This is a genomic window from Streptomyces litmocidini (assembly GCF_014649755.1).
GTDB classification, from domain to species: Bacteria; Actinomycetota; Actinomycetes; order Streptomycetales; family Streptomycetaceae; genus Streptomyces; species Streptomyces litmocidini.
Genome location: NZ_BMTQ01000019.1, coordinates 1 through 54852 on the forward strand (window position 1 = coordinate 1; position 54852 = coordinate 54852).

Genomic DNA, 54852 nt, shown 5'->3' on the forward strand with positions numbered 1-54852 from the left:
GAAGGCTTCGTCCACGAACGGCGCGTGCAGATCGCCGGAGGACGCTGGGCCACCCAACAACTCGTCTCCAGCCACCCGCTGACCGCCGACCAGGCCGCCAAGCTCCTCGCCAGGGAACCCGTGACGCCTCCGCAGGTCACGCCGAGCCCCCGGAAACCGGCCGCCGGTCAGCCGACCACCCCGCCCACCGACCGTCATCCAGAGAAAGACCCGAGGAAAAACACCTCCCACCTTCCCCCGGAGCCGACCCAGACGACCCAGACGACCGAGACGGCCCAGACGGCCGAGACGGCCCAGACGACCCAGACGGCCGAGACGGCCGAGCACTCGCCCCGGCTCGACGAGGCCCGCGCCCTCATCGGCACCCTGCCCGCCCTCTCCCCCGCCCTCCGCCACATCCCACCCGGCATGCGCGACGAACTCGCCCGCCTCGCCGCCCGCTGGCTCGACGCCGGACACACCCCCACCGACGTCCACGCACACATCCGCCGCTGCCTCCCCACCGACGGAACGCCCGTCCACCGGCCCGGCGGCCTCGTCCGCCACCTCCTGCGCGACGTACCCCCACGAGAACCGCACCCGCCCGCAACCACACCCGCACCCGCACCCGCACCCGGCAACCGCCTCTCACCGCGCCTCCGAGGCACCCGCGAGTGCGCCGGCGACCACACCCAGGCGACCCTCTTCCGGCCCGTCGGCGACGAGACGCACTGCGCCAGCTGTGTCCCCAGCGCTCGTGGCTGACTCCCGTACGCTCGAAAGGACCACCGTCGACCAGGAAGGCCCCCGTCATGCCCCGCATCCCCTCCCCCGCCGTAGCCGCCGCCGGCCTCGTCGGTGGTTACGCCGTCGCCCGGTGGACCAAGAAGCGGCCCCTCGGGGGTGTCGTGCTCGCCGTGGCCGGCGGGGTGGCCGCGCGGGAGTGGCAGCAGGTGGGTGGGACCAAGGCTTCCGTGGGGCTGACGGGCGCGTACGTCGCCGCCTTCGCCGGATCCCACCCGCTCGCCAAGAAGATCGGCGCCTGGCCCGCCGTGTTCTCCGTCGCCGGGGGCATGGCCGTCGCCTCCTGGGCCGTCACCCGGGGAAAGGGCTGACCCCGCGCGACCGGGACCGACCCTCCGGAAGGCCGGCCCCCCTCAGCCCCCCACCGCCCTGCTCACCGCATAGATCATCAGCCCCGCCAGTGCGCCCACCACCGTGCCGTTGATGCGGATGAACTGGAGGTCGCGGCCGATGTTGGCCTCGATCTTGCGGGAGGTCTGGGTGGCGTCCCAGCCGGCGACCGTGTCGGTGATCAGGGACGTGATCTCGTGGCGGTACGTCGTGACGACGTACGCCGCCGCGTCCTCCGCCCAGCCCTCGACCTTCGTCTGGAGGCGGGTGTCCGTCGCCAGGCGGGTGCCCAGGGAGATCAGGGAGGCGCGGGCGCGGAGGCGGAGCTGGCTGCGGTCGTCCTCGGCCGCCGCGATGATCAGGGACCGGATCGAGGACCAGGCCGAGGCGATGATGTCCTGGATCTCCGGCCGGGCCAGGAGGTCCGACTTCAGGCGTTCCACGCGGGCGCGGGTGTCCGTGTCCGCCTGGAGGTCGGCCGCGAAGTCGGTGAGGAAGCGGTCGATCGCGGCGCGCGCCGGGTGGCCCGGCATGTCGCGCATCTCCGTGACGAAGCGGAGGAGTTCGCGGTAGACCCGCTCGCCGACCTTGCGGTCCACGAAGCGGGGCGTCCAGCCCGGGGCGCCGCCCTGGACCGCGTCCATCACCGAGTCCCCGTGCGTGACCAGCCAGTCGTGGGCACGGGTGCAGATCAGGTCGACCGCCCGGCGGTGGGCCCCGTCGGCGACGATCCGCTCCAGGGTCTTGCCCAGGCCCGGGGCGATCTCCGCCGATTCGGCGCGGCGGGTGATCGCCTCCCCGACGACCGCCTGGACGTCCGCGTCGCGCAGGACGGTCAGGGCGCCCCGCAGCGCCGTCGACGCCTCCGCCGTCACCCGGTCGGCGTGCGCCGGGTCCGCCAGCCACTCCCCCAGTCGGCTGCCGATCCCGAACGCCTTCAGCCTGCCCCGTACGACGTCCGCCGAGAGGAAGTTCTCGCCCACGAAGGTGCCCAGCGACGCGCCCAGCTGGTCCTTCTTCGTCGGGATGATCGCCGTGTGGGGGATGGGGAGTCCCAGGGGGCGCCGGAAGAGGGCCGTGACCGCGAACCAGTCCGCCAGCGCGCCGACCATGCCCGCCTCCGCCGCCGCCGCGACGTAGCCGGCCCAGGCCCCCCAGCCCTCGTTGCGCGCCCAGGTCGCCAGGCCGTAGATCACGGCCACGACGATCAGCAGGGACGTCGCCAGCGTCTTCATGCGGCGGACGCCTCTGCTCTTCTCCTCGTCCGCCGCCGTGTACGAGAAACTCACCATCGGTTCGACCTCCTACATCAGGGACTCCCGGCGCTCGTCCCGAGTTCCCCCGTACATCTTCGCGATCACCGCCTCGATGTCCGGCTCCCGCACCGAGAGGTCGAGGAGGGGATGTCTCGCCGCCACCGCCGCCACCAGCGGGGCCGCCGAGGTCGTCGCCGGGAACGCCAGCCACTGGCGCGGGCCCTCGGCCCGTACGAACCGGGCTCCCGGCACGTCCGTGATCGGGGGCAGCTCGCGCTCCAGGTCCACCATCAGGAGCCGTTCGCTCTCGCCCACGGCGTGCAGGCCGGCCAGGTCGCCGTCGTACATCAGACGCCCGTGGTCGATGACCATCACCCGTGAGCAGAGCTGCTCGATGTCCGTGAGGTCGTGGGTGGTGAGGAGGACGGTGGTGCCCCGGGTGGCGTTCAGTTCGCGCAGGAAGTCGCGGACCCTGGCCTTCGACACCACGTCCAGGCCGATCGTCGGCTCGTCCAGGTACAGCACCTCCGGGTCGTGCAGCAGCGCCGCCGCGATGTCGCCGCGCATCCGCTGACCGAGGGAGAGCTGCCGTACGGGGACGTCCAGGAGCTCCCCGAGGTCGAGGAGGTCCACGCAGCGGGCCAGGTTCCTCTCGTAGCGGTCGTCGGGGATCCGGTACATGCGGTGGGCCAGCCGGTACGAGTCCTTCAGCGGCAGGTCCCACCACAGGGTCGTGCGCTGGCCGAAGACCACCCCTATCCGCCGGGCCAGGCGGGTGCGCTCGCGCGCCGGGTCGACGCCCGCGACCCGCAGCCGGCCGCCGCTGGGCGTGAGGATGCCGGTGAGCATCTTGATCGTGGTCGACTTGCCGGCGCCGTTCGGGCCGATGTAGCCGACCATCTCCCCCTTCTCGACGCCGAAGGAGATGCCGTCGACCGCTCGGACCTCCCTCTTCTCGCGACGCAGGAGGCCCGCCCTGCGGCGGACCGTGAAGGTCTTCTCCAGTGCGTCCAGTTCGATGAAGGGGGGCATGGGGGGACCTCAGCTTCCTGTCGATCGGTACGAGCGGATCCCGGCGCGCCACGCGAGCCCCGCGGCCCCGCAGCAGACCGCCGCCACCAGGGGCGACGCGAACGCCGCCCACCCCGGCACCCCCGCCGGGGCCGGCCGCCCCAGCACGTACAGGGCGGGCAGCCAGCTCACGAACGCCAGCGGCACGACGTACACGACGCCCCGCACCAGCTCCTGCGCGAAGATCGTCGGCGGGTACTGGAGGAGGGTGTTCCCGCCGTACGTGAAGGAGTTCGTGACCTCGGCGGCGTCCTGCAGCCAGAACTGGGTCGACGCCCCCAGCACCATCACCGCACCGAAGATCACCGCCCCGCACGCCACCGTCACCGGCAGCAGCAGCGCCTTCAGCGGCGTCCACGCCACGTCCACCAGGAGCAGCCCCCACACCAGCACCATCAGGCCCTGCGCGATCCTGCCGAACCGCCGCAGCGCGAACTTGTCCGCCGCGACCTGCGCGAGCAGCGGCGCCGGACGCATCAGGAAGGTGTCGAGGGAGCCGTCCCTGATCCGCTTCCCCATCTTCTGCAGCGAGCCCATCGTGAGGTCGGCGATCCCGAAGGACGTGCCGGCCGTCCCGTACAGGAGGGCGACCTCCGCGAACGAGAAGCCGCCGAGGCCCCGCACCTGACCGAACATCAGGAGGATGACGACGAAGTCGAAGAAGGTGACGCAGAAGCTGGTGGCGAGGGTCAGGGCGAAGGAGGAGCGGTACGTCATCGTGGAGCGGATCCACATGCCCGCCACCATCCGGTACGTGCGCCAGGAGTCGCCCAGGAGCCCCGGTTCCCCGTACGCGCGCCGGGAATCGGCCGCCGGAGACCTACCCACCCTGCACCACCACCTTCCGCGTCGCCGCCGCCTGCGCCGCCCGGCCCGCGCCGAGCAGGACCAGCGCCCAGCAGCCCTGGAAGCCGTACGCCCCCGCCAGCTCCCAGCCCTCGTACTTCCCCAGGTACACGTCGGCCGGCACCTGGAGCAGCGAGGCCCACGGGAGCAGCCGCGCCAGTTCCCCCAGCGTGCCCGGGAAGACGTTCAGCGGGAGCAGCATCCCGGAGAAGAACAGGCCCGCCAGCCAGGCCGCCTGCACCACGCCCTGGCCGTCGAGCAGCCAGAAGGCGCTCATGGCCACCAGGTACCAGATCGCGAAGCCGACCACCGAGCCGAGCGCCACCGCGAGCAGGAACGCGAGCCACGCGCCCGGTCCCGGCGGCAGGGCGAAGTCGAAGACGAGCGCGCCGACCGCCATCGGGGCGACGCCGCGGCCGAGGAGCTGGTAGGCGGAGCGGCCCGCGTTGGCCGAGAACCACCAGGCCTGGAGGTCGGCGGGGCGGTAGAGGTCGACGGCGATGTCGCCGGTCCTGATCCGTTCGATCAGCTCGTCCTCGAAGCCGCCGCCCATCAGCCCGCAGACGGTGATCAGCGCCTGGCCGATCCAGACGTAGGCGAGGGCGTCGTCCATGGAGTAGCCGCCGAGGCGGGGGCGTTCGTTCCAGAGGGCGATGTAGGTGGCGGAGAGGACGAAGCCGAAGACGGTGTTGGTGAAGACACCGGCCGCCGTGGCCACGCGGTAGGCGGCGAACCTCCGGAACCCGCCCGCGGCCACCATCGCGTACAGCCGCAGCATGAGAGGCCCTTTCCCCACGGATGTCCACACGGACACGGCGAAGCGCACGACCCTAGTGGCTTCGTCCGGTGCGCCGCGAGCGGTTTTCGCGCCACCTTCGGGTCGCTTGAGGGAGTTTCGGTGCGTTCCATGCAGTATGTGATGCCATGTCCCCTTCCTCCGATGCGAACGGTACGCACGGCACGAGCGACGACGACCCCCACCCGGACGGCTGGGAGCCGCGGGACCCCACACTCGCCGACCCCGCCCCCCCGAGACGCCCCCGCCGTGTCCTGCGGACCCTCTTCGGGCTCCTCCTGCTCGGCGGCCTGCTGCTCGTCGGCGGCTTCGCCGCCGGATACCTCCTGGTGGAGATCCCGCCCGCCAACGCCGCCGCCGTCGCCCAGTCCAACGTCTACCTCTACCGGGACGGCACCCCGCTCGCCCGCGACGGCGAGGTCAACCGCGAGAGCGTCCGCCTCGACCAGATCCCGCTCCCCGTCCGCCAGGCCGTCCTCGCCGCCGAGGAACGCGACTTCCAGACCTCGCGCGCCGTCGACCCCAAGGCCATGGTCCGCGCCGCCTGGAACACCGTCACCGGCAAGGGCCGCCAGTCCGGCTCCACCATCACCCAGCAGTACGTGAAGAACTACTACCTCGGCCAGGAACAGACCCTCACCCGCAAGGCCAAGGAGTTCTTCATCGCCCTCAAGCTCGGCCGCGAGAAGAGCAAGGAGGAGATCCTCCAGGGCTACCTGAACACCAGTTACTTCGGCCGCAACGCCTACGGCGTCCAGGCCGCCGCCCGCGCCTACTACGGCAAGGACGTCCAGCAGCTCGACACCGCCGAGGGCGCCTACCTGGCCTCCCTCCTCAAGGCCCCCAGCGCCTACGACGTCACCACCCACCCCGAGAACCGGGCCAAGGCCGTCGCCCGCTGGCACTACGTCCTCGACGGCATGGCCGGCGAGGGATGGCTCAGCCCCGCGGCCCGCGCCGCCGCCCGCTTCCCCGTCCCCCAGACCGCCCGCGCCACGAGCGCCCTCTCCGGCCAGCGCGGCTACCTCGTCCAGGCCGTCGAGGAGTACCTCACCGACCACGGGATCGTCGACGAGAAGACCCTCGCCGGCGGCGGCTTCCGCATCACCACCACCCTGGAACCCGCCAAACAGGAGGCCCTCGTCCAGGCCGTCGAGGACCAGGTCGTCTCCCGGCTCGACCCGGCGAGCGCCCCCGCCGACCGGTACGTACGGGTCGGGGCCGCGGCCGTCGACCCGGCGAACGGCAAGGTCCTCGCCATGTACGGCGGCATCGACTACACCCAGCAGTACGTCAACAACGCGACCCGCCGCGACTACCAGGTCGGCTCCACCTTCAAGCCCTTCGTCTTCACGGCCGCCGTCCAGAACGGCGCCCAGACCCAGCAGGGCCGGCCCATCACCCCGTACACCGTCTACGACGGAACCAACCGGCGCCCGGTGGAGGGCTGGACCGGCGACCCGTACGACCCCGCCAACGAGGACGACGCCAGCTACGGCGACATCAACGTCAACGCCGCCACCGGCCTGTCGGTGAACACCGTGTACGCCCAGATGGCGGTGGACGTCGGCCCCGCGCACGTACGGCGCACCGCGATCGCCCTCGGACTGCCCCGCTCCACCCCCGACCTCACCGCCTCCCCGTCCATCGCCCTCGGCTCCGCCACCGCCAGCGTCCTCGACATGGCCTCGGCGTACGCCACGCTCGCCGCGCACGGCCGGAACGGCACGTACTCCCTCGTCGAGAGCATCAGCCGGGGCGGCCGGGAACTGGAGCTCCCGGCCGTCGCCCGCCGGCAGGCGGTGAGCCGCGAGGCCGCCGACACGACCACGTCGGTCCTGCGCGGGGTCGTCGAGACCGGCACGGGCACGGCCGCGCAGGCGGCGGGACGCCCGGCCGCCGGCAAGACGGGCACGGCGGAGGACGACAAGGCCGCCTGGTTCGCCGGCTACACCCCGGAGCTCGCGACGGTCGTCGCGCTCATGGGGCAGGACCCGGAATCGGGGGCGCAGGAGTCGCTGTACGGCGCCCTGGGCCAGCCGCGCATGAACGGCGGCGGGGTGCCGGCCGAGATCTGGGCCCGGTTCACCCGGGAGGCACTGGACGGGACGCCTCCCCAGGACTTCGAACTCCGGCTGATGCCGGGGGCCGAACCGATGCCGTCGACGCCGCCGGACGGGTCGGCCCCACCGGAAGGGTCGGCCCCACCGGAAGGGTCGGCCGCACCGGACGGACCGGACGGACCCGACGGATCGGAGGACTGGTACGAGACGGGCGAGGCCGGGCCCGGCGCGGCGACGCGCAGCCCCGCACCCGGCCCCGGCCCCTCCCGCGGCACCGGTCAGTGACCGCTCGTCGCCTTGAGCCCGACCACGGCGACGAGCAGCAGACAGACGAAGAAGACACGGGCGGCGGTCGCCGGCTCCCCCAGCACCACCATGCCGAGCACCGCCGCACCGGCCGCGCCGATGCCGACCCACACGCCGTACGCCGTACCGATCGGCAGCGTCTTGGCCGCCTGCGACAGCAGCACCATGGAGGCGACGATCCCCGCGCCGGTGAGGACACTGGGCCAGAGCCGGGTGAAACCATCGGTGTACTTCATCCCGATGGACCAGCCGACCTCCAGCAGACCGGCGACGACCAGCAGAACCCAGGCCATGACGAGACACCTCCGAAAGACGGATCAACAGGGGTGCGTCGTCTTGTCGTCGAACCCGGTACGGCGCGTCTCGTCGGGGTGTCTCCAGGCTAGCAAAAAACGGGCGAAGGCCCCGGTGACTCCGGTCACCGGGGCCCTCGCGCGCTTCTTCCTACAGATACAGCCCGGTCGAGTCCGACGTCCCCTGGAACCGGTCCGCGGCCACCGCGTGCAGGTCGCGCTCCCTCATCAGGACGTACGCGACGCCCCGCACCTCGACCTCGGCACGGTCCTCGGGGTCGTACAGCACCCGGTCGCCGATCTCGACGGTGCGGACGTTCTGGCCGACCGCGACCACCTCGGCCCAGGCGAGGCGACGGCCCACGGCAGCCGTCGCCGGGATCAGGATGCCGCCGCCGGAACGCCGCTCCCCCTCCGGGGAGTCGGTGCGGACGAGGACCCGGTCGTGGAGCATCCGGATGGGCAGCTTGTCGTGCGTGTTCTCGCTCACGCGTCGAACCTACCTGCCCGGGCGTGTCGCCCGTACCCGGGGAGGCTCACGCCTTGTGCCGCCGGGAGGAGGAAACCATCAGGCCGACGACGGCGAGGGCCACGACGGCCACCGGGACGACCCGCTCCAGGCGGGGCGCGCCGTCCTCGTGGGTGAAACGGGCCTTCACGTCCGAGACGACCCGGTTGACGGCGACGAAGGCGCGTCCGGCCGTCTGGTCGACGGCCGAGACGACCTTCGCCCTGGCGTCCCCGACGATCGTCTTCGGGTGCATCCGAATGCCGATCTCGTCGAGCGTGATGGCGAGCTGCTCGCGCCGGCGGACGATGTCCGCCTCGATCTGCGCAGGGGTCCTGGCCTCCGACACCGCGCTGCCTCCGTAGTCGTGATCCGGTCGTTGACGGCCAGTCTGTCAGTTCTGTCGCGATCGGGTCGCCCCAGACCCCCATTAGGCTCTTACCGCGTACGCGAACATCCCCGAGGAGAGCCAGCCATGAGCGAGCGACTGCAGCCCGGCGACACCGCCCCCGCCTTCACCCTTCCCGACGCGGACGGCAACGAGGTCTCCCTCGCGGACCACAAGGGCCGCAAGGTCATCGTCTACTTCTACCCCGCGGCCCTCACCCCCGGCTGCACCAAGCAGGCCTGCGACTTCACCGACAACCTCGACGTCCTCGCCGCCGCGGGCTACGACGTCATCGGCGTGTCCCCCGACAAGCCGGAGAAGCTCGCGAAGTTCCGCGAGAAGGAGAACCTCAAGGTCACCCTGGTCGGCGACCCGGAGAAGACGACCCTGGAGGCGTACGGCGCCTTCGGCGAGAAGAAGCTGTACGGCAAGGTGGTGACGGGCGTGATCCGCTCCACGGTCGTGGTCGACGAGGAGGGCAAGGTGGAGCACGCCTTCTACAACGTCAAGGCCACCGGCCACGTCGCCAAGATCATCAGGGACCTGGCCATCGAGGGCTGACCCCCGCCCGACGTGACGGACGTCCCATTCCGGGACCCGTTCCGTTTGTGATCGGCGTGACCGTGCAGAAGTGCCTCTGGAGTGTGCTCCCCAAGAGAGGACGTACGGTCATGCCGGCCACAGACCGCGACCCCGCGGCCGATCCCGAGGCCCTGAGACGCCATCCGCGCCTGTTCAAGGCCGTCACCCGGCGCCGGGAGCCCAGACTGCGGCGGACCGACATCACGGTCACCGACGAGGCGGCGGTCAAGCGGGCGGTGAGGGCGGCCTCCCTGGGCAACGCCATGGAGTGGTTCGACTTCGGCATCTACGCCTACCTCGCCGTCACCCTCGGGCACGTCTTCTTCCCGGCCGGCAACGACACGGTCCAGCTGCTGTCGTCGTTCGCGACGTTCGCGGTCGCCTTCCTGATCCGCCCACTCGGCGGCATGGTGTTCGGCCCGATGGGTGACCGGTTGGGCCGGAAGAAGGTCCTCGCCCTGACCATGATCCTCATGGCGGTCGGCACCTTCGCGATCGGCCTGATCCCCTCCTACGCCTCGATCGGCTTCTGGGCACCGGCGCTCCTCGTGTTCTTCCGCATGCTCCAGGGGTTCTCGACCGGCGGCGAGTACGGCGGCGCCTCGACCTTCATCGCCGAGTACGCCCCCGACCGCCGCCGCGGCTACTTCGGCAGCTTCCTCGAATTCGGCACCCTGGCCGGTTACGTCGGCGCGGCGGGCCTCGTCACGGCGCTCACCGCGTGGCTCGGCACCGACACGATGGAGGCGTGGGGCTGGCGCGTGCCGTTCCTCGTGGCGGGCCCCCTGGGCCTGGTCGGCCTCTACCTGCGGCTGCGCCTCGACGAGACGCCCGCCTTCCAGAAGCTGGGGACCGAGTCGGCGCGCGCCTCCGAGGCGGCGGACCCCGTGGAGACCTCCACCAAGGGCGACCTGGCGAAAATCTTCCGACAGCAGTGGCCCGCGCTGATCCTGTGCGTCGCCCTGGTGGGCGCGTACAACATCACCGACTACATGCTGCTGTCGTACATGCCGACGTACCTCTCCGACGAGCTCGGCTACAGCGAGACCCACGGCCTGCTGATCCTCCTGCTCGTGATGGTCCTGCTCATGCTGATCATCACTCAGGTCGGCCGCCTCAACGACCGCTTCGGCCGCAAGCCCGTCCTGATGACCGGCATGCTCGGCTTCCTGCTCCTCTCCCTGCCCGCCTTCCTCCTCATCGGGCAGGGCGGCGTACCCGCGATCACCGCGGGCATGCTGATGCTCGGCCTCTCGCTGGTCTGCATGCTCGGCACCATGTCGGCGGCGCTCCCCGCGCTCTTCCCGACGGACGTGCGGTACGGCTCCCTTTCGGTGGGCTACAACCTGTCGACCTCCCTCTTCGGCGGTACGACCCCGCTCGTGATCACGGCCCTGATCGGCGCGACCGGCAGCAATCTGATGCCGGCGTACTACGCGATGGGCGCGGCGCTCGTCGGCGTGGTCGCGGTGGCCTGCATGAAGGAGACGGCCCGGCGCCCCCTGGACGGCTCGCCCCCGTCGGTGGAGACCCCGGAGGAGGCGGCGGAACTGATCCTGGCCCAGGCCCCGGAACCGAAGTTCTGACCCCTCTCGACCAACGGATCGGCCCGCACCGGCGTCCCCCGGCGCGGGCCGTTCCGTTTCTCGTACGCGCGATGACGTGACCGTCCGATATCCGGATCGTTGGTCCGTGCGAGATCCGTACTGGGGAGGGGATCCCATGGGGGCGAGCCCGTACACGAGGGACGTGCTGGAGTCGGCGGCACGGGGAGCGCGGACACTGACGGAGGCGCTGGAACGGTTGGGGGTGGATCCGAGGAGCGGGTCGCGCCGGTACCTCCTCGACCGCATGCGGAAGCTGGGGGTGGGCACGTCGCACTTCGAGCGGGAGGGGGTGCGGTGGACACGGAAGGTTCTGGCGGAGGCGGTGGCGGCGTCCACGAGCGTCCAGGAAGTGCTGCGCCGGTTGGGCATCGACGCGGTCGGCGGACACCACACGCACATCAGCCGCCGCCTCACCGCCCTGGGCATCGACACGTCCCACTTCGCGCCGGCGCGGCGGGGACGGGTGAAGACCCCGGGCGGAAATCCGCTCCGGTTGCGCGGCCCGGAAGGCGGCAGGGTTCCGGGGCAGCGCCTCAGGCGCCATCTTCTGCGCCTCGGGGTCGAGGAACGCTGCGCGGAGTGCGGCACGGGCCGGGAGTGGAACGGCAGGCCCCTGCAGCTGGAAGTGGACCACATCAACGCCGAGTGGTGGGACGACCGGCCAGAGAACCTCCGCTTCCTGTGCCCCAACTGCCATGCGGCGACGGACACGTACAGGGGTCGCAAGCGGAGGGGCCGGGGATGACCGCACAGACGTACACCCGCGACCTGCTCGCCCGAACCGCCGCGGAATCCGTGAGTCTCGTCGACCTGATGCGTCGGCTGGGTACGCCGATGGCCACCGGTCCGCGCAGTTACCTGAACAAACGGCTCAGGCACTACGGCATCGACACGTCGCACTTCCGCGAGGAGAGCCTGCCCGAGCGGCCGCGCCGCTCCTACACGAGAGAGCTGCTGGCGAAGGCGGCCGCGCACTCGCACAGCATCCGCGAAATGATCGAGTTCATGGGGTACTCCCCGCGCGACTGCCCTTACGGGCACATCCGCAAGCAGCTCGACCGGTTCGGCATCGACACGTCTCACTTCCGTAGCGGACGCAGGTACGGCTGCGGGGTTCCCGCGCGGGACGAGCTCGCCCGGGCCGTGGCATGCTCGCAAAGCTTCGCGGGCGTGCTGAAGCGCCTCGGCATTCCCGACAGCGGTGCGGCCCGGACGCGCGTGAAGCGAGGCATGGCCGCCCACGGCATCTCTTGCGAGCACTTCGTGGGACAGGCCCACCAACGAGGCGTCCCCTCTCAAACGCGCAAGACGGCGGCCGAGATTCTCGTCCGCCTGGAACCGGGGGCCCATCGCACCAGGACCGCGCAGTTGCGTCGCGCGCTGGACGAGTTGGGCGTACCGCACGTGTGCCAGGCGTGCGGCATCGGCGACGTCTGGCGCGGAAAGCGACTCGTCCTGGAGATCGACCACGCCAACGGCGACCGGCTCGACAACCGCGTCGAGAACCTGCGGTACCTGTGCCCGTCGTGCCACAGCCAGACCAGCACCTTCTCGAACCGCCGCGGTGGAGCACAGTACAGTGGGCGCCGCGGGTCCGTACCCCAGCTGGCCAAGAGGGCGCCGGTTTAGGTCCGGTGTGTCGTGGGTTCGAGTCCCACCGGGCCCACATCGACGGCGCGGCACTCCGAGAGTGCCGCGCCGTTTGCACCCCTCAGCCCACCAGCTCCTTCACCACCGGCACCAGCGCCCTGAAGGCCTTGCCGCGGTGGCTGATCGCGTTCTTCTCGGCCGGGGTCAGTTCGGCGCAGGTCACGTCGTGGCCCTCCGGCTGGAGGATCGGGTCGTAGCCGAAGCCGTTCGTGCCCGTCGGGGCGTGGCGGAGGGTGCCCGGCATCCGGCCCTCGACCACGCGTTCCGTGCCGTCCGGGAGGGCCAGGGCCGCCGCGCAGGCGAAGTGGGCGCCGCGGTGGGCGTCGTCGATGTCCGAGAGCTGGGCGAGGAGCAGGTTCAGGTTGGCCTTGTCGTCGCCGTGGGTGCCGGCCCAGCGGGCGGAGAAGATGCCGGGGGCGCCGTTCAGGACGTCGACGCAGAGGCCGGAGTCGTCGGCGACGGCCGGGAGGCCGGTGGCCCGGGCGAGGGCGTGGGCCTTCAGGAGGGCGTTCTCGGCGAAGGTGACGCCCGTTTCCTTGACGTCGGGGACGTCGGGGTACGCGTCCGCGCCGACGAGTTCGAGGTCGAGGCCCGCGTCGGCGAGGATCGCGTGGAGTTCGGTGATCTTGCCCGCGTTGCGGGTGGCGAGGATCAGTCGCTGTCGGGTCATGCCCCGATTATCCCGGGGTGCAGACCTTGGCCACTTCGCCGGCCGCGTCGGTGATCGGCGTGATGTCCGGGGTGGTGTCGCCGTTCTTGACCGCCGTGCGGACGGAGTCGACGCCCTTGGAGAGGTCGTCCACGGCCTTCGAGAGGTCGGCGTTGCCCGTGGTGTTCTTGAGGTTGCCCAGTTCGGTGGAGATCGAGTTCAGGGACTCCTCGATCTGCGTCACGTCGTTGGAGGCGTTCGAGACGGCCTGCTGGAGGTTCTGCACGGACGTGGCTATCGCGTCGGCGGTCTTGACGCAGTCCATGGCCGTGTCGAGGGCTCCGCAGCCGCTCAGGACGGTGGTGAGCGCGGCGGCCGTGGCCGTGGCGAGTGCGAGACGGCGCTTCAAGGCGGGTCCTCCCCCAGATACGTACATGACAGTCTTCGGGCGCACGGATCGTATCGGGTACGTTCCGTGCGCCCGTCGCCCGTCAGGACGCAGCCGACCGTCAGAGGGTTCCTTCGAGGGCCTTGCGCTGGATCTCGGCCAGTTCGGCGCAGCCGCCGGAGGCCAGGTCGAGGAGGGCGTTGAGTTCCTTGCGGTCGAAGGGCTCGGCCTCGGCGGTGCCCTGGACCTCGACGAAGCGGCCGTCTCCGGTGCAGACGACGTTCATGTCGGTGTCGGCGCGGACGTCCTCCTCGTAGCAGAGGTCGAGGAGGGGGACGCCGTCGACGATGCCGACGGAGACGGCGGCGACGGTTCCGGTGAGGGGCTTGCGGCCGGCCTTCACCAGCTTCTTGCCCTGTGCCCAGGCGACGGCGTCGGCGAGGGCGACGTAGGCGCCGGTGATGGCGGCGGTGCGGGTGCCGCCGTCGGCCTGGAGGACGTCGCAGTCGAGGACGATGGTGTTCTCGCCGAGGGCCTTGTAGTCGATGACGGCGCGCAGGGAGCGGCCGATGAGGCGGGAGATCTCGTGGGTGCGGCCGCCGATCTTGCCGCGGACGGACTCGCGGTCGCCGCGGGTGTTGGTGGCGCGGGGGAGCATGGAGTACTCCCCGGTGACCCAGCCTTCGCCGCTTCCCTTGCGCCAGCGCGGGACGCCTTCGGTGACGGAGGCGGTGCAGAAGACCTTGGTGTCGCCGAAGGAGATGAGGACGGAGCCCTCGGCGTGCTTGCTCCAGCCGCGTTCGATGGTGACGGGGCGGAGCTGTTCGGGGGTACGGCCGTCGATGCGAGACATGGGACGAGCCTATCGGGGCGCGGCGGGCATGGCGGAGGGCCCGTTCCCCTGCCGGAACGGGCCCTCCTCAGGATGCGAGCGGGGGGCTCACGCTCACATCAGGTCTTCGATCTCCGCGGCGATCGGGTCGGCGTCGGTGCCGATGACGACCTGGATGGCGGTGCCCATCTTCACGACGCCGTGGGCGCCGGCGGCCTTCAGGGCGGCCTCGTCGACGAGGGAGGCGTCCACGACCTCGGTGCGCAGGCGGGTGATGCAGCCTTCGACCTCTTCGATGTTGTCGATGCCTCCGAGCCCGGCGACGATCTTCTCAGCCTTGCTGGCCATGTGTTTCTCCCTGTCCGTTCCGTTCGCGAGGGCGCGAATCTCGGCGCACCTGCGGTCCGCTTTGTCACGGTAACCCACGGTTGGCCCAACTTCGCGAGCAAGGACAGCCGTTCTGTCGAATGATGACGATCACCGGCGGCCTGTCCTCAGCGGGCTCCCGGAGCCTACCGCAACTGGTCTACACCAGTGTGCAACGAGACGCGGGCCCGGTCCGTTCCGGGCAGGGAGGACGCCGATGAGTACCGACAGCGCCGCGGCGAAACCGGCACCGGAACCGAAACCGAAGAGGTCCGTCTCCTGGGGCGGCCTCTTCCAGGGCCTCCAGAAGATGGGCCGCAGCCTCCAGCTGCCCATCGCCGTCCTCCCGGCCGCCGGCATCATCAACCGCCTGGGGCAGCCGGACGTCTTCGGCGCCGACGGTCTCGGCTGGGACAACGTCGCGAAGGTGATGGCGGGCGCCGGCGGCGCGCTGCTCGACGGCAACCTCGGCCTGCCCCTGCTGTTCTGCATCGGCGTCTCGATCGGCATGGCGAAGAAGGCGGACGGCTCGACCGCGCTGGCCGCGGTGGTCGGCTTCCTCGTCTACTACAACGTGCTGCGCCAGTTCCCGAAGGACTGCCCCGCGGGCACGAGGGACATCAACGGCGGCTGCCTCGCCCCGGACGAGGCCTTCGTCGGGTACACGTACCAGAATCCGGGCGTCTTCGGCGGCATCGTCATGGGTCTGCTCGCCGCCTGGTTCTGGCAGCGCTACCACCGGAAGAAGCTGGTCGACTGGCTGGGCTTCTTCAACGGCCGCCGTCTGGTCCCGATCATCATGACGTTCGTCGCGATCGTGTTCGCCGCGCTCTGCCTGTGGGTCTGGCCGCCGATCGGCGACGGTCTGGAGAGTTTCAGCGACTGGCTGGTCGGGCTCGGCGCGTGGGGGTCGGGCATCTTCGGCCTGGCCAACCGGGCGCTGCTCGTCATCGGCCTGCACCAGTTCCTGAACGTGCCCATCTGGTTCCAGTTCGGCACGTACACCAAGCCGGACGGCACGGTGGTCCACGGCGACATCCCCATGTTCCTCGCGGGCGACCCGAACGCCGGGCAGTTCCTGACGGGCTTCTTCCCGATCATGATGTTCGCGCTGCCCGCCGCGGCGCTCGCGATCACCCACACGGCGAAGCCGCACCGCCGCAAGGCGGTCGGCGGCCTGATGCTCTCGGTCGCCCTGACCTCGTTCGTCACGGGGATCACCGAGCCGATCGAGTACTCGTTCCTCTTCGTCGCGCCGCTGCTGTACGCGATCCACGCCGTGCTGACGGGTGTGTCGATGGCGGTGACCTGGGCGCTCGGCGTGAAGGACGGCTTCAGCTTCTCGGCCGGCCTGATCGACTACGTGATCAACTGGAACCTCGCGACGAAGCCGTGGCTGATCATTCCGATCGGTCTGGGGTTCGGGGTCGTGTACTACGTGATCTTCAGGTTCGCGATCACCACGTTCAACCTCCAGACGCCCGGCCGCGAGCCGGATGAGGTCGAGGAGGAGATCGAGCGCGACAACGTCAGGTGACCCGCCGGTCACCCGCCGGAACCCGGCCGCTCCCGGGGCTCCCGTCCCCCTCGTAAGGCTCGTGAAAGGCCTCCGGACCTGACCGTCCGGGGGCCTTTTGTCGTGCATTTCCAGCTATGGCTGAGCGCACAGAATTCACAGGTTCCTTATCTAAGTCTCACGTGCTACAACTGGTCTACACCACTCATTGGTGTAGACCACGCGGTCCAGACCACCGCGTTCCACGAGACGCCGCCGTCACCCCCTTTTCCATCCTCTGGCGGCGCCTTGCCCTACTGGAGGAAGTTGATGAGTACGGCCACCGCCCAGGCCGCCGCTCCCGCGAAGAAGCGCGGATCCGGCCTGTTCCAGGGCCTGCAGAAGGTCGGTCGCAGCCTGCAGCTGCCGATCGCCGTGCTGCCGGCCGCGGGTATCTTGCTCCGTCTCGGCCAGCCCGACGTCTTCGGCAAGGACGGACTCGGTTGGGACAAGGTCGCCTCCGTGTTCGCCACGGCCGGCGGTGCTGTCTTCGACAACCTGCCCCTGCTCTTCTGCATCGGCGTCGCCATCGGCTTCGCCAAGAAGGCGGACGGCTCCACCGCCCTGGCCGCGCTCGTCGGCTTCCTGGTCTACAGCAACGTGCTGAAGGCCTTCCCGATCACCGAGGCCGTCGTCAACACGACCGCCAACAAGGGCGTCGACGTCGCCGCGACCTACAACAACCCGGGCGTCCTCGGCGGCATCCTGATGGGTCTGCTGTCGGCCGTCCTGTGGCAGCGGTTCCACCGCACCAAGCTCGTCGACTGGCTCGGCTTCTTCAACGGCCGCCGTCTCGTCCCGATCATCATGGCCTTCGTGGGCACCGCCGTCGGCGTCGTCTTCGGGCTGGTCTGGGAGCCGATCGGCGAGGGCATCTCCAGCTTCGGCGAGTGGATGACCGGTCTCGGCGCCGGTGGCGCCGGCCTCTTCGGCCTCATCAACCGCGCGCTGATCCCCGTCGGCATGCACCAGTTCGTGAACACCGTCTCCTGGTTCCAGATCGGTGACTTCACCAACGCCGCCGGCGAGGTCGTCCACGGTGACCTCAACCGCTTCTTCGCCGGTGACCCGAGCGCCGGAATCTTCATGTCGGGCTTCTTCCCGATCATGATGTTCGGCCTCCCGGCCGCCGCGATCGCCATCGCCCACGCCGCCCGCCCCGAGCGCCGCAAGGCCGTCATGGGCATGATGGTCTCCCTCGCACTGACCTCCTTCGTCACGGGCATCACCGAGCCGATCGAGTTCACCTTCATGTTCATCGCGCCGCTCCTGTACGCGATCCACGCGGTCCTGACCGCCGTGTCCATGGCCGTCACCTGGGCCTTCGGCGTCCACGCGGGCTTCACCTTCTCCGCCGGCGGCATCGACTACCTGCTCAACTGGAACCTCGCGACCAAGCCGTGGCTGATCATCCCGATCGGCCTCGTCTTCGCGGCGATCTACTACGTGGTCTTCCGCTTCGCGATCGTCAAGTTCAACCTTCCGACCCCGGGCCGCGAGCCCGAGGAGGAGATCGAGGACCTCACCAAGGCGTGATCCTCGGCCGCATCACGGGGAAGGCCCCGGAACCGCCCGGTTCCGGGGCCTTCCCCGTTTTCCGTACGGGGCGTTCCGTACGGGACGTTCCGTGCGGGGCGTTCCGTGCGGGGCGTTCCGTACGAGCGCTCAGATCTCGTAGACCGCGCCCGGTCTCGCCAGCTCCGACGGGCCCGCGTAGACCTCGCGGGCGTCCCGCAGGTTCCGCTCGCCGTCCGTCCACGGCGGGATGTGGGTCAGCACGAGGCGTCCGACCCCCGCCCGGGTCGCGTGGGCACCGGCCTCCCGGCCGTTGAGGTGGAGGTCCGGGACGTCCTCCTTGCCGTGGGTGAAGGAGGCCTCGCAGAGGAAGAGGTCGGTGCCGTCGGCGAGGTCGTGCAGCGCGTCGCAGACCCCGGTGTCCCCGGAGTACGTGAGCGAACGGCCGCCGTGCTCGACCCGGATGCCGTACGCCTCGACCGGATGGCACACCTTCTCCGTACGGACGGAGAACGGGCCGATCCGGAAGCTGCCGCCGGACTCCAGCGTGTGGAAGTCGAAGACCTCGCTCATCGAGGTGGGCGAGGGCGTGTCGGCGTACGCCGTGGTCAGCCGCTGCTCGGCGCCCTCCGGCGCGTAGACGGGGAGCGCGTCGCAGCGCCCGCCGTCGTGCCGGTAGTAGCGGGCGACGAAGTACCCGCACATGTCGATGCAGTGGTCCGCGTGCAGATGACTGAGGAAGATCGCGTCGAGGTCGTACAGACCGATGTGGCGCTGCAGCTCGCCCAGGGCGCCGTTGCCCATGTCGAGGAGCAGCCGGAAGCCGTCGGCCTCGACGAGGTAGCTCGAACAGGCCGAGTCCGCGGACGGGAACGACCCGGAGCAGCCGACGACGGTGAGCTTCATGGAGCGTGAACCTCCGTGGACGGGTGCGGGAAGCGCGCTGGGGGAGGGGAGGCTGTGCGGTCTGTCGAGCGTAAGGCGCACCCGGGCCCGTCGCTCCTTCGTGGCGGCCCGTTGTGGGCGAACTCACGGGCTCTGTCACCGGTTCGGATGGATGGCGGGGCGCGGCGGCGGGGTGGGACGCGCACCGGTACCTTCTTGAGGTATGGACACGTCATGGTGGCCCGCGCTGGTCGCGGTCGTGGTGATCGCGCTGGCGGTGGTGCTCGCCGACGGGCGGAAGCGGTCGGGGCGGGGCCGTCCGACGGGGAGGCCCTCGGGGCGGACCCGGCCGCCGGGGCGGCCCGCGCCGCGCGGTCCGGTCGGGCCCCGGAAGGCGCCGGCCCGGCCCGGCCGGGCGCCGAGGGCGGCGGAGATCTGGTGGGCGGACGTGCCCTTCGAGGACGGTCCCGGGTCGAAGGACCGGCCCTGTCTTGTGCTCGTGGTGCGGGGGGACAGCGCGCTCGTCGCCAAGATCACCAGCAAGTACCACGACGAACGGCCGGGGGTCATCGCGCTGCCGCCGGGGGCGGTGGGGGACGCGCAGGGGCGGCCGAGCTTCCTGGAGACGGATGAGCTGCGGGAGGTGCCGGTGGCGGACTTCCGGCGGAGAGCGGGAGAGGCGGACCCGGTCGTGTGGGACCAGGTCCGCCATCTCGCGCGCTAGGGGTCTGCGGTGTCGGGCGCGGGGCCCGGGGGCCGGCGAGGCGCCGTTCCGTTGTGACCGCCCTCCCCGGGCTCTCGGCTTCGCTCGGACGGGGGCCCCTCGCCCCGGCGGAACGCCTGCCCGCGACCGGGGGTCAGGCCCAGAGCTGGCCCTGGACCGCCTCGATCGCTTCCTCCGTCGTCCTGGCCGTGTAGAGGCCCGTCGACAGGTACTTCCAGCCGCCGTCCGCGACGACGAAGGCGATGTCGGCGGATTCGCCCGCCTTGAGCGCCTTCTTGCCGATGCCGATGGCCGCGTGCAGGGCGGCACCGGTGGAGACGCCCGCGAAGATGCCTTCCTGCTGGAGGAGTTCGCGGGTGCGGGTGACGGCGTCGGCGGAGCCGACCGAGAAGCGGGTGGTGAGGACGGAGGCGTCGTACAGCTCGGGCACGAAGCCCTCGTCGAGGTTGCGCAGGCCGTAGACGAGGTCGTCGTAGCGCGGTTCCGCGGCGACGATCTTGACGTCGGGCTTGTGCTCGCGGAGGTAGCGGCCGACGCCCATCAGCGTCCCCGTCGTGCCGAGGCCGGCGACGAAGTGGGTGATGGAGGGGAGGTCGGCGAGGATCTCGGGGCCGGTGGTGGCGTAGTGGGCGCCCGCGTTGTCCGGGTTGCCGTACTGGTAGAGCATCACCCAGTCGGGGTGCTGCTCGGCGAGCTCCTTGGCGACCCGTACGGCCGTGTTCGATCCGCCGGCCGCGGGGGACGAGATGATCTCGGCGCCCCACATGGCGAGCAGCTGGCGGCGCTCCTCGCTGGTGTTCTCGGGCATGACGCAGACGATGCGGTAGCCCTTGAGCTTGGCGGCCATGGCGAGGGAGATGCCGGTGTTGCCGCTGGTCGGCTCCAGGATGGTGCAGCCGGGGGTGAGGCGGCCGTCCTTCTCCGCCTGCTCGATCATGTGGAGCGCGGGGCGGTCCTTGACCGAACCGGTGGGGTTGCGGTCCTCCAGCTTCGCCCAGATGCGGACGTCGTCCGAGGGCGAGAGCCGGGGGAGGCGGACCAGCGGCGTGTTGCCGACCGCGGCCAGCGAGGAGTCGTAACGCATGTGGATCAGACCATGCCGCCGGCGACGGCCGGCAGGATCGTGACGTTGTCGCCGTCGGCGAGCTTGGTGTCGATGCCGTCGAGGAAGCGGACGTCCTCGTCGTTCAGGTAGACGTTGACGAAGCGGCGGAGCTTGCCGCCGTCGACGATGCGCGCCTCGATCCCGGCGTGGCGGGTCTCCAGGTCGGCGAAGAGTTCGGCGAGGGTGCCGCCCTTGCCCTCGACGGCCTTCTCGCCGTCGGTGTAGGTGCGGAGGATGGTCGGGATGCGGACCTCGATGGCCATGGCGTGGGCTCTCCTGTCGGAAGGGGCGTGATGGGCGCGCTTCTGGGGCCCCGCGCGGAGGGGTTCGTACGGTGGGGGCGCTCGGCCGGTGGCTCAGAACGCGGCGCGTGGGGTACAGATCGCGCTGGCGAGGCGGCACAGGTCGACGTGCAGGCGTGCCACGAGCAGGGTGGTGCTCGGAGTCTCTTCGCTCACGTCGTGGGAAACCATGGGCTCATCGTATCGATTCCCGGTCCGGGTTCCGGAATGTGATCTCACATCGTGGATACTTTCTGACCGACTGGCGGACCCCCCAAGCGGAGGATGCCCTTCACTCGGGCCAGGAGGAGTCCCGGATCGTCGTCACGAAGTCCCCCGGGGTGAATCCGGGCACGAAATGGCGCAGGACGTCGGCTTTGACGTTGCCGAAGGTGGTGTCCGGTCTGGGCGAGATGCCGTCCGTGAAGGCCGCCAGGATGCGGCGCTTGAAGTCGGGGCGGGGGTGGGCGGCGACGATCGCGGCACGGTCCTCGGGGTGACGGCGGCGGGGTCCGGCTACGGGGTGCGGGTGTGCACGCCGGACGGGCGGGGCGTACGGACCTCGTGCGGGCTGCGGATCGGCGCGGACCGCGCGACCGGGGAGGTGCGGGGCGCGGACACGCTGATCGTCCCCGGGGCGGTGGACGTGGAGCGGTGCGTGGCGGTCGCCCCGGAGGTGGCGGGGCTCGCGGCGCGTTCGGCCCGGGTGGCGTCCGTGTGCACGGGGGCGTTCGCGCTCGCGGCGGCGGGGCTGCTCGACGGGCGGCGGGCGGCGGGCGGCGACCCACGGGGAGCACGCGGAGGCCCTCGCCCGGCGGTATCCGGCGGTCGAGGTGAGCGCGGACGCGATCCACGTACGGGACGGGGAGGTGTGGTCCTCGGCGGGGGTGACGGCCGGGATCGACCTGCGCCTGGCCCTGGTGGAGGAGGACCGGGGGCCGGAGGCGGCCCGGGCGGTGGCGCGGGACCTGGTGGTGTTCCTCCAGCGGCCGGGCGGCCAGTCGCAGTTCTCGGCGGCCTCGCGGACCCCCCGACCCCGCACCCGGTGGTGCGCCCGCTCCTGGACGCGGTCGCGGCGGATCCGGCGGCCGACCACAGCGCGTCGGCGCTGGCGCGGCGGGCGGGGATGAGCTCCCGGCACCTGGCGCGGCTGTTCCGCGAGCAGGTCGGGGCGACGCCGGCGGGGTACGTGGAGCGGGTGCGGGTGGAGGCGGCGCGGATGCTGCTCGAGGGCGGGGCGAGCGTGACGGGGGCGGCGGCGCGGAGCGGGCTCGGCAGTGACGAGAGCCTGCGGAGGGCGTTCGCCCGGCACGTCGGGGTGACGCCCTCCGCCTATGGGGCGCGCTTCCGGACGACGTCCTGCTCGCAGGCCTCCACGACCTACTCGTAGGCCTCCACGACCTTGACCTCTTCCTCCGTCACGACGCCGTCGACGATCGAGTAGGAGCGGAACTGGAAGGGGCCGGCGCCGTCGGTGTCGGCGGTGGAGACGAGGACGTAGTGGGCGTTCGGCTCGTTCGCGTACGAGATGTCCGTGCGGGACGGGTAGGCCTCGGTCGCGGTGTGCGAGTGGTAGACGATCACGGGCTCCTCGTCCCGGTCGTCCATGTCGCGGTAGAGCTTGAGCAGGTCCCCGGAGTCGAACTCGTAGAAGGTGGGCGAGCGGGCGGCGTTGAGCATCGGGATGAACCGCTCGGGGCGTCCGCTGCCGACGGGGCCCGCGACCACGCCGCAGGCCTCGTCGGGGTGGTCCGCGCGGGAGTGCTCCACGATCTGGTCGTACAGGGCCTGGGTGATGGTCAGCATGCCGACAGGATAAGCAGACGGGCCGTTCCGTACCGGTGTTTGGTACGGAACGGCCCGAATGCTGAGACCTTGCAGGTCAGGGGGTCAGGAGCGCTTGGCGAAGGCCGCGCCCTGGGGGTTGCGGGCCTTGAGGACCAGGTAGGAGACGGCGAGGATCAGGCCCCAGACCGGAGCGCCGTACAGCGCGACCCGGTTGTCCGCGTCCATGCCCATGGTCACGACGACCATGCCGATGAAGGCGAGCGAGAAGACGCTGAACCAGATGCCGCCCGGCGCCTTGAAGGGCGACTGGGGCAGCTCGCCGCGGTCGGCCTTGAGCCGGTAGCGGATCTGGCAGACCAGGATGACGATCCAGGCCCACATGCCGGAGATGGTGGCGAAGGAGACGACGTAGTTGAACGCCTCGCCGGGCCACTGGTAGTTGACCCAGACGCCGACCATCATCAGCGCGGCCGAGACGGTGGTGCCGACCAGCGGGGTGCCGGACCTGGTCAGCTTGGTGAAGACCTTCGGGCCCTGGCCGTTGAGCGCGAGGTCGCGCAGCATGCGGCCGGTGGAGTACATGCCCGAGTTGCAGGAGGACAGGGCCGCCGTCAGGACGACGAAGTTGACGATCGCGGCGCCGATGCCGAGGCCCATCTTCTCGAAGGCCGCGACGAACGGGCTGACGCCCGGCTGGAACTCGGTCCACGGGACGACCGACAGGATCATGATCAGGGCGCCGACGTAGAAGACGGCGATGCGCCACGGCACGGTGTTGATCGCCTTCGGCAGGACCGTCTTGGGGTCCTTCGACTCGCCCGCCGTCACGCCGACCAGCTCGACCGCGAGGAAGGCGAACATGACCATCTGGAGGGTCATCAGGGTCGAGCCGATGCCGTTCTCGCCGGCGAAGAAGCCGCCGAGGTCCCACAGGTGGGTGACGGAGGCGGTGTCGCCGGCGTCGGAGAAGCCGAGGGTGAGGATGCCGGCGCAGATCAGGATCATGCCGACGATGGCGGTGACCTTGACCATGGAGAACCAGAACTCCAGCTCACCGAAGAGCTTCACGGAGATCAGGTTGGCGCCGTAGAGGATCACGGTGAAGACGAGGGCGGAGAGCCACTGCGGGATGTCCCACCAGTACGTCATGTAGGTGGCCGCGGCGGTGACCTCGGTGATGCCGGTGACGACCCAGAAGAGCCAGTACGTCCAGCCGGTCGCGAAGCCCGCGAAGGGGCCGATGAACTCGCGGGCGTACTCCGAGAAGGAGCCCGACACCGGGCGGTACATGAGGAGTTCGCCGAGCGCCCGCATGATGAAGAAGATGACGAGGCCCGCGATGGCGTACGCGAGGATCAGGCTGGGTCCCGCGATGGAGATGCCCTTGCCCGCGCCGAGGAAGAGCCCGGTGCCGATGGCGCCGCCGATCGCGATCATCTGGATCTGGCGGGCGCCGAGTGCCCGGTGGTAACCCTCGCCCGAGGCGGAGTCCGCGGCCTCATTGCCGTCGTGCTGCTTGTCGACCTGCACTGAGGTCATGGTGGTGCGCCTTTCTCCATGCTGATCCGCGCGACTGCGAGTGCGTCTGCCGCGGATCAGATCCTGATCCCCCCGGATGTGGATGGAGTGCCACCGGCGGTCAGCCGGTCCAAGCGCCCTCGGGAACAGGGGTGGCGTGCCCGAGTGGTCGTGAAGATTTATCACGACGTGGGGGGTGATCGAGGGAGTCGGGGGTGATCTGCACCACAAAAAAATACGGACAAAGGTCACACAAGATGACCAGGAGGGCGCTTGAATAACGTATTCGTTATCCGGATTTGAGCGTCCGCTGAGCGAACACCCCCTTTCCCGGGGGTGTTCTGGGGGGCGAGACGCCCCCTAGGGCATCAGGGTCGCGACGAGGGACTCCTGGAGCGCCCCCAGCCAGAGGTACGCCATCACCATCGGCTTGCGCGGATCGGAGTCGGGCAGCCGGTACAGCTGCTCGCTGTCCTCGTCGTCCGTGACCTCCAGGCGGGTGCCGATGGTCAGCCGGAGGTCGTTGAGCGCGCCGAGCCAGCACCGGGACTCGTCCGGGGTGAGCTTCAGGACCGCGCCGCCCTCCCCCGCCGCCTCGGCGGAGAGGGAGTCCAGGGCGCGCACGACCGCGAGGGCGTCCTCGCGCTTGCGGGCCCGCAGGTCGTTCTCGGTGTAGCGGCGGAAGTCGGACGCGGCCGCCCGCAGCTCCTCGCTGTCGTCCCCGTACGCGTCGGGGAAGAGGCGCCGGAGGGCGGGGTCGGACGGCGGCTCGCTCGGCCCCTCGGCGAAGAGCGCGGCCAGCGGGTCCTCGTCCGCGGCGGGCTCGTCGCCCGGGCCGATCAGCTCCATGAGCTGGACGGCGAGGGAGCGGAGGATGGAGATCTCGACGTCGTCGAGCGCGACGGCCGCGCCACCGCCCGCGAGGGCCTCGAACTGCCCGGCCATCAGAAGCGGTCCTGGGAGAGCGTCGCCCACAGGCCGTAGCCGTGCATCGCCTGCACGTCCCGTTCCATCTCCTCGCGGGTGCCGCTGGAGACCACCGCGCGGCCCTTGTTGTGCACGTCGAGCATCAGCTTGTGCGCCTTGTCCTTGGAGTATCCGAAGTACGACTGGAAGACGTACTCCACATAGCTCATCAGGTTGACCGGATCGTTGTGCACGAGGGTCACCCAGGGCACGTCGGGTTCGACGACCGCGGAGACCTCCTCGGCCGATTCCGTACGTTCGATCTCAATAGGCGCGACGCTCACTCACCCCATGTTGTCACCCCTGGGGGGCGGTCGCGCAAACGGGGCACGCGCGGGGGTCCGCTGTTCGGACCCACTATTCGTCACTCTGACGATTTCTGCGCTAGCATCGCCGGCATGAACGCTGCGGACCTTGGGCTGCCGGTGGACGTGCCGTCGACCGCGCTCTTCACCGATCAGTACGAGCTGACCATGCTCCAGGCGGCCCTGCGGGCCGGCACCGCCGACCGGCGCTCCGTCTTCGAGGTCTTCACCCGGCGGCTGCCCGAGGGGCGGCGCTACGGCGTCCTCGCGGGCGTCGGCCGGGTCCTGGACGCCGTCGAGAACTTCCGGTTCGACCCCGCCGTCCTGGGCTTCCTGCGGGAACGCTCCATCGTCGACGAGCCGACCCTGGAATGGCTCGCCCGCTACCGCTTCTCCGGCGACATCTGGGGCTACCCCGAGGGAGAGGTGTACTTCCCCGGCTCCCCCGTGCTGCGCGTCGAGGGCTCCTTCGCGGAGTGCGTGCTCCTGGAGACCGTGATCCTCTCGATCCTCAACCACGACTCGGCCATCGCGGCCGCCGCCTCCCGCATGTCGGCCGCCGCGGGCGGACGGCGCCTGATCGAGATGGGCGCCCGCCGCACCCACGAGCTGGCGGCCGTCGCCGCCTCCCGCGCCGCCTACGTCGGCGGCTTCGACTCCACCTCCGACCTCGCGGCCGGCTTCCGCTACGGCATCCCGACCGTCGGCACCTCCGCCCACGCCTTCACCCTGCTCCACGACAGCGAGCGGGACGCCTTCCGGGCCCAGGTGGAGACCCTGGGACGCGGCACGACCCTGCTCGTCGACACGTACGACGTGACCGAGGCCGTCCGCACCGCCGTCGAGGTCGCCGGACCCGAGCTGGGAGCCGTCCGGATCGACTCCGGCGACCTGCTGCTCGTCGCCCACCGGGTGCGGGCGCAGCTCGACGAGCTGGGCGCCCGGGACACGAAGATCGTGGTCACCTCGGACCTCGACGAGTACGCCATCGCCTCGCTCGCGGCGGCCCCGGTCGACGCGTACGGGGTGGGCACGCAGCTGGTCACCGGCAGCGGCCACCCGACCTGCTCCATGGTCTACAAGCTGGTAGCCCGGGCCGCCTCGGCCGACCCGAAGGCGCCCCTGGTGCCGGTGGCCAAGAAGTCGCTGGGCGGCAAGGCCTCCGTCGGCGGCCGCAAGTGGGCGGCGCGCCGGCCCGACGCGACCGGGGTCGCCGAGGCGGAGGTCGTGGGCACCGGCGCGGTCCCGCCGGAGCTCGCCGGCCACCAGCTCCTCGTCGAGCTGGTCAAGGGCGGCGACGTGGTGGCCCGGGAGCCCCTGGAGGCCGCCAGGTCGCGGCACATCGCGGCCCGCGCGGGGCTGCCGATGTCGGCGATGCAGCTGTCGCGCGGCGAGCCGGTGCTGCCGACCGAGTACGCCTGACCGAGGACACACAGGAGTCCTCGGTGACGCCCCCTCCCGCCGGGAGGGGGAAGTCTCTAGGCTCGAAGAACTCCCTCCCGACCCGCTAAGGACACCCGCCATGCACCGCGCATTGATCGTTGTGGACGTTCAGAACGACTTCTGCGAGGGCGGCAGCCTCGCGGTGACCGGCGGCGCGGACGTCGCCGCCGCCATCACCGACCTGGTGGGCCAGACGGCGGGCACCTCCTACCGGCACGTGGTCGCCACCCGCGACCACCACGTCGACCCGGGCGCGCACTTCGCGCCGGCCGGCGAGGAGCCGGACTACGTGTCCTCCTGGCCGGTGCACTGCGTGGCCGGAACGGAGGGCGTCGGCTTCCACCCGAACTTCGCCCCCGCCGTCGCGAGCGGGGCGATCGACGCCGTCTTCGACAAGGGCGCCTACTCGGCGGCGTACAGCGGCTTCGAGGGGTTCGACGAGAACGGCCTGACCCTCGCGGAGTGGCTGCGCTCGCGGGACGTCACCGAGGTCGACGTGGTCGGCATCGCCACCGACCACTGCGTCCGGGCCACGGCTCTGGACGCGGCCCGGGAGGGCTTCCGGACCCACGTCCTGCTCGACCTGACGGCCGGGGTGGCCGGGGAGACCACGGACCGGGCCCTGGAGGAGCTCCGGGCGGCGGGCGTACGGCTGACGGGCAAGCCGGTCGTCGCGTAGGGCCGTGCCCGTCCGTACGCGTTCGTGCCGGTCCGTGCCCGTCTGTACGCGCACTGGGTGCGGAGGGTGCGCTCCGTGCGCGCTGGGTGCGGAGGGTGCGCTCCGTGCGCTCCGTGCCCGCTGGGTGCGGAGGGTGCGCTCCATGCGCTCCGTGCGCTCTACGCGACGGGCTCCTTCGGGAGGGACCGCACGGGGTGCCACAGCTCGTGGACGGTGCTGCGCCACAGCAGGCCCTCCGGGTGGTGCAGGACCGCGGTGACCTCGTCCGGGGTGGGCGGCTCGGAGTTGCCTCGGAGGTAGACCGCCCGCAGCCCCAGGTTCCGCAGCCGGGTCAGGGCGCGGGCGCGGTTGGCGGCGTGGACCAGGAAGCGGACGGTGGCGCCGTCGCCGGCCGGGCTGGGCAGCCCTATGGCGACGACCACACTGCCTCCCGGCAGTTTGCAGAACCCTCCGTTGGGCATGCGGAACCACTCCCCCGTGGATCGGATGTCAATAAGAACTGGTCAGACGCACCTAAACACGAACGGCCGCCGCCCGCTAGAGGGCGACGGCCGATCATGTTTTGACCTGCGGTTTTACCAATTACTTGGTCGAGGGACCGACCTGAACCGTGATCGTCTGGCCGTCCTTCGGCTCCTTGACGACCTGGATCTTGGTGTTGGTGTCAGTTACCTGGACACCGGCGCGCGGGTTCTCGGCGAACCAGTAGACGCCCTTGTGGTCGTCGAAGACCGGGTTGCCGGCCTGCGACGGGACCCAGGTGGCGACGTCCTTGTTGTGCAGCTGGAAGCCGTCCGTGCGGGCGATCGTGAACGGCGAGTCGTACGCCTGGACGCGGTTGCGCATCAGGTCGCCGTTGGACCACTTCAGCGGGCTCGGGTGCGAGTCGATCGGGAGGACCAGACCGGTGCCCGGGTGCTGGGAGGTGTTGTTGTCCTTCTGGGACAGGTCCCACTTCCAGATGAGCAGACCGTTCTGGTACGGGTAGTGCTCGACCCAGCCGGCCTTGTCACCCGTGAACCCGAAGTTGTACGGGCCGACCTTGAGGGTCGAGTCGTACGACACGTACTGGCGGTTCTCCGCGATGTAGTACTGCTCGTACTCCTTCGTGAAGCCCTTGCCGACCCGCGAGAAGCCCTTGGCGACCCAGCCGTTGTCGCCGTTCTCGGCGCCGTCGGCGAAGACGGAGGCACCGTCGGCGGTCAGGTTGATGGCGTCGGCCGTGAAGCCCTTGCCGCCCGCGCCGCCGTCCGTCTGGTAGCGGAAGCGGAGGTCGAACTTCTTGCCCGCGTAGGCGCCCAGGTCGTAGACGAGCTTCTTGTGCGTGTCCGAGGCACCGGTCAGACCGGGGGCGCCGGAGGCGTCCTTCGGGATGGCCACGCCGTCGGCGGTGCCCTCCAGGGCCTTCCAGCTGGCGCCGCCGTCGGTCGACACCTCGGCGTAGAGGTAGTCGTACTCGGCCTCGATGTCGTACCAGCCCTGGAGCTCCAGGGAGGCGGACGTCTTGCCCGTGAGGTCGACGGAGCGGGTCAGGGTGTTCTTGAGGTCGTCACCCATGTTGCTCCACCACTGCGTCGCACCCTCGGCGGGAGCCACGATGTCGGTGGTGACCTTCTTCTTCGGCAGCTCGACGACGAGCGCCTGCGGGTTCTTGGTGTTGTACTCCGCGACGCCCAGCTTGTGGGTGGTCTTGGTGGAGCGCTGCCAGTCGTTGACCTTGGCGTAGTTCAGCCAGCCGAGCTGGAGCTTGTCCCAGGCGCTCATGTCGCCGGGGAGGTCGCCGATGGAGTCCTTGCCCTGGCCGAGCCAGGAGCCGGACGACATCAGGGTCCAGAACCCGGTGGAGTTCTCGCCGCCCGCGGTGTCGTAGTGGTCCGGCAGACCGAGGTCGTGGCCGTACTCGTGCGCGAAGACGCCGAGGCCGCCGTTCTCCGGCTGCATCGTGTAGTCGCCGACCCAGATGCCGGTGTCACCGATCGGGGTGCCGCCGGCCTTGTTGTTCGCCGGGCCGGTCTTGCCCGCGTCGGTGCCGTAGGCGTACCAGCGGTGGGCCCACAGGGCGTTCTTGCCCTCGGCGCCGCCGCCGGCCGACTCGTCCTCGCCCGCGTGCACGAGCTGGAAGTGGTCGATGTAGCCGTCGGGCTCGTTGAAGTTGCCGTCGCCGTCGAAGTCGTAACGGTCCCACTGGTCGTACGTGGCCAGCTGGGCCTTGATCTGGGCGTCGGTCTGGCCCTTGGCCTTCTGGTCGGCGACCCAGGCGTTGAGACCGTCGCGGACGGTGTCCCAGACGTTGGCGCAGTTGGTCTGGCCGCAGTAGTTCGAGCCGTAACGGGCCTCGTTGTACGGGACCTTGACCCAGTCGGAGACCGTGCCGTCGACCGAGTAACGGCCGGACGAGGTGCGCTCGTAGAAGGTCTTCAGGGAGTGCTTCGGCTGGCCCTTCTTGTCCTTGCCGGTGCCGAAGTACAGGTCCTGGAAGTGCTGCTGGTTGTAGTCCGCCTGCCAGGCCGTGGAGTTGTCGTTCGCACGGTCGGGCTGGGCTATGCGGTTGTGCAGCGGGCCGGGCGTGCCGCCGTACTTCGGCTTGGGCTCCGGCGTGTCGTCGTCCTTGCGGTCGACCATGGTGGTGTTGTCCACCTGGTCGCCGAACTCGACGAGGATCGTGAAGATCTTGTCGGTCTTCTCGCGGCCCAGCTCGACGTACTTCTTGGCGCCGAGCTTGACGACCTGGGAGCCGCCGCGGTTCTCGACCTTGGCGTCGCCGTTCAGGACCCGCTCCAGGGCAGCCTTGCGCTGCTGCTCCTGCTGGTCGCTGTAGGGGCCCTCGAGGTCGTGGTCGACCGTCGTCTTGTCGACGGTCTGGATGCCGGCCGGCGTCACGCTGCCGTGGTTGTCGGCCCAGGCGGTGGTGAAGGTCGAGGCGGTGGCGGCGGTGGCCGCGAGCGCCACGACGACTGCGGACGCTCTGATCGTCCGTCGTCTGTTGGTCACTTGATGTTGTCCTCCCCGGCGCCCACGCTCTCGGACCGAAGGTGGGGTGTCCGTCCGGCGGGGTCGCGCGTCACAAGTGACGACATTCGACCGGAGTGGGACGAGAAAAGACAGATCTTGACTTGCACGGGTCAACTGCACTATGCAGGATCCGTTTTCCGATTATCGAACGCCCGGCAGGCGCGCGGTGAAGGAAGATTGACGATTTCGTGACCCCGTGCGCCCCCCGTGCACCGGCGCCGTGGGTGAGGTCACGCTTACCCGGCACCCCCTCCGGGCATCCACCGCCGTAGAGTCGTACCGAAGTCTCGAGGGGTGGTACCCGTCATGCAGCGTCCGAACGCCGCACAGCTCACCTACGGTTCGGCCACCGTCGTCCTCACGACCGTCGCCCTGCTGCTGCTCTCCGGCACGACGACGCCCCCGGGCATCGCGGTGGCCTGCGCCGTCGGCCTGCTGCTCGGCGCCCTCGTGGCGGTGACGATGCCGGTGCGCGGGCGGCCCGTCAATACCCCCGTGGACCAAGAGATCCGGGTGCCGGCCCAGCGCGTGAGCGCGGGCATCGACACCCGGATCGGTTCGTGACGCTTCGTCCGCATCGACGCTTCGTCCGTATCACTGAGGGGCGCTCACCACCACCGTCTTCGCCGCCTTGTCGTGCAGTCCCTGCTTGTAGGGCTTGTCGACCACGATCAGGATCAGGATCAGCAGCGGCCACAGGCAGGCGCAGCAGATCAGCGCGGGGAGCCAGAGCACGACGGCGCGCAACAGCGACTGGCTCATCGGCGGCGTCGTCCCGTCGTTGAGCATCGCGACCCGCAGCTTCATCAGCCTCTTGCCGACGGTCCGGCCGTTCTTGGCCGTCAGCACGGTGTCGTACGCGACGTACGCGACGATCGTGATGAGCTGGAAGACGAGCTGGCTGCCGCCGTTGAAGCTGTTGACCGTGTCCCCGAAGTCGTTGCCGTCCCGGGTCGCCCGTTGGTAGATGTCGAAGGGGATGCCGATGATCGCGAGCGGCACCGCGATGATCACCCAGTCGATCAGCCGGGCGAGGACGCGCCGGCCCGTCTCCGCGAGCGGCGGCATCCCGGAGAGCGGATCGTTCCCGCCGTAACCGCCGCCGTGAGGACTGCCGTACGGAGGCGGGGGCGGGGGCATGTTGTCGTACGGGGAGCCGCCGCCGTACGGGGAGTCGTACGGGCTCCCCGGCGGCGGACCGCCCGGCGGAGGCCCTCCCGGGGGCGGCCCCGACGGCGGCGGCCCTCCCGGCGGCGGCTCCGGAGGCCTCTTGCTGAAGGGGTCGTCCTCGGGCGGCTGGCCGGGCGGCGGCTGGTCGGTGCTCATGGGGGCAGTGCATCCCGGGCGGGACGGCCCCGCAAGGAATCACCGGCCGTTCGGGGGACGGTGCCCGTGCGGGGCGACCCCTTCGGCACGGGCCCGCTCGGCGCGGGCCCGCGCAGCGCCACTCGCTCGGCGCGGGGGCTCCTCAGCGTGCGACGAAGGTGCGGGCCGCCTTGTCGTGCCAGCACTGGCGCCAGGGACGGTCGAAGAGACACCACAGGACGTTGACGACCCCGATGGCCAGGAGCCCCAGGACGCTGTAGACGAACCAGCGGCGGAGCGCCTTGCCGAACGTCGGCGGCTCGTGCGCCTCGATGTCCCGCACCTCGATCCCGCACAGCTTCTTGCCCAGGGTGCGGCCCCACTTGGCGGTGGGCAACGCCTCGTACAGGACGCCGAGGACGAACAGCGAGGCGAGCGCGATGCCGAACTGGACGGAGGTCGTGGAGTCGAGCAGCCAGACCTGGACGGTGGTGCCGGACTGCCTGGCCGCCTCGATCTTCTCCTCGATGTGGTCAAGGGCCGCGGTCACGAGGGGCAGGGAGGCCGCGCCGACCAGCGCGCCCAGGACGACGCTGTCGATCAGCCGGGCGACCAGCCGCCTGCCGAGCCCGGCGGGACGCGCGGCGGCCTGCGCCCGGGCCGCCTGCTGGAACACGTCCTCGACGGGCGGCTTCCACGGGAGGACGGGCTGCTGCTCCTGGGGCTGCTGCGGGGTCTGGACCTGAGCCTGCGGCTGGGCCCAGGAAGGGGTGGAGGGCGCTGCGGGTGTGGGGACCTGGGCCGCGGCGGGGGCCTGGGGCTGGACCGGCTGGGGCTGGGGCTGGACCGGCTGGGCCTGGGGCTGGACCGGCTGGGGCTGGGGCGTCGGGATCGGGGTGACCGGCATGCCTCCGAGGCGCGCCGCTCCCCCGGTCGCCCGGGGATCCGCGGCGGGGGCCGGAGCGGGCGTGGCGGGTGCCGGGGCGGCGGGCGTCGCGGCGGCGGGGCGGTCCTCCTCCGGCTCGCTCCCGCCCGCGACCGGCCACTCCGCCGGGGTGCGCGGGTCGGGCGTGCGGGGCGCGCCCCAGGAGACCTTCTGGTCGAGGTCGCCGCCGAAGCCGGTCTGACGCGAGGAGTCCGCCTGCCAGGCCGACGCGGGCTCCGGCGCGAGCGGCTCCTCGTCGAGGAAGACGGGCCCGGTCTCCTCCACCGCGGGTACGGGGGTGGGGGCAGGGGCGGAGGCGGACGCGGGGGGCTGCGCCTGGGCGGGCACGTGCGCGGGGGCCTGCGCCTGCGCGGGGGCCGCGGCGGGCGCGGCGGACTGGACGGGGGCGGCCGGCTGAACGGGGGCCGCCGTCTGGACAGGGGTCGCCGTCCGGACGGGCGCCGCCGACTGCGCGGGCGTGGTGGTCGCCGGTGTCACGGCCGGGGCCGGGGCCGGGCCGGAGGCCAGGAGGGGGCCGGCCGGGATCGCCGAGGCGGGCGGGAGCGGCGGAACCCCGCCGTCCGCGGGGGCGGGCCGGCTCGTGCCGGGCACCCACGCACCCCCGTTCCAGTACCGGATGTATCCGGGAATGGACGGGTCCGGGTAGTACCCCGCCTGCGGTACCTCTCCGCCGCCTCCAGGAGGAGTAGCCACTGCCCCGACTCCGTTCAGTCACAACGCCTTTGATCCGCACGGCCGCGCGCCGGGCGTGCCGCACCCAAGGAGGACAGTAACGAAGAACGTCCCCGAGAGAACAAAGAGCCCACGAGAAAGCCCGCCTTCGAGGGGACGCACACCGGAAGCGATCACTCCCCGTGATGTTCGGGCCGTTGCATCCTGCCCGGCGGGCCCCCCGGAAAAACTTCCCGAAAAAAACTTCCCGAAGTCGCGTAATGAACCGCGCCCACCCCGCTCTCTCCGGTTGAAGGCCCGCCCGGGGCCCGCCCGCGAGAAGGAGCACGGTCATGCAGAACACCGACGACACCACCGTCGAGCGCGAGCTCGAGCTGAAGCTGGTGCTCTCCCCCGAGCGCTCCGTCCCTGTTCCGGCCCGCCTCGCCTACCGGAGCGACGACCCGTACGCCGTCCACATCACCTTCCACGTCGGCACGGACCACCCGGTCAACTGGACCTTCGCGCGCGAGCTGCTCGTCGAAGGCGTCTTCCGGGCCTGCGGTCACGGGGACGTCCGCATCTGGCCCACGAAGGTCGAGGGCCGCAGCGTCGTCCTGATGGCCCTCTCCTCCCCCGACGGCGACGCCCTGCTCGAAGCCCCGTCCGCGCAGGTGTCCGCCTGGCTGGAGCGGACCCTGCGCGCGGTGCCGCCGGGCACCGAGTCCGAGCGGCTCGGCATCGACGACGGGCTCGCGGAGCTCCTGGCGACCACCGTGGTCGCCGACGACCTGTGGCTGCGCGACCCGTGGCCGTCGGACGAGTCCCAGGACGGCGAGCTGTGACCCCGTACGCGTGCGCGTGGACCCGCCGGACTCGGCGGACCCACCGGACTCGGCGGACTCGGCGAATTCAGAAGAGTTTTCCCGGGTTGAGAAGGCCCAGCGGGTCGAAGGCCGCCTTGATCCCGCGCTGGATCTCCAGACCGACCGGGCCCAGCTCCCGTGCCAGCCACTCCTTCTTGAGGACGCCCACGCCGTGTTCGCCGGTGATCGTGCCGCCGAGCGCGAGCCCGAGCGCCATGATCTCGTCGAAGGACTCCCGCGCCCGCCGCGACTCGTCCTCGTCGGTGTGGTCGAAGCAGACGACGGGATGGGTGTTGCCGTCGCCCGCGTGCGCGCAGACGCCGATGGTCAGGCGGTACTTGTCCGCGATCGCCGCCGTGCCGTCGAGCATCTCGGCGAGCCGCGTCCGCGGCACGCACACGTCGTCGATCATCGTCGCGGACTTGATCGTCTCCAGGGCGGTGAGGGAGAGCCGGCGCGCCTGGAGGAGGAGTTCGGACTCGGCGGTGTCCGCGGCCGGGACGACCTCGGTGGCGCCCGCCGCCGTGCACAGCTCCCCGACGGCGGCGAGGTCGGCGGCCGGGTCCGGGGTGTCGAAGGCGCACAGGAGCAGCGCCTCGGTGGTGTCCGGCAGCCCCATGTGCGCCAGCTCGTTGACCGCCTGGACGGTGGTGCGGTCCATGAGTTCGAGCAGCGACGGGGTGTGGCCGCGCTCCATGATCGCGCAGACGGCCTCGCAGGCGGCCGCCGCGGAGGGGAACTCGGCGGCGAGCGCCAGCTGCGCCGGCGGCTGCGGCTTGAGCGCGAGCACGGCCCCGACGACGATGCCGAGACTGCCCTCCGAACCCACGAAGAGCCGGGTCAGGTCGTATCCGGCGACGCCCTTCGCCGTGCGCCGGCCGGTGCGCAGGAGCCGTCCGTCGGCGAGGACGACGTCCAGACCGAGCACGTACTCGGCGGTGACCCCGTACTTGACGCAGCACAGGCCGCCGGAGGCGGTGCCGATGTTCCCGCCGATGGTGCACGTCTCCCAGCTGGAGGGGTCGGGCGGGTAGTACAGGCCGTGTTCGGCGACGGCGCGGGACAGCACGGCGTTGACGACGCCCGGTTCGACGACGGCGATCCGGTCGACCGGGTTGATCTCCAGGATGCGGTCCATCTTGACGAGGGAGAGCACGATGCAGCCGTCGGAGGCGTTGGCGGCCCCCGACAGGCCCGTGCGGGCGCCCTGCGGGACGACGGGGACGCGGAGTTCGGTCGCGGTGCGCATGACGTGCCGGACCTGTTCGACCGTGCGCGGGAGCACGACGGCCGCGGGGGTGCCGGCCGCGCAGAAACTCGCCATGTCGCGCGCGTAGGAGGCCGTCACGTCCGGATCGGTGAGCAGCGCCTCGGTCGGGAGCCCGGCGCGCAGTCGCGTCAGAAGATCGTCCATGCGTCCAGCGTTGCACCCGGGGCCATCGGTGTGAACCCGCCGGAAGGAGCGCTTCGTGTGCTCTTCGTACAGGCGGACACGGGCGCACAGTGAGCGCCATGAAGACCGAGAACGTGTCGAGGACGGTCCTGGCGGCCGGGGTGGGCGCGGTGCTCGCCGCGACGGCCCTGCTGTACGTCCCGGAGTTCGCCGGCCAGGGCCCGCCGCCCCCGCCCGGTCCTGCGGAGCGGGCGACGATCGCGGCCCACGCGGGCGCGCAGGCCGCGCTGCCGGACCTGGCCGCGCTGATCACCGACCGGGAGAAGTGGCTGCGGGCCCATCCGGACGACGAGGCCTCCTGGGCCGAGCTGGGCGCGGCGTACACGGAACGGGGCAGCCGGCTCGGAGACGTACGGGACTATCCGCGGGCCGAACGGGCCCTGCGCCGCTCGCTCGCCGAACGGCCCGCCGCACGCGGCAACCTGGACGCGCAGCTGGGGCTCGGGGCGCTCGCCGGGGCACGGGGCGACTGGAGGACGGCCCGGGAGTGGGGCGAGCGGGTGCGGAAGGCCGATCCGCGCCGATGGGCCGTGTACCCGGTCCTGATGGACGCGTACAACGGCCTCGGGGAGTACGGGGCGGCCCGGAAGGCCATGGAGAGCCTGGAGGAGCTCCACGCGGGCGCGGTGGTGCGGGCCAGGGCCGCGCAGACCTACCGCGACCGGGGCTGGCGTGAGGACGCCGACGCGGCGGCCCTCGACGCGGCGGCGCTCGCGGAGACGGACACGGAGAAGGCGGCGGCCCTCGCGCGGCTCGGGGACCTGGCGTGGGAGCGGGGCGAACCGGAGGAGGCCCTCGGACGGTTCGGGGCGTCGCTGCGGCTCGTACGGGACCACGGGCCGTCCCTCGCGGGCCGGGCCCGCGCGCTCGCGGCCCTCGGCCGCACGGACGAGGCGGTGCGCGCGTGGCGGGCGGTCCTGGCCCGGCCGCCGCGACCGGAGTACCTCCTGGAGGCGGGCGAACTGTACGAGTCGCTGGGCCTCGACGGGGACGCGCGGGCCTCGTACGAACGGCTGCGGACGGGTACGTGGACGGACGCGGAGGTGGCCCTCGGGCTGCTCGAAGCGGACCACGGCGACGCGGCGGCGGCCGTCGTCCGGATGCGGGCGGAGTGGGCGCGGGGCCACCGCTCGGTGCGGGTGGCGGACGCGCTGGGCTGGGCCCTGCACCGCTCGGGGGCCTCGAAGGAGGCGCTGGGGTACGCGAAGACCGCCACGGAGGAGGGGCTGCGGAGCGCGCTCTTCACGTACCACCGGGGCGAGATCGAGCGGGCGCTCGAACAGGCCGGGCCGGCCCGCCGCCACCTGGCGGAGGCCCTGCGGATCAACCCGGAGTTCTCCCCGTTGCACGCGAGGCGGGCGGAGGGGGGGCTGGCGGCCCTGGGCGCCCTCTCGGACGACCTTCCGGCGGAACTCCGCCGGGCCCCCGCGAAGCCGACGCCACCGCATCCCAGCTGAACGGCCCCGTACGCCCCACCGCTACCGGGCGACTCCCCCACCCATGGGGGCAGGCGCCCGGCCGGACGGCGCCCGCCCTCGCACCCCGTGTGGGCAATCGTCCCGCTGGGGCGGGACGGGTGGGCACACGGGACGGCGCGCCCAGCGGCGCCTCCGCGTTCCGGGCCTGGACCCGCACCTCGCGTGCGCCGTGCCCGTCGGTGCGGGTTCAGGCGCGGGAGCCTCGGGCGCCGGCAAGGGCGCCGTCCCGTTGTGCCCACCCTCCCCCGAGCTCTCGGCTTCGCTCGAGCAGGGGGGACCCCCTCGCCCCAGCGGAACGACTGCCCACAACGGCGGGGCGGGGGCACCGCCCCGGGTGGGCGGTGGGGTGCACGCGTGAGGGGCCCCGGGGACAGGCCCCGGAGCCCCTCGGCGGCGGCGGCTAGAGGTTGCCGCGCTTCTCCTGCTCCCGCTCGATCGCCTCGAACAGCGCCTTGAAGTTGCCCTTGCCGAAGCCCATCGACCCGTGACGCTCGATCATCTCGAAGAAGACGGTCGGACGGTCCTGGACCGGCTTGGTGAAGATCTGCAGCAGGTAGCCGTCCTCGTCGCGGTCGACGAGGATCTTCAGCTCGCGCAGGATCTCGACGGGCACGCGCGTCTCGCCCGCCCACTCGCCGAGCGTGTCGTAGTACGAGTCGGGGGTGTCGAGGAACTGCACGCCCGCGGCACGCATCGCCCGCACGGAGGCCACGATGTCGTTGGTGGCGAGGGCGATGTGCTGCACGCCGGCGCCGCCGTAGAACTCGAGGTACTCGTCGATCTGCGACTTCTTCTTCGCGATCGCCGGCTCGTTGATCGGGAACTTCACCTTGAGGGTGCCGTCCGCGACGACCTTCGACATCAGCGCCGAGTACTCGGTCGCGATGTCGTCGCCCACGAACTCCTTCATGTTCGTGAAGCCCATGACCTTGTTGTAGAAGCCGACCCAGTCGTTCATCTTGCCGAGTTCGACGTTGCCGACGCAGTGGTCGATGGCCTGGAAGGTCCGCTTGGCCGGGGGCTCGACGATCGGGTTGGCGGAGACGAAGCCCGGCAGGTACGGGCCGTCGTAGCCGGAGCGCTCGACGAGGGTGTGGCGGGTCTTGCCGTACGTGGCGATGGCGGCGAGGACGACGGTGCCGTTCTCGTCCTTCAGCTCGTGGGGCTCGGTGATGCCGGTGGCGCCGTGCTCGACGGCGTAGGCGTACGCGGCGCGGGCGTCCGGCACCTCGATCGCCAGGTCGACGACGCCGTCGCCGTGTTCGGCGACGTGCTCGGCGAGGAAGCGGCCCCGGTCGGTCGTGGCCTTGATGACGGAGGTGAACACGAAACGCGCGGAGCCGTTGGTGAGGACGTAACTGGCGGTCTCGCGGCTGCCGTTCTCCGGTCCGGAGTAGGCGACCAGCTTCATGCCGAAGGCCGTGGAGTAGTAGTGCGCGGCCTGCTTGGCGTTGCCGACGGCGAAGACGACCGCGTCCATTCCCTTGACCGGGAAGGGATCGGCCTCACGCGCGGTGGAAGGGGTGTGATCGATGGTCTCAGTCATGGCAGCAATGTCCCGCCGTTCGGCAAGGTGCGCAAGAGTTTGCTGATCTCCTGGTCAACCTGTACAGCGACCGGCGAGTATGGCCGTGCGACTTGTACATCCTGACCATGGGGAGGCCGCTGTGGCGATCGATCATTTGGACGGCCGGCTGATCGCGCTCCTCGCGCGCGAGCCGCGCATCGGTGTCCTGGAGGCCTCCCGGCGCCTGGGGGTGGCGCGCGGCACGGTGCAGGCGCGTCTGGACCGGCTCCAGGCGAGCGGGGTGATCCGCGGGTTCGGCCCGCAGGTGGACCCGGCGGCGCTCGGCTATCCGGTGACGGCCTTCGCGACCCTGGAGATCAAGCAGGGCCAGGGCGCCGATGTGCGGGGGCACCTGGCGACGGTGCCGGAGGTCCTGGAGCTGCACACGACGACGGGCCACGGCGACATGCTCTGCCGGCTGGTCGCCCGCTCGAACGCGGACCTGCAGCGGGTGATCGACAAGGTGGTGGCCTTCGAGGGGATCGTGCGGGCGTCGACGGCGATCGTGATGGAGAACCCGGTTCCGCTGCGGATCATCCCGCTGGTGGAGCAGGCGGCACAGGAGTAGCCGCGGCCCGGCCGCCGGACTTGCAAAGAAGTCTCTGCAAAAAACCCTTGCAGAGACTTCTTTGCAAGTCTACGGTGGAACCATGACCGAGCCCGAAGAGCAGCCCTACAAGCGGACCGAAGAGTCTCTGAGCCGCATGCTCGACCCGCGTTCCCTCCGCGCGATCGCCCACCCCCTGCGCATACAGCTGCTGCGTGCCCTGCGTCACCACGGGCCCGCCACCGCCTCCCAATTGGCCGAGCGGCTCGGCGAGTCCAGCGGCGCCACCAGCTACCACCTGCGCCAGCTCGCGGCCCACGACTTCATCGTGGACGACCCGACGCGCGGCAAGGGCCGGGAGCGGTGGTGGAAGGCGGCCCAGGGAGGGACGAGCTTCGACGAGGCGCTCCACAAGAACCCGGATCCCGAGGTCCAGGGCGCCCTCGACGTCTTCATGCACGAGATCGCGACCATCCACACCCAGGAGCTGTCGACCTGGGTGGCGACCCGTCACACCTGGGACGAGGCCTGGTACGGAGCCTCGGACTTCAGCGACTTCAGACTGTGCCTCCCGCCCGAGCGGCTGCGCGAGCTCAACCAGAAGATCCACGCGTTGATCAACGAGTACGGGGACACCGGCGACCCCGACGCGCCGGGTGCCGCCCGGGTACGGATGCACCTGCACGCGTTCCCGCAGCGCGACGACTGACTTCGGCACGGGAACCGCCCCGGCACGAGAACCGCCCCGGGCACATGGACCGGCCCCTGACCCGAGGACCGAACCGACTCCGCACGGGGCCGACCCCGGCTCCGCCGCACCGCCTCGCCCCGGCTCCGCCGCACCGCCTCGCCCCGTCATCGCCCGCACCCACGGAAGGACCCCGCGTCATGCATGCCGACATCCACCTCCATCTGCACGCGCTGACCGCCCAGGAGCTCCGACGCAAGGCCGCCGCCGTGCGGCCGCAGGCGCCCGCCCGCCTCCCCGCCCTCCGCTCCCGACTGGGCTGGAGGCTCGTCGAGCTGGGTCTGCGCCTGATCACGCCCGCCCACCGCCCGGCCGTCCTGGCCGCGTGACCGAGTCGGGGGGGATCCGGGGGGACACGAAGTGACGACGCAACGGAACGACCGCACTCCACTGGCCGGCGTCCTGGCCGCCAACGCCGTATCGGTCACCGGCAATTCACTCACGCTCATCGGCGTCCCGTGGTTCGCGCTCGAGACCACGGGAAGCCCCGGCAAGGCCGGACTGGTCGCCTTCTTCGCGGCCGTCCCCGTCGTGCTCGCCGCCGTCGCCGGCGGCCCGGTCATCGACCGCCTCGGGCGCCGACGGGTCAGCATCACGTCGGACCTGGTCTGCGGCTTCGCGCTCACCGGGATTCCGCTCCTGCACCAGACCGGTCTCCTCCGGTTCTGGATGCTCTGCGCACTGATGGCGGTCACGGGCCTGTTCCACGCGCCCGGCGAGATGGCCCGGCACGTGCTCGTCCCCGACCTGGCCGGGCGCGCGGGGACCTCGCTCACCCGGGCCGCCAGCCTGTACGACGCGGTGGCGCGCGGGGCCCGGATGACGGGCGCCGCCATCGCCGGACTGCTCGTCGCGTTCCTGGGCCCCGGCACCGTGCTGTACGTCGACGCGGCCACCTTCGCCGTCTCCGCGCTGCTCGTCACGGCGACCCTGCGCGGGGTGCCGTCGGCGGAGCCGCTGCGCGAGGGGCCCCGCCTCTCCGCCGCCCGCTACCGCGCCGATCTGCGCGAGGGGTACTCCTTCCTGTTCCGCGCCCGGCTGATGCTCGGGATCATGGTCATGGTGATGGTGACCAACGGCCTCAGCCAGAGCTGGAGTTCGGTGCTGCTGCCGGTCCACGCCCGGGAGCATCTCGGCGGCCCCGCCGCACAGGGCCTGCTCGTCTCGGTCTTCGCCGGCTGCGCCCTGGCGGGCGCCCTGCTCTACGGGGCGGTCGGGGAGCGCTTCCCGCGCCGGGTGGTGTTCACGGCGGGCTTCCTGATGGGCGGCGCCCCGCCGTACGTGGTGGCCGCCCTCACCGACACCACCGCGCCGCTCCTGGTGACGCTCGCCGCTTCGGGTCTCGGGGTCGGGGTCCTCAATCCGATCCTGACCACCGTCGCCTACGAGCAGGTGCCGGACGAGCTGCGCAGCCGGGTCATGGGCGCGAGCACGGCGGGAGTGCTGCTCACGACTCCGTTGGGCGGACTCGTGGCGGGTCTCCTGGTCGAGCGGGTCGGCCTGACGGCGACGCTGCTCGGGATCGGGACGCTCTACTTCCTCACGACGCTCTCGCCGATGGTCTTCCCGGCCTGGCGCGGCATGGACGCCCTGCCGAAGACCGGATCCACCGGATCCACCGGTCCCGCCGACGCGGCGGCCGGGGGCGTCAGCAGGACGGAACCTTCGATTCCTGCCCCTGCCGCAGGGCCCGCAGGGACGCCACCGCGTCGCTGAGCTCGGTGACGGGCACCAGCCGCAGGCCCTTCGGCCGCTCGGCCAGGGCGTCCGAGCACTCGTTCTTCGGGACGAGGAAGACGGTGGCCCCGTCCCGGGCGGCTGCCTGCGTCTTCAGGGAGACTCCGCCGACCGCGCCGACCGCGCCGTCCGGCTCGATCGTCCCCGTACCGGCGACGATCCGGCCGCCGGTGAGGTCGCCCCCGGCCCCGTCGCCGTCGAGCTTGTCGACGATGCCGAGGGAGAAGAGCAGCCCGGCGCTGGGCCCGCCGATGTCCGCGAGGTGCAGGGTCACCTTCACCTTCTCGGGATCCTTCTTCAGGTACCCGAGCGCGGCGAGGGTGGCGGCGTCCTGCGACTCCTTCATCTGCCCGAGGTTGTGCTTCTCGATCTCGGCGTCGGACTTCCCCGAGGGGTAGACCGAGTCGTGCGGCAGGACGGCCCGGTCGGTGCGGAACCAGGCGTCGGCCACGTCGCCGAGGTCCACGTCGGTGGACGGCCCGGTCGCGATGATCGTCGTCATCCGCAGCTGCCCCTCGGTGGGCCGGACGGGAGCGCCGGTGATGGTGATGACCTCCCGTCCCTGGTCCTCGCCGAGCACGTCGGCGGTCGTACCGGGCTGCGCGATCGCGTACGGCAGCGGCGCGAGCCCGACGACGGCGAAGAGGGCGGCGACGGGCAGGGCGCAGACCGCGAGGGCACGGGGACGGGAGAGGCTGGAGAGCACGCCCCCAATCTACTGGGGCGCGCGCCGGGGCCGGGCCGGGGGCGCGGACGCCCGGAGCCGGTGGTCGAAGAAGGCCCGCACACCGCGCCGTACGAGGGCCGTCGCCGCCGCCGTGTCCCCCGCCCCGACGAGCGCGGCCCTGGCGCCGGCGGTGACGAGTCCGGCGGCCTGGAGCTGCGGGACGAGGTGCGCGTAGTCGCTGAAGATCCAGTGGTTGGCACCGGTCAGCAGGACGCGTCGGGCCGGAACCCCTTCCCAGGAACGTACGAGACGGTCGGCCCACTCGAATCCGTCCGTACGGAACATCAGCAACGGCCGGTCGAGGCCGGCCACGAGGTCCGGGTCCAGGTCCAGGTAGCCCTCCAGGTCGACGCCGGCGGCGACCCGGTCGTCGGAGGCCAGGAGGTGGACGGCGGCGGTGCCGCCCGCCGAGTGCCCGTACACGCCGATCCGGTCCAGGTCCATGAGGGGGGCGAGGGGCAGGTCCCCGAGCCGGTCGAGGACGAAGCGGAGGTCCCCGACCCGGGTGTCGATCATGGTGCGGAAGGTCGCCGGGTCCGGATCGCCCCGGAGGACCGTCCAGCGGATCCCGCTCGGCAGCTCCACCTGGCTGGCGTCGCCCGGGTGGTCGACGAGGACCACGACCCGGCCGTGGCTCGCGAGGTCCTCGGCGAGGGTCGTGCCGAGGGTGCGGGAGTCGCCGCCGCCCGGGGTGTACAGCAGCACCGGGCGGCGCCCGGGGAGCGGGGGCGCGTTCACGTGGCCGTGGGTGAGGACCGCGCCCCAGTCGACGCCGGCGGCGGGCAGGCCGGGGTGCACCAGGGGCGCCAGGCCGGCGAACTCCCGGGCCTCGGCGGGGGTGAGCTGCGGGGCGCGCGGGAAGCCGCGGACGGTACGGGCCGGGTAGAGGACGCTGATCATCACCTCCCGGGCGCCGGGCTGCCACGGGTCGTCGCGGGAGGTGTCCGTCAGGGCGAAGGTGCGGAGTCCGACGCGGTGGGGGCCGGTCGGGGCGGGCAGCCCGAGGGCGACGGTCCCCTCCGCCGCCCGTGCGACGGAGGAGCCGAGCAGGACGGCGGCGGCCCCGAGGAGGGCGCTCCTGGCGACGGTACGGCGGCTGGGTGCGGGGTGTTCGGTCATGCACGGCATCCTGGGGCGGGGCGGGGCACGGCGCGAAGGTTGAGGCCTGGCCCGAAAGGCTGGCGAACCGGGGGGAAGCTTGTTGCGCATCCACTTCACGGCGGAGGACTTCACCCGGGTGCGGTTCGCGCCCCGCCCGTCCCCCGTGCCCGAGCTGCACGCCGCGCTGATGATGCTCGGCGCCCCGCACGAGGAGCTGCTCTTCGGACGCTGGCGGGGCAGGCTGCTGCGCGCCCTGCCGCGCGCGGCCGAACCGCTCGCGGACCTGGTGCCGGGCGGGGTGGCGCCGTACTTCCTCGACGTCCTGGGCGAGACGCGGGAGGAAGGCCTCGCGCTGATCCGGGAGGCGGCCCGGCCGGAATTCGTACGGTCCGAACTGGAACGGGTGTACGCGGGGCGGCGCGCCGCCCCGCCGCCGTGGATCCGGGGCCTGCACGACGGGGAGGAGAGGGCGTGGCAGGTGCTGGAACGGGCGCAGCGGGCGGCGTACGAGACGGTTCTGGCGCCCGTGTGGCCGCTGGTCCAGGACCTGCACCGGGCGGAGTTCACCCGGCACGCGCTGACGGTCGCCGAGCAGGGGCTGGGGGCGGCGCTGACGGCGCTGGCGCCGGGACTTTCCGACGGCGTCTGGTCGTGGCCGGGTGCCGCGTCGCGCGAGGTGCGGCTCGCCGGGCGCGGCCTCGTCCTCCTGCCGACCTTCCACTGGCGGGGCGGCCCGCTCGTCCAGGACCTCCCGGACCGCCCGGTGGTCCTGGCCTACCCGGCGGGCGGGGGCCTGCCACTCGCCCCCTCCGGGGCCGAGGAGGGACTCGCCGGAGTGTTGGGCCGGACCCGCGCCGAACTCCTGCGGGTCCTGACGCAACCCCGCACGACCACGGAACTGGCCCGGTGCCTCGGCGTCAGCAACGCGACGGCCTCGGCGCACGCGGCGGCGCTGCGGGGGGCGGGGCTGCTCACGACGACCCGCACGGGCAGGTCGGTCCATCACGCACCGACACCGCTGGGCGAACTCCTGAAGCGGTGACCCCCACCGCCCGCCCCTCCACCGGCCCCGCGGCAAGCCGACGCCCCGCCGGGCCGGTTGCCCGCCCTCGCGCCCCCGCTGTGGGCTGCGCCCGCCGGGGCGGCGCCCACCCCCGTTGTGGGCAGTCGTTCCGCTGGGGCGAGGGGGGTCCCCCCTGCTCGAGCGAAGCCGAGAGCTCGGGGGAGGGTGGGCACAACGGACGGCGCCCTTGCCGGCGCCCGAGGCTCCCGCGCCTGAACCCGCACCGACGGGCACGGCGCACACGGGGTGCGGGTCGAGGCCCGGAACGCGGAGGCGCCGCTGGGCGCGCCGTCCCGTGTGCCCACCCGTCCCGCCCAGCGGGACGATTGCCCACACGGGGGGGGCGGGAGGGGCAACGCCCAGCCGGGCGCGGGCCCAGACACGCAGGGGCACCGCCCCGCAGGGCGCGGGCTCCGCACGGCGGGTGGGCCGTGGGCGCACCGCCCCGCAGGCACACGCCCGCCCCCGCAGGCACACGCCCGCCCGGCGAGGGCGTCGGCCCGGCGGGCGCAACCCGTACGGAAGCGGGGGCGCGCCGACGGGCGCAGCGCGTACGGAAGCGGGGGTCGCCCGTACGGAGGGGCGCAGCCCGTACGGAAGCGGGGGTCGCCCGTACGGAGGGGCACAGCCCGTACGGAGGCGGGGTCGCCCGGGTGCGGGGTTCGTTGCCGCGCTCTAGCGCAGCGCGTCCGCGACCTCTCGGGCCGCGTCCACCACCCGCGGCCCCACCCGCTCCGGCACCGCGTCCGCGAGCATGACGACGCCGACGCTGCCCTCGACGCCGGTGACGCCGACCAGCGGCGCGGCCGCGCCGCTGGCGCCGGCCTCCAGTTCGCCGTGGGTGAGGGTGAAGCCGGGTTCGGTCAGTCCGCCCTGGCGGGCGGCGAGGATCGCGCGGCCGGCGGCGCCCCGGTCGAGCGGGTGCCGGAAGCCGGCCCGGTAGGCGACGTGGTAGTCGGTCCAGGTCGGTTCGACGACGGCGACGGCGAGCGCCTCCGCGCCGTCGACGAGGGTCAGGTGGGCGGTCGCCCCTATGTCCTCGGCGAGCGAGCGCAGCGCGGGCAGCGCGGCCTCGCGCACCAGGGGGTGGACCTGGCGGCCGAGCCGCAGCACGCCGAGGCCGACGCGGGCGCGTCCGCCGAGGTCGCGGCGGACGAGGGCGTGCTGCTCGAGCGTGGCGAGGAGCCGGTAGACCACGGTCCGGTTGACGCCGAGTCTGTTGGACAACTCGGTGACCGTCAGGCCGTGGTCGGTGTCGGCGAGCAGTTTGAGGACTCTGAGTCCCCGGTCGAGCGTCTGGGAGGTCTCCGCGGTCACGACGCCCTCTCCTTCAGGGTGAGTGGCGGCGGGCTCTCACGGAGTTACGGCGCCGGTCCCGCGGCGACGCACGTCAGAGGCCGCCGGCAGGAAGGGGTACACCGGCTGCGCTCCGCGGCGGCGCTGCCACGGGGCGAATGCTTGTGAGCCGGGACAGTAGCGGCGCGCTCCGCTGAGCGGAAGACCTCGTCCAGAATCCGGGCGCAGGCGACCGGATGAAGACGTTTCGGGACCTTCGTCGGTCGTACGAGGGACTTTGGCGGACAAGATCGGCTATGTCGTGCACGTAGCGTGGAGGTGGCGGGAGGCCGACCGTGGGGGCCGGTCTCCGGGCCCGCTCCCGTTCCTCACGGGACGCGCGAGGCCCGTACGCGCGGCGGCGTACGGGCCTCGGTCACCCATCGGACCCCCTGGGGGCCGGGGTCAGCGCATGCGGGTGGCCCACTCCTGGACCTTCTTGATCCGTTCCCGGATCTGCCCCGCCGTCGCCTCCGCGCTCGGCGGCCCGCCGCAGACCCGGCGCAGCTCGGTGTGGATCACGCCGTGGGGCTTGCCGCTCTGATGAACGTACGCACCCACCATCGTGTTGAGCTGTTTCCTCAGTTCGAGGAGCTCCTTGTGGGAAACGACGGGACGCCGTTCCGCCGGAAGCTCCAGGAGGTCCGCCTCGGTGTCCGGCTTCTTCCGGCTGTGCGCGATCTGCCGGGCCTGGCGCTTCTGGAGGAGCAGCTGCACCTGGTCGGGTTCGAGGAGGCCGGGGATGCCGAGGTAGTCCTGCTCCTCCTCGCTGCCGGGGTGGGCCTGCATGCCGAACTCGGCGCTGTTGTACAGCACGCGGTCGAAGACGGCGTCGGACTCCAGCGCCTCGAAGGGCAGCATGTCCTGCTCGCCGGTGTCCTCGTCCTGCTGCCGCTCGGCCTCGGCCATCTCCTTCTCGGACTCGGCGTACGGGTCCTCGTCCTCGCCGGCCTTCTTCGGCTTGTCGAGGACGTGGTCGCGCTCGACCTCCATCTCGTTGGCGAAACCGAGGAGGCTGGGGATCGTGGGAAGGAACACGGACGCGGTCTCGCCGCGCCTGCGGGATCGCACGAAGCGGCCGACGGCCTGGGCGAAGAAGAGGGGGGTCGAGATGGTGGTGGCGTACACGCCGACGGAGAGGCGGGGGACGTCGACGCCCTCCGACACCATCCTGACCGCGACCATCCAGCGGTCGGTGCTCTCGCTGAACTCGTCGATGCGGTTCGAGGCTCCGGCGTCGTCGGAGAGGACGACGGTGGCCTTGGTGCCGGTGATCTCACGGATCAGCTTGGCGTACGCGCGGGCCGAGTCCTGGTCGGAGGCGATGACGAGGCCGCCGGCGTCCGGGATGGACTTGCGGACCTCGGTCAGCCGCCGGTCGGCGGCGCGCAGGACGTTCGGCATCCACTCGCCCTTGGGGTCGAGCGCGGTGCGCCAGGCCTGCGAGACGGCGTCCTTGGTCATCGGCTCGCCGAGGCGGGCGGCGATCTCGTCGCCGGCCTTGGTGCGCCAGCGCATGTTGCCGCTGTAGGAGAGGAAGATGACCGGCCGGACGACCCCGTCGCCGAGGGCGTTGCCGTAGCCGTAGGTGTAGTCGGCCGACGACCGCCGGATGCCGTCGTTCCCCTCCTCGTACGTGACGAAGGGGATCGGGTTGGTGTCCGAGCGGAAGGGGGTGCCGGTGAGGGCGAGGCGGCGCGTGGCGGGCTCGAAGGCCTCCAGGCAGGCCTCGCCCCAGGACTTGGAGTCTCCGGCGTGGTGGATCTCGTCGAGGATGACGAGGGTCTTGCGCTGTTCGGATCGGTTGCGGTGGAGCATGGGCCGTACGCCGACGCCCGCGTAGGTGATGGCGACGCCGTCGTACTCCTTGCTGAGCGGGCCGGCACTGTACTCCGGGTCCAGCTTGATCCCTATCCGCGCCGCGGCGGCCGCCCACTGCTTCTTCAGGTGCTCGGTGGGGGCGACGACGGTGACCTGCTGCACGACGTGGTGGTGCAGCAGCCATGAGGCGAGGGTCAGCGCGAAGGTGGTCTTGCCGGCGCCGGGCGTGGCGACCGCGAGGAAGTCACGGGGCTGCTCCTGGATGTACTTCTCCATCGCGCCCTGCTGCCAGGCACGCAGCTTGCCGGCGGTACCCCAGGGGGCCCGGCCGGGGAAGGCGGGAGAGAGGTGATGGGAGGAGGTGGCGGTGGTGGTAGTCACGATCTCCGGGTTCGACGCTCGTCCAGATATGACAACCGGGCCACCTTACCGGCGGCCCGGCCGGGATCTCGATCGAACACGGAGCGGGCGACGCCGTGACCTCGGCCGGTGCGGCGAGCATCACATCCGCCGCACGCCCCGGCCCCGGTTCAGCGCGCGAACCTCGGGAGCTGCGCGGCGATCTCGGGAACGTCGAGGGCCCCTTGGCAGACGTCCAGGACGAACGCCTCGGCCTCGTCGACGTCGAAGTCCGCGTCGAGCGGGTGCCCGTCCAGGTGCAGGAAGACCCAGGTCGCGTACCAGGCGATGCGCTTGTTGCCGTCCACCAGGCCGTGGTTGCGGGCCAGTGACTCCATGAGCGCGGCGGCCTTCTGCCACACGTCGGGGTAGGCGTCCTGGCCGAAGACGCTGGACCGCGGGCGAGCCAGGGCCGAGTCGAGCAGGCCGTAGTCCCGTACCTCGTCCGCCCCCAGCCTGGCGGCGAGGTTCAGCAGCTCGGGGAGGGCGAGGTAGTACGTCACGCGAGCCTCCGGTTCAGCTCCTCACTGACCTTGAGGACGTGCTCGGCCGCCTCGTCGAAGAGGCGGGAGTGCTCGTTCACGGCCCGGATCACGGCGTCGTGGGCGAAGGACTGCATGCTGCGTCCCTCGGCCTCCGCCCGCTCGCGCAGCGCGTCCAGCTCTTCCTCGGTGAACCTGACATTCAGACCGGCCATGCTTCACGGTACCGCGCGGTACCACACGGTGTCATCGGCCTTCCGACGGCTCTCGCAGCCGCGTCGCCACCCACACCCCGACCGCCGCCACCCCCGCCACCGGCAGGAAGACGGCCGCGAAGGCGGCCGGGTGGGAGCCGCCGGTCGTGCCCGCGTCCATCGCGTGGCCCACCGCGCCGCCGCCGAGCGCCGCGAAGGCCGCGCCGCCGGCCGCGAGGAGCAGGACGTTGGAGAGGCCGTCGGAGATCTGGAGCGCGGCCGAGTTGGCGCCGACCTCCTCGGGGGCCGAGAGCTTCATCAGGAGCACACTGGTCGAGGAGATCACCGCGCCCATGCCGAAGCAGCCGAAGGCCCAGACGACCGCGACCGTCCACGCCGGCACCCACGCGATCAGCACGGCGGGCGCACCGGCGATCGCGAGGGCGATGAGGAGCATGCCGAGGACGACGAACCGCTCCCGGTACGGCTCCGTCCACGGCCGGGACTGGATCCAGGAACCGAGCGCCCAGGTGAGGCCGCCGAGGGCGAGGGAGAAGCCGGCCAGGGTAGGGCTGAGACCGCGCTGGGAGACCAGCATCAGGGGGATGAAGGACTCCGCGGCGATGAAGGACCCGGCGGCGATGCCGCGGAGCAGGACGACGGAGGGCAGGCCTCGGGCGGCCCGGCAGGTGCCGCGCGGCAGCAGCCCGCGGACGGCGGGCACGAGCAGCGCGAGGCCGGCCGCGGCGGGCAGGAGGGCGAGCGGCCGCAGTTCCTCGCCCGCGTACTGGAGGAGGGCCGCGCCCGCCGAGATGCCGAGGGCCAGCACGATCCGGCGCCGGTCCCAGGGGGCGGGGGGCGCCTCCGGGTCGGCGGGGCCGGAGGCGGTGCGGCGGATCGCCGGGAGGGCGAGGGCCAGCGGGAAGACGACGAGGACGGGGATGCCGACGAAGACCCAGCGCCAGCCGAGCTGCTCGGTGATCGTCCCGGAGGCGAGGGGGCCGACGATGGAGGGCACGACCCAGCTCGCGGCGAAGGCGGCCATGATCGCGGGCCTGAGGTGTTCGGCGTAGGCCCGGCCCACGACCACGTACAGGGCGACGATGACGAGGCCGCCGCCGAGGCCCTGCACGGCACGGCCGAGGATGAACATCCACATGGCGCCGGCGGTCCCGGAGAGGAACAGTCCGGCGGCGAAGGCACTGATGCCGGTGGTGAGGGACGCGAGCGGGCCGCTCCGGTCGGACCACTGGCCGGCCAGGACCATGCCGAAGAGGCTGGTGGTGAAGTACGCGGAGAAGGCGAAGGCGTAGAGCGGGATGCCCTGCAGTTCGCGGGCGGCGACGGGCATGGCGGTGCCGACGGCGGTCGCCTCGAAGGCGATGAGCAGGACGACGGAGACCATGCCGATGCTGAGCGCCCGGTGGTCCGGGTCGAGGACGGAGCCCTTGGCGTCGCCGTGCGCGGGAGGGGGTGCGGGGGTGGGGGCGACGTCGGCGTCGCGGGGTTCGAGGGCGCTCATTCCCCCAGGGTAAGAGGCGAATGCCGGGATGGCTCCTGTCAGAAGTCCCGGTCCTCCTCGGCCCTCGGACGTACGACCACGAACGGAATGTTGCGGCGGTGTGGCAGTCGCATGGCACGCCCCCCGGAACCCTTGAGCCCCTCCCGGCCCCGCCCTACGGTCGTACTCGTGCACAACACGACCGTGTGCCCGAGTGGTTGAGGGGCTCGCCTGCAAAGCGAGTTACGCGGGTTCAATTCCCGCCACGGTCTCGGAGCGGGCCCCTTCGCGGGGCTCACGGATCTTCACAGCGCGCCGCCCGGTGTGCGACAGTCCGGCCATGAACGATCAAGGCAGGCGCCGACTGGGCGTCCTCGTCGGCGTGGGCCTCGCCTGCGGCCTGCTGCCCGGGATCACCCTGGGCGGCACGGAGACCATGGACAAGGTCCTCGCCGTCCTGATGGCGGCCCTCGTCATGACGATCGCCACCCAGCTGATCTTCGTCGGCCCCTCGGGCCGCGTCCCGCTCCCCGCCCTCCTGGCCTTCGGCCTCGCCGGCTTCGTCCAGGACGCCCTGATCTGGTGGCTGCTGTCCTGGCTGGGCCCGAAGATCGGCCACCTGCACGTCGAGGGCCTCGGGACGATCCTCCTCGCGGCCCTGATCACCCGGGCGACGGTGCTGCTCCTGTCCCAGCTGCCCCCGGCCGTGGAGACGGCCGGGGACTGAGCGCCTCCTGCCGCTCCCCGCGTTCTCAGGGCAGCGACTTCTCCGGCAGGGTGACCTTCTCGGCGCACCCGAGCAGCTTCCGGGTGCTTTCCACGAGCGCCTTCAGCAGCTGGTCCGCGGACACGGACCGGGCCGTGCGGCCCGTGTCGGACACGGAGACCTGGAGCGGCAGCCCCTCGCCCTGCCCGGCCCGGGTGCCGGGGACCGTGCACGGCATGACGAGGGGAGAGCCGCCGCCGATCTCCTCGCGGCGGTCGAGATAGGCCCCCTTCGCCACCTCGCGGAACTCGCGCACGTGCTTCCCCTTGGTCACAAAGGCCACGTCGTACATCGACCAGCCGACCGTGGCGATGACCCACGCTTCCTTCCCGTCGACCCGGCCCTCGATCTGGCAGGGCCGGAAGGTCGTGCGCGAGAGCCTGTCCGTGTCGGGATCCCAGTCCTGCGCCTCCGCGAGCATCCGCTCCTTCATCTCGGCGAGCGAGCGGTCGTGCGGCTGGAAACCCTTCCCGAGGTCGGCCCGGAGCGCCTCGACGTTCTGCTCCCCGAACACCTTCTCGCAGTTCTTCAGAGCGGCCGGGGGCACGGCCCCCGTACGCTCCTCCCGCCCGCCGTCCCCGTCGTCGGAGCACCCGCCCAGGACCAGGGCCGCTGTCAGGGTGCCGGCGACGATCCCCGACAGCCTCCGTGTCTTGCTCACTGCCCGCCGCCTCACTTGTTCGCGGTAAGGTCACCGACGCTCTTCGCGCCCGCGTTGTACGAGTCCTCGATCTCGCGGATCAGTTCCTGCCGCTCGGCCTGTGTCAGCCCCTGCGTCTCGGCGACGTTGAGGGCGGGCACAACCACGGCGCGCTGGCCTGCCTGGCGGGCTTCCACGACGGCGGAGTCCGCGTCGTCATCATTCTTGTACTCGTTGTCCTTGAGGTACTGCAGGGTGTCCGAGGCGTAGTCCGTGCTGATCGCGGAACCGACGGTATCCATGATGATCGGGACCGCGGTCGTTGCCACGAGTCCCGCGGCGGGCCCGAGCACCACGGCGGAGCCGACGCCCACCACTGCGGCGACACCGCCGCTGACGGCGGACTTCCGCCACTCGGCCTGCTTCTCCATCTCCAGGTTCTTGGCCTCCTCCTGGTCCTTGAACTCCAGGGAGATGGCGTCGATCCGCGACTCGTCGAGGATGCCGTGCAGCTTGGTCGAGTTGTGGAGGAAGGTGAGCTGGGAGTCCTTGTCCCCCTCCAGCGCCTTGAGGCCTCCGGCCTCGAAGACCTGCTGCGCGGCGGAGAGCGTCTTGTACCCGTCCTCGTCGCCCGCGACGGCGTTCATGAACCGGAGGCTGGCGCCCTCGCCGAAGTCCGTGCGCGAGCTTCCGTCGCTGCTCGTGCCGAAGAGCTTGTCCCGGCCGAGGGCGTCTCCGGAATCGCCGAAGTTGTACGTGGAGTAGTTCAGGTCGTCGATGTACGCCGCGCCCATCCGCCCCAGGCTGTCCATCAGCGGCTTGTGCTGTTCGCGGAGCTCGGTGTTCGTCCCGTACGAGTCGATCACCTGCTTCATGATCTCGGCGGACTTCTCGTCGCGGTGCAGCTGGGGGCTGGGGTCGTCCCAGCCGTGGCCCGTGGTCGCCGCCTCCAGGGCGTGGCCGAGGGCGTCCGGCATGTACTCCGCGGTCTTCTTCCAGTCGTCCGGGTTGTGCCCCTCGATGTCGGGGAAGAACTCGTACTCCTTGTTCTGGAAGTGGTCCAGGTAGCTCTTCTGGATCCCGTCCTTCTTCGGGTCCAGGTCCACCGTCCCGCCAAGACTGCCGTCCTGGTTGTACGACGTCGGCTCCTTCGAGAAGAAGTCCTTCGCCGCCTCCGGGCTGTGCCCCAGCGCCTCCAGCATCGAGATCATCGGGTCGAAGCCGGAGCCGTTGACGCCCGAGGGGTTGTACTGGTTCTTGAGCCAGCCGCCGCCGAGCGGCTTGCTGTTGGCGAAGAGGTACGGGTCCTTCGCGTGGAGCTGGGTGACGTGTTCCGCGATCGGGACCAGGAACTTCTTGTCGTAGTCGCCGTAGCGCATGATGCCGCCGAGCAACTGGTAGCCGAAGGCGGGGTTGTTGTCGTACTTGGCGAGGGGGATGCGCTCCGTGCCGAGCTTGCGCATGTCCGCCGACCACTTGTCGGTCCACGCGTCGCCGCCCTGCGTGGCCGTCGCCAGGTTGAGCCCCATGTTCTTCTGGAGCTCCTGGACGTCGGCCAGGCGCTGCTTGTCGACCTTCGAGTAGTCGTACGTGTCCGTGGAGAGCTGGCCGAAGAACTCCAGCGCCCCCTTCGGGCCCATGCCGTCGTAGAAGGTCCGGGAGAACTCCTTGGAGCCGCTGTTGTCCTTCAGCAGTTCGTTGAGGCGCATCAGCTCCTCGTGCGAGATGTCCCGGCCCTTCTTGGCGAGGTCGACGGCGCGCTGCGCCTCCTCGGCGTCGAGGCTGGTGTACTTCGGGGCGCTGAAGTTGTGCCGGTCCGCGGTGACGTCGGCCTTGAGCGCGTTGGAGCAGGACACGTCGGCGTCGTCGCAGGTCTCGACGATCGCGTCGATCCGCCGCTGCATCGCCTCGATGTCGGCGCGCTCCTTGCGGACCATCTCCTGGAAGTCGGGGTCGTGCCGCATCCCCTGGTCCTTGGTCTGCGACAGCGGCTCGACGGCCTCGACCGTGCCGTCGGACTTCACCCGGAAGCCCTTGGCGGGGGCCTCGGTCTCGACGATCTTCTTGAGTTCGTCCTTCGCCTTCTTGAAGGCGTTGTAGCCGTCCTCCAGGACCTTGTGGATGCCGTCGGCCTCCTTGGCGGCGTCGCCGAACTCCTTCGCCGTCTTGTCCACGAAGGGCTTGGTGACCTCGGCGTTCACCCCGCGCCAGTAGTCGTCCCTGGCCTTCGCGGCCATCGTCGACTGCGCGTCCTGGGCGAGGGTGTCGAGCTTGCCCTTCATCGCGGCCCAGTCGTCGGCCGCGGCCTTCATCTTGTCGAGCGGCGCCTGGTAGACGTTGTCGAAAGTCAGCACAGCAGGTCCCCCGCCCTACTTGAGGTACTCGTTGATCCTGGACGCCGAGAGGGCGGCCGCGATGTCCGCCTCTTCCTCGGCGTGCGAAGCCGCGCTGTAGTCCAGGTGGTTGGAGATGTTGGCGCAGGCGTCGAGCAGCGTGTTCAGCTGCGAGCTCCACGTCTCCTGGACGGTCGTCAGCGCGGCTCCGGTGAGGAAGCCGTGGCTGGACAGGCCCGCACCCGCCTCCGTCGTGCTCGTACGGGCGTGGTTGCCGTCCTTGACCAGCCGGCCGTGCAGGGCGTACGCGGCGCTGCCGATGGCGCCGAGCTTGTCCTGGTCGACGCTCAGGTCGGCGTTGCCCCCGCCGCCACCGCCGGGTTCGGGGGCGACCTGATTGAGCCTCATGTCCACGTTGGCCGTCGACGCGGTCCGTACGGACGCCCACTCCTGATCGAACGACATGCTCTCCCCCGCTGCTTCCGTGACCGCGTGACGGTGATCATTCCGGCTTCGCCCCAGCAAGTTCCACGGCCGGGGAAGCACCGCGATCCTAGCCTCCGCGCCCCCGTTCGAGCTCTGCTCTCCCGGGAAATATGGCATGTGCGAGATCATCACGGCGTACCCGCGGGTACTTCGCCTTCGCAACTCGGACAGCCCGGACGTTCCAGACCGCAACCGCCCGGCCCGGACCGGGCCGCC

Annotated in this window: 56 protein-coding genes, 2 tRNA genes, 2 pseudogenes and 1 riboswitch; of the genes and pseudogenes, 24 read left to right on the forward strand and 36 right to left on the reverse strand. The window is 71.5% G+C overall.

The window, feature by feature from the left end; all coding sequences use genetic code 11:
* Together IE180_RS30480 and IE180_RS30485 are read left to right on the forward strand one after the other, a co-directional pair.
* On the forward strand, positions 1-744 hold a 744-nt coding region (locus IE180_RS30480), incomplete at its 5' end, for a hypothetical protein (protein ID WP_229861055.1).
* A 47-nt stretch (positions 745-791) separates the two neighbouring features.
* A complete protein-coding gene (locus tag IE180_RS30485) occupies positions 792-1094 on the forward strand; it encodes a hypothetical protein (protein WP_190160194.1) in 303 nt (100 codons plus the stop codon).
* A 42-nt stretch (positions 1095-1136) separates the two neighbouring features.
* On the opposite strand, the pseudogene IE180_RS30490 reads toward IE180_RS30485, so the two are convergent.
* The 4 genes and pseudogenes from IE180_RS30490 to IE180_RS30505 form a co-directional block, all read right to left on the reverse strand.
* Positions 1137-2396: pseudogene (locus IE180_RS30490) on the reverse strand (DUF445 domain-containing protein); the annotation flags it as partial.
* Positions 2397-2417: 21 nt separating this feature from the next.
* Positions 2418-3401: an ABC transporter ATP-binding protein gene (locus IE180_RS30495; RefSeq protein ID WP_190160196.1), complete on the reverse strand. Its 984-nt coding sequence runs from the start codon at positions 3399-3401 to the stop codon at positions 2418-2420.
* A 9-nt stretch (positions 3402-3410) separates the two neighbouring features.
* On the reverse strand, positions 3411-4268 hold the full coding sequence (locus tag IE180_RS30500) for an ABC transporter permease (protein ID WP_373302833.1): 858 nt from the start codon (positions 4266-4268) through the stop codon (positions 3411-3413).
* Positions 4261-5061 carry an ABC transporter permease gene (locus IE180_RS30505; protein ID WP_190160284.1) on the reverse strand — a complete coding sequence of 267 codons (801 nt, stop codon included), beginning with the start codon at positions 5059-5061 and terminating at the stop codon, positions 4261-4263. The genes IE180_RS30500 and IE180_RS30505 overlap by 8 nt, the downstream gene beginning before the upstream one ends.
* 149 nt (positions 5062-5210) lie before the next feature.
* On the opposite strand from IE180_RS30505, the gene IE180_RS30510 reads away from it, so the two are divergent.
* Positions 5211-7430 (forward strand): transglycosylase domain-containing protein, encoded by a 2220-nt coding sequence (locus tag IE180_RS30510; RefSeq protein WP_190160197.1) that lies wholly within the window; start codon positions 5211-5213, stop codon positions 7428-7430.
* Here the strand turns inward: IE180_RS30510 and IE180_RS30515 are convergent.
* The 3 genes from IE180_RS30515 to IE180_RS30525 all read right to left on the reverse strand — a co-directional run bounded on the left by IE180_RS30515 (position 7424) and on the right by IE180_RS30525 (position 8601).
* Positions 7424-7744: a DMT family transporter gene (locus IE180_RS30515; RefSeq protein WP_190160198.1), complete on the reverse strand. Its 321-nt coding sequence runs from the start codon at positions 7742-7744 to the stop codon at positions 7424-7426. The two genes, IE180_RS30510 and IE180_RS30515, sit on opposite strands and share 7 nt — an antisense overlap.
* Positions 7745-7776: 32 nt before the next feature.
* A riboswitch (guanidine-III (ykkC-III) riboswitch) is annotated at positions 7777-7839 on the reverse strand.
* A 56-nt stretch (positions 7840-7895) separates the two neighbouring features.
* A complete protein-coding gene (locus IE180_RS30520; RefSeq protein WP_030554720.1) occupies positions 7896-8234 on the reverse strand; it encodes a GroES family chaperonin in 339 nt (112 codons plus the stop codon).
* Between the two features lie 46 nt (positions 8235-8280).
* Positions 8281-8601 (reverse strand): DUF3618 domain-containing protein, encoded by a 321-nt coding sequence (locus IE180_RS30525; RefSeq protein ID WP_190160199.1) that lies wholly within the window; start codon positions 8599-8601, stop codon positions 8281-8283.
* 126 nt (positions 8602-8727) lie between these two features.
* Between IE180_RS30525 and bcp the strand changes: the two genes are divergently transcribed.
* The 5 genes from bcp (at position 8728) to IE180_RS30550 (ending at position 12495) form a co-directional block, all read left to right on the forward strand.
* A complete protein-coding gene (bcp, locus tag IE180_RS30530; RefSeq protein WP_030691576.1) occupies positions 8728-9201 on the forward strand; it encodes a thioredoxin-dependent thiol peroxidase in 474 nt (157 codons plus the stop codon).
* 110 nt (positions 9202-9311) lie between these two features.
* Complete coding sequence (gene proP / locus IE180_RS30535; RefSeq protein ID WP_190160200.1) at positions 9312-10808, forward strand: glycine betaine/L-proline transporter ProP; 1497 nt, start codon at positions 9312-9314, stop codon at positions 10806-10808.
* Between the two features lie 136 nt (positions 10809-10944).
* Complete coding sequence (locus IE180_RS30540) at positions 10945-11574, forward strand: HNH endonuclease (RefSeq protein ID WP_190160201.1); 630 nt, start codon at positions 10945-10947, stop codon at positions 11572-11574.
* Positions 11575-12059: 485 nt separating this feature from the next.
* Complete coding sequence (locus IE180_RS37610) at positions 12060-12458, forward strand: HNH endonuclease signature motif containing protein (RefSeq protein WP_373302838.1); 399 nt, start codon at positions 12060-12062, stop codon at positions 12456-12458.
* A tRNA-Leu gene (locus tag IE180_RS30550) sits at positions 12420-12495 on the forward strand. Before IE180_RS37610 ends, IE180_RS30550 begins: the two co-directional genes overlap by 39 nt.
* Before the next feature lie 45 nt (positions 12496-12540).
* On the opposite strand, the gene rdgB is transcribed toward IE180_RS30550, so the two are convergent.
* The 4 genes from rdgB to IE180_RS30570 all read right to left on the reverse strand — a co-directional run bounded on the left by rdgB (position 12541) and on the right by IE180_RS30570 (position 14735).
* Positions 12541-13149: an RdgB/HAM1 family non-canonical purine NTP pyrophosphatase gene (rdgB, locus tag IE180_RS30555; RefSeq protein ID WP_190160202.1), complete on the reverse strand. Its 609-nt coding sequence runs from the start codon at positions 13147-13149 to the stop codon at positions 12541-12543.
* Positions 13150-13156: 7 nt separating this feature from the next.
* Positions 13157-13564 (reverse strand): hypothetical protein, encoded by a 408-nt coding sequence (locus IE180_RS30560; protein WP_190160203.1) that lies wholly within the window; start codon positions 13562-13564, stop codon positions 13157-13159.
* A 73-nt stretch (positions 13565-13637) separates the two neighbouring features.
* Positions 13638-14369: a ribonuclease PH gene (gene rph / locus IE180_RS30565; RefSeq protein WP_190160204.1), complete on the reverse strand. Its 732-nt coding sequence runs from the start codon at positions 14367-14369 to the stop codon at positions 13638-13640.
* Positions 14370-14462: 93 nt separating this feature from the next.
* Positions 14463-14735 (reverse strand): PTS sugar transporter subunit IIB, encoded by a 273-nt coding sequence (locus IE180_RS30570; RefSeq protein WP_373302839.1) that lies wholly within the window; start codon positions 14733-14735, stop codon positions 14463-14465.
* Positions 14736-14931: 196 nt separating this feature from the next.
* Between IE180_RS30570 and IE180_RS30575 the strand changes: the two genes are divergently transcribed.
* Together IE180_RS30575 and IE180_RS30580 are read left to right on the forward strand one after the other, a co-directional pair.
* Positions 14932-16251 carry a PTS transporter subunit EIIC gene (locus tag IE180_RS30575; protein ID WP_190160205.1) on the forward strand — a complete coding sequence of 440 codons (1320 nt, stop codon included), beginning with the start codon at positions 14932-14934 and terminating at the stop codon, positions 16249-16251.
* Positions 16252-16539: 288 nt separating this feature from the next.
* The gene (locus tag IE180_RS30580; protein ID WP_190160206.1) at positions 16540-17805 is read left to right on the forward strand and encodes a PTS transporter subunit EIIC; all 1266 of its coding nucleotides are present in this window, start codon (positions 16540-16542) and stop codon (positions 17803-17805) included.
* Between the two features lie 129 nt (positions 17806-17934).
* On the opposite strand, the gene IE180_RS30585 is transcribed toward IE180_RS30580, so the two are convergent.
* Positions 17935-18690 carry an MBL fold metallo-hydrolase gene (locus IE180_RS30585; RefSeq protein WP_190160207.1) on the reverse strand — a complete coding sequence of 252 codons (756 nt, stop codon included), beginning with the start codon at positions 18688-18690 and terminating at the stop codon, positions 17935-17937.
* A 202-nt stretch (positions 18691-18892) separates the two neighbouring features.
* On the opposite strand from IE180_RS30585, the gene IE180_RS30590 reads away from it, so the two are divergent.
* Positions 18893-19393 (forward strand): type II toxin-antitoxin system PemK/MazF family toxin, encoded by a 501-nt coding sequence (locus tag IE180_RS30590; RefSeq protein WP_190160208.1) that lies wholly within the window; start codon positions 18893-18895, stop codon positions 19391-19393.
* Positions 19394-19526: 133 nt separating this feature from the next.
* Here IE180_RS30590 and IE180_RS30595 read toward each other — a convergent pair whose 3' ends face one another.
* The 4 genes and pseudogenes from IE180_RS30595 to IE180_RS30605 form a co-directional block, all read right to left on the reverse strand.
* Complete coding sequence (locus IE180_RS30595) at positions 19527-20477, reverse strand: PLP-dependent cysteine synthase family protein (protein ID WP_190160209.1); 951 nt, start codon at positions 20475-20477, stop codon at positions 19527-19529.
* 5 nt (positions 20478-20482) lie between these two features.
* Entirely contained in the window at positions 20483-20761 is a 279-nt protein-coding gene (locus IE180_RS30600) for a MoaD/ThiS family protein (RefSeq protein ID WP_190160210.1), read from the reverse strand.
* Between the two features lie 93 nt (positions 20762-20854).
* Positions 20855-20971, reverse strand: coding sequence for a putative leader peptide (locus IE180_RS37615; RefSeq protein ID WP_373302834.1), 117 nt, complete (start codon positions 20969-20971; stop codon positions 20855-20857).
* Between the two features lie 100 nt (positions 20972-21071).
* Positions 21072-21269 (reverse strand): annotated as a pseudogene (locus tag IE180_RS30605) (HD domain-containing protein); the annotation flags it as partial.
* Positions 21270-21308: 39 nt separating this feature from the next.
* On the opposite strand from IE180_RS30605, the gene IE180_RS37725 reads away from it, so the two are divergent.
* Positions 21309-22169, forward strand: coding sequence for a helix-turn-helix domain-containing protein (locus IE180_RS37725; RefSeq protein ID WP_506005096.1), 861 nt, complete (start codon positions 21309-21311; stop codon positions 22167-22169).
* On the opposite strand, the gene IE180_RS30615 is transcribed toward IE180_RS37725, so the two are convergent.
* The 4 genes from IE180_RS30615 to clpS form a co-directional block, all read right to left on the reverse strand.
* Positions 22160-22585: a M67 family metallopeptidase gene (locus IE180_RS30615; protein WP_030691591.1), complete on the reverse strand. Its 426-nt coding sequence runs from the start codon at positions 22583-22585 to the stop codon at positions 22160-22162. The genes IE180_RS37725 and IE180_RS30615 overlap by 10 nt on opposite strands.
* 84 nt (positions 22586-22669) lie before the next feature.
* On the reverse strand, positions 22670-24106 hold the full coding sequence (locus IE180_RS30620; RefSeq protein ID WP_190160211.1) for an amino acid permease: 1437 nt from the start codon (positions 24104-24106) through the stop codon (positions 22670-22672).
* Between the two features lie 339 nt (positions 24107-24445).
* The gene (locus IE180_RS30625; protein ID WP_190160212.1) at positions 24446-25030 is read right to left on the reverse strand and encodes a DUF2017 domain-containing protein; all 585 of its coding nucleotides are present in this window, start codon (positions 25028-25030) and stop codon (positions 24446-24448) included.
* Complete coding sequence (gene clpS, locus IE180_RS30630; RefSeq protein ID WP_041129438.1) at positions 25030-25335, reverse strand: ATP-dependent Clp protease adapter ClpS; 306 nt, start codon at positions 25333-25335, stop codon at positions 25030-25032. Before clpS ends, IE180_RS30625 begins: the two co-directional genes overlap by 1 nt.
* A gap of 114 nt (positions 25336-25449) precedes the next feature.
* Between clpS and IE180_RS30635 the strand changes: the two genes are divergently transcribed.
* On the forward strand, positions 25450-26778 hold the full coding sequence (locus IE180_RS30635; RefSeq protein ID WP_190160213.1) for a nicotinate phosphoribosyltransferase: 1329 nt from the start codon (positions 25450-25452) through the stop codon (positions 26776-26778).
* 100 nt (positions 26779-26878) lie between these two features.
* The gene (locus IE180_RS30640; RefSeq protein ID WP_190160214.1) at positions 26879-27478 is read left to right on the forward strand and encodes a nicotinamidase; all 600 of its coding nucleotides are present in this window, start codon (positions 26879-26881) and stop codon (positions 27476-27478) included.
* 158 nt (positions 27479-27636) lie between these two features.
* Here IE180_RS30640 and IE180_RS30645 read toward each other — a convergent pair whose 3' ends face one another.
* Both IE180_RS30645 and IE180_RS30650 read right to left on the reverse strand, forming a co-directional pair.
* Positions 27637-27939: a hypothetical protein gene (locus IE180_RS30645; protein WP_190160215.1), complete on the reverse strand. Its 303-nt coding sequence runs from the start codon at positions 27937-27939 to the stop codon at positions 27637-27639.
* A 121-nt stretch (positions 27940-28060) separates the two neighbouring features.
* Positions 28061-30469, reverse strand: a complete 2409-nt coding sequence (locus IE180_RS30650) for an immune inhibitor A domain-containing protein (protein ID WP_190160216.1) — start codon at positions 30467-30469, stop codon at positions 28061-28063.
* A gap of 327 nt (positions 30470-30796) precedes the next feature.
* Here IE180_RS30650 and IE180_RS30655 point away from each other — a divergent pair, with 327 nt between their 5' ends.
* Positions 30797-31054, forward strand: a complete 258-nt coding sequence (locus IE180_RS30655) for a hypothetical protein (protein ID WP_190160217.1) — start codon at positions 30797-30799, stop codon at positions 31052-31054.
* Positions 31055-31084: 30 nt separating this feature from the next.
* Here IE180_RS30655 and IE180_RS30660 read toward each other — a convergent pair whose 3' ends face one another.
* Positions 31085-31816, reverse strand: coding sequence for an RDD family protein (locus IE180_RS30660; RefSeq protein WP_190160218.1), 732 nt, complete (start codon positions 31814-31816; stop codon positions 31085-31087).
* A gap of 142 nt (positions 31817-31958) precedes the next feature.
* A complete protein-coding gene (locus tag IE180_RS30665) occupies positions 31959-33434 on the reverse strand; it encodes an RDD family protein (protein WP_190160219.1) in 1476 nt (491 codons plus the stop codon).
* A 311-nt stretch (positions 33435-33745) separates the two neighbouring features.
* On the opposite strand from IE180_RS30665, the gene IE180_RS30670 reads away from it, so the two are divergent.
* Positions 33746-34237 (forward strand): SsgA family sporulation/cell division regulator, encoded by a 492-nt coding sequence (locus IE180_RS30670; RefSeq protein WP_190160220.1) that lies wholly within the window; start codon positions 33746-33748, stop codon positions 34235-34237.
* Positions 34238-34304: 67 nt separating this feature from the next.
* Here IE180_RS30670 and IE180_RS30675 read toward each other — a convergent pair whose 3' ends face one another.
* On the reverse strand, positions 34305-35672 hold the full coding sequence (locus tag IE180_RS30675; protein WP_190160221.1) for an FAD-binding oxidoreductase: 1368 nt from the start codon (positions 35670-35672) through the stop codon (positions 34305-34307).
* Positions 35673-35770: 98 nt separating this feature from the next.
* Between IE180_RS30675 and IE180_RS30680 the strand changes: the two genes are divergently transcribed.
* Positions 35771-37168 carry a tetratricopeptide repeat protein gene (locus IE180_RS30680; protein ID WP_229861057.1) on the forward strand — a complete coding sequence of 466 codons (1398 nt, stop codon included), beginning with the start codon at positions 35771-35773 and terminating at the stop codon, positions 37166-37168.
* Between the two features lie 421 nt (positions 37169-37589).
* Here the strand turns inward: IE180_RS30680 and hppD are convergent, their stop codons facing one another.
* Positions 37590-38735, reverse strand: coding sequence for a 4-hydroxyphenylpyruvate dioxygenase (gene hppD, locus IE180_RS30685; protein ID WP_190160223.1), 1146 nt, complete (start codon positions 38733-38735; stop codon positions 37590-37592).
* 121 nt (positions 38736-38856) lie between these two features.
* Here hppD and IE180_RS30690 point away from each other — a divergent pair, with 121 nt between their 5' ends.
* The 4 genes from IE180_RS30690 (at position 38857) to IE180_RS30705 (ending at position 41767) form a co-directional block, all read left to right on the forward strand.
* Positions 38857-39324, forward strand: coding sequence for an Lrp/AsnC family transcriptional regulator (locus IE180_RS30690; RefSeq protein WP_123452764.1), 468 nt, complete (start codon positions 38857-38859; stop codon positions 39322-39324).
* Positions 39325-39406: 82 nt separating this feature from the next.
* Positions 39407-40012, forward strand: a complete 606-nt coding sequence (locus IE180_RS30695; RefSeq protein ID WP_190160224.1) for an ArsR/SmtB family transcription factor — start codon at positions 39407-39409, stop codon at positions 40010-40012.
* 179 nt (positions 40013-40191) lie between these two features.
* The gene (locus IE180_RS30700; protein WP_190160225.1) at positions 40192-40380 is read left to right on the forward strand and encodes a hypothetical protein; all 189 of its coding nucleotides are present in this window, start codon (positions 40192-40194) and stop codon (positions 40378-40380) included.
* Positions 40381-40411: 31 nt separating this feature from the next.
* Complete coding sequence (locus IE180_RS30705) at positions 40412-41767, forward strand: MFS transporter (RefSeq protein WP_190160226.1); 1356 nt, start codon at positions 40412-40414, stop codon at positions 41765-41767.
* Here IE180_RS30705 and IE180_RS30710 read toward each other — a convergent pair.
* Complete coding sequence (locus IE180_RS30710; RefSeq protein WP_190160227.1) at positions 41700-42494, reverse strand: S16 family serine protease; 795 nt, start codon at positions 42492-42494, stop codon at positions 41700-41702. The two genes, IE180_RS30705 and IE180_RS30710, sit on opposite strands and share 68 nt — an antisense overlap.
* 9 nt (positions 42495-42503) lie before the next feature.
* Entirely contained in the window at positions 42504-43634 is a 1131-nt protein-coding gene (locus IE180_RS30715) for an alpha/beta hydrolase family protein (protein ID WP_190160228.1), read from the reverse strand.
* An 82-nt stretch (positions 43635-43716) separates the two neighbouring features.
* Between IE180_RS30715 and IE180_RS30720 the strand changes: the two genes are divergently transcribed.
* Positions 43717-44658: a helix-turn-helix domain-containing protein gene (locus IE180_RS30720; RefSeq protein WP_373302835.1), complete on the forward strand. Its 942-nt coding sequence runs from the start codon at positions 43717-43719 to the stop codon at positions 44656-44658.
* A gap of 696 nt (positions 44659-45354) precedes the next feature.
* Here the strand turns inward: IE180_RS30720 and IE180_RS30725 are convergent.
* The 5 genes from IE180_RS30725 to IE180_RS30745 form a co-directional block, all read right to left on the reverse strand.
* A complete protein-coding gene (locus tag IE180_RS30725; RefSeq protein ID WP_190160230.1) occupies positions 45355-45996 on the reverse strand; it encodes an IclR family transcriptional regulator in 642 nt (213 codons plus the stop codon).
* Between the two features lie 423 nt (positions 45997-46419).
* Positions 46420-48216 (reverse strand): DEAD/DEAH box helicase, encoded by a 1797-nt coding sequence (locus IE180_RS30730; protein WP_030692023.1) that lies wholly within the window; start codon positions 48214-48216, stop codon positions 46420-46422.
* A gap of 149 nt (positions 48217-48365) precedes the next feature.
* A complete protein-coding gene (locus IE180_RS30735) occupies positions 48366-48737 on the reverse strand; it encodes a type II toxin-antitoxin system death-on-curing family toxin (protein ID WP_190160231.1) in 372 nt (123 codons plus the stop codon).
* Positions 48734-48931: an Arc family DNA-binding protein gene (locus IE180_RS30740; protein ID WP_109186064.1), complete on the reverse strand. Its 198-nt coding sequence runs from the start codon at positions 48929-48931 to the stop codon at positions 48734-48736. The genes IE180_RS30735 and IE180_RS30740 overlap by 4 nt, the downstream gene beginning before the upstream one ends.
* A 31-nt stretch (positions 48932-48962) precedes the next feature.
* The gene (locus IE180_RS30745; protein ID WP_190160232.1) at positions 48963-50432 is read right to left on the reverse strand and encodes an MFS transporter; all 1470 of its coding nucleotides are present in this window, start codon (positions 50430-50432) and stop codon (positions 48963-48965) included.
* Between the two features lie 179 nt (positions 50433-50611).
* Here IE180_RS30745 and IE180_RS30750 point away from each other — a divergent pair.
* Both IE180_RS30750 and IE180_RS30755 read left to right on the forward strand, forming a co-directional pair.
* Positions 50612-50683, forward strand: a tRNA-Cys gene (locus tag IE180_RS30750).
* A 68-nt stretch (positions 50684-50751) separates the two neighbouring features.
* Entirely contained in the window at positions 50752-51138 is a 387-nt protein-coding gene (locus tag IE180_RS30755) for a phage holin family protein (RefSeq protein ID WP_190160233.1), read from the forward strand.
* A 25-nt stretch (positions 51139-51163) separates the two neighbouring features.
* Here IE180_RS30755 and IE180_RS30760 read toward each other — a convergent pair whose 3' ends face one another.
* The 3 genes from IE180_RS30760 to IE180_RS30770 are packed head-to-tail and all read right to left on the reverse strand — an operon-like array spanning position 51164 to position 54615.
* Positions 51164-51838, reverse strand: a complete 675-nt coding sequence (locus IE180_RS30760) for a hypothetical protein (RefSeq protein WP_229861059.1) — start codon at positions 51836-51838, stop codon at positions 51164-51166.
* An 11-nt stretch (positions 51839-51849) separates the two neighbouring features.
* Positions 51850-54171 carry a DUF6571 family protein gene (locus tag IE180_RS30765; protein WP_190160235.1) on the reverse strand — a complete coding sequence of 774 codons (2322 nt, stop codon included), beginning with the start codon at positions 54169-54171 and terminating at the stop codon, positions 51850-51852.
* A 15-nt stretch (positions 54172-54186) separates the two neighbouring features.
* Entirely contained in the window at positions 54187-54615 is a 429-nt protein-coding gene (locus tag IE180_RS30770; protein WP_190160236.1) for a hypothetical protein, read from the reverse strand.
* Between the last annotated feature and the right edge of the window lie 237 nt (positions 54616-54852).

Bases quoted from the DNA above. Each gene is read 5' to 3' on its own strand.
- IE180_RS30485 (WP_190160194.1), top strand. From the start codon at position 792: ATGCCCCGCATCCCCTCCCCCGCCGTAGCCGCCGCCGGCCTCGTCGGT.
- IE180_RS30495 (WP_190160196.1), bottom strand. From the start codon at position 3,401: ATGCCCCCCTTCATCGAACTGGACGCACTGGAGAAGACCTTCACGGTC.
- IE180_RS30510 (WP_190160197.1), top strand. From the start codon at position 5,211: ATGTCCCCTTCCTCCGATGCGAACGGTACGCACGGCACGAGCGACGAC.
- IE180_RS30515 (WP_190160198.1), bottom strand. From the start codon at position 7,744: ATGGCCTGGGTTCTGCTGGTCGTCGCCGGTCTGCTGGAGGTCGGCTGG.
- bcp (WP_030691576.1), top strand. From the start codon at position 8,728: ATGAGCGAGCGACTGCAGCCCGGCGACACCGCCCCCGCCTTCACCCTT.
- proP (WP_190160200.1), top strand. From the start codon at position 9,312: ATGCCGGCCACAGACCGCGACCCCGCGGCCGATCCCGAGGCCCTGAGA.
- IE180_RS30540 (WP_190160201.1), top strand. From the start codon at position 10,945: ATGGGGGCGAGCCCGTACACGAGGGACGTGCTGGAGTCGGCGGCACGG.
- IE180_RS37610 (WP_373302838.1), top strand. From the start codon at position 12,060: ATGGCCGCCCACGGCATCTCTTGCGAGCACTTCGTGGGACAGGCCCAC.
- rdgB (WP_190160202.1), bottom strand. From the start codon at position 13,149: ATGACCCGACAGCGACTGATCCTCGCCACCCGCAACGCGGGCAAGATC.
- IE180_RS30560 (WP_190160203.1), bottom strand. From the start codon at position 13,564: ATGTACGTATCTGGGGGAGGACCCGCCTTGAAGCGCCGTCTCGCACTC.
- rph (WP_190160204.1), bottom strand. From the start codon at position 14,369: ATGTCTCGCATCGACGGCCGTACCCCCGAACAGCTCCGCCCCGTCACC.
- IE180_RS30575 (WP_190160205.1), top strand. From the start codon at position 14,932: ATGAGTACCGACAGCGCCGCGGCGAAACCGGCACCGGAACCGAAACCG.
- IE180_RS30580 (WP_190160206.1), top strand. From the start codon at position 16,540: ATGAGTACGGCCACCGCCCAGGCCGCCGCTCCCGCGAAGAAGCGCGGA.
- IE180_RS30585 (WP_190160207.1), bottom strand. From the start codon at position 18,690: ATGAAGCTCACCGTCGTCGGCTGCTCCGGGTCGTTCCCGTCCGCGGAC.
- IE180_RS30590 (WP_190160208.1), top strand. From the start codon at position 18,893: ATGGACACGTCATGGTGGCCCGCGCTGGTCGCGGTCGTGGTGATCGCG.
- IE180_RS30595 (WP_190160209.1), bottom strand. From the start codon at position 20,477: ATGCGTTACGACTCCTCGCTGGCCGCGGTCGGCAACACGCCGCTGGTC.
- IE180_RS30600 (WP_190160210.1), bottom strand. From the start codon at position 20,761: ATGGCCATCGAGGTCCGCATCCCGACCATCCTCCGCACCTACACCGAC.
- IE180_RS37615 (WP_373302834.1), bottom strand. From the start codon at position 20,971: ATGGTTTCCCACGACGTGAGCGAAGAGACTCCGAGCACCACCCTGCTC.
- IE180_RS30615 (WP_030691591.1), bottom strand. From the start codon at position 22,585: ATGCTGACCATCACCCAGGCCCTGTACGACCAGATCGTGGAGCACTCC.
- IE180_RS30620 (WP_190160211.1), bottom strand. From the start codon at position 24,106: ATGACCTCAGTGCAGGTCGACAAGCAGCACGACGGCAATGAGGCCGCG.
- IE180_RS30625 (WP_190160212.1), bottom strand. From the start codon at position 25,030: ATGGCCGGGCAGTTCGAGGCCCTCGCGGGCGGTGGCGCGGCCGTCGCG.
- IE180_RS30635 (WP_190160213.1), top strand. From the start codon at position 25,450: ATGAACGCTGCGGACCTTGGGCTGCCGGTGGACGTGCCGTCGACCGCG.
- IE180_RS30640 (WP_190160214.1), top strand. From the start codon at position 26,879: ATGCACCGCGCATTGATCGTTGTGGACGTTCAGAACGACTTCTGCGAG.
- IE180_RS30645 (WP_190160215.1), bottom strand. From the start codon at position 27,939: ATGCCCAACGGAGGGTTCTGCAAACTGCCGGGAGGCAGTGTGGTCGTC.
- IE180_RS30655 (WP_190160217.1), top strand. From the start codon at position 30,797: ATGCAGCGTCCGAACGCCGCACAGCTCACCTACGGTTCGGCCACCGTC.
- IE180_RS30660 (WP_190160218.1), bottom strand. From the start codon at position 31,816: ATGAGCACCGACCAGCCGCCGCCCGGCCAGCCGCCCGAGGACGACCCC.
- IE180_RS30670 (WP_190160220.1), top strand. From the start codon at position 33,746: ATGCAGAACACCGACGACACCACCGTCGAGCGCGAGCTCGAGCTGAAG.
- IE180_RS30675 (WP_190160221.1), bottom strand. From the start codon at position 35,672: ATGGACGATCTTCTGACGCGACTGCGCGCCGGGCTCCCGACCGAGGCG.
- IE180_RS30680 (WP_229861057.1), top strand. From the start codon at position 35,771: ATGAAGACCGAGAACGTGTCGAGGACGGTCCTGGCGGCCGGGGTGGGC.
- hppD (WP_190160223.1), bottom strand. From the start codon at position 38,735: ATGACTGAGACCATCGATCACACCCCTTCCACCGCGCGTGAGGCCGAT.
- IE180_RS30695 (WP_190160224.1), top strand. From the start codon at position 39,407: ATGACCGAGCCCGAAGAGCAGCCCTACAAGCGGACCGAAGAGTCTCTG.
- IE180_RS30700 (WP_190160225.1), top strand. From the start codon at position 40,192: ATGCATGCCGACATCCACCTCCATCTGCACGCGCTGACCGCCCAGGAG.
- IE180_RS30715 (WP_190160228.1), bottom strand. From the start codon at position 43,634: ATGACCGAACACCCCGCACCCAGCCGCCGTACCGTCGCCAGGAGCGCC.
- IE180_RS30740 (WP_109186064.1), bottom strand. From the start codon at position 48,931: ATGGCCGGTCTGAATGTCAGGTTCACCGAGGAAGAGCTGGACGCGCTG.
- IE180_RS30745 (WP_190160232.1), bottom strand. From the start codon at position 50,432: ATGAGCGCCCTCGAACCCCGCGACGCCGACGTCGCCCCCACCCCCGCA.
- IE180_RS30755 (WP_190160233.1), top strand. From the start codon at position 50,752: ATGAACGATCAAGGCAGGCGCCGACTGGGCGTCCTCGTCGGCGTGGGC.
- IE180_RS30770 (WP_190160236.1), bottom strand. From the start codon at position 54,615: ATGTCGTTCGATCAGGAGTGGGCGTCCGTACGGACCGCGTCGACGGCC.